Raw genomic sequence first — 55,988 nt, 5'->3', positions numbered from 1 at the left:
CTTCGCCGGCCTGGTGATGGCGATGCTCCCGGTCCTCGCCGCGTACATCGTCTTCCAGCGGCAGGTGGTGGCCGGCCTCACCGCCGGCGCCGTGAAGTAACCCCGCCACCGCGTTCTCCAGGGCCCCCGGCGCACCCGCGCCGGGGGCTCCGCGCGTCGTGTGACGCTCGCCGCCCGATACTCAAGGTCTTGACGGGGGCCAAGCCGAAAGCGTCCCCTTAGAGTTCACATGTTGGAGAAAACGGTGGGAGTGAGTGGGTCGATGGAGACTCCGGGGTCGCAGACGTCTCTGCACAGGGCCAATCTCGAACGGGTCGTCCGGGCGGTACGGATGGCCGGCTCGCTCACCCAGGCGGAGATCGCCCGGGCGACGGGCCTCTCCGCCGCCACGGTCTCCAACATCGTGCGGGAACTGAAGGACGGCGGCACCGTCGAGGTCACGCCGACCTCCGCCGGGGGCCGCCGGGCCCGCAGCGTCTCGCTCTCCGGCGACGCCGGCATCGTGATCGGCGTGGACTTCGGCCACACCCACCTCCGGGTCGCCGTCGGCAACCTCGCCCACCAGGTGCTCGCCGAGGAGGCCGAGCCGCTCGACGTGGACGGCTCCGCCGCCGAGGGCTTCGACCGCGCCGAACAGCTGGTCAAGCGGCTGATCCGGGCCACCGGCATCGGCCCCGACAAGGTGATCGGCGTCGGCCTCGGCGTGCCCGGCCCGATCGACGTCTCCTCCGGGACCCTCGGCTCGACCTCGATCCTGCCGGGCTGGAGCGGCATCAACCCCGCGGACGAGCTCTCCGGCCGGCTCGGCGTCCCCGTGCACGTCGACAACGACGCCAACCTCGGCGCGCTCGGCGAGCTCGTCTGGGGCAGCGGCCGGGGCGTCAAGGACCTGGCCTACATCAAGGTGGCCAGCGGCGTCGGCGCCGGACTCGTCATCGACGGACGGGTCTACCGGGGGCCCGGCGGCACCGCCGGGGAGATCGGGCACATCACCCTGGACGAGTCGGGACCGGTCTGCCGCTGCGGAAACCGCGGCTGCCTGGAGACCTTCACCGCCGCGCGGTACGTCCTGCCGCTGCTCCAGCCGAGCCACGGCCCCGATCTGACCATGGAGCGGGTCGTCCAGCTGGCCCGGGAGGGCGATCCCGGCTGCCGTCGGGTGATCGCCGACGTCGGACGGCACATCGGCAGCGGCATCGCCAACCTCTGCAACCTCCTCAACCCCAGCCGGGTGGTGCTCGGCGGCGACCTCGCCGAGGCCGGTGAGCTGGTCCTCGCGCCCATCAGGGACTCCGTCTCGCGGTACGCGATCCCCAGTGCCGCCCGGCAGCTGTCGGTGGTCCAGGGGGCCCTGGGCGGCCGCGCCGAGGTGCTCGGCGCCCTCGCCCTCGTGCTGAGCGAAATGGGCGATTCGACCCTGTTGGAGAGTGCGCTGCCGACGGCCGCTCCGGTCTCCCGTCTTGTCTTCACTTAGATAACGAACACCGTCGTTGTCATCTCGTTAAGAATTTACTTCTTGACGTCAACGTTGCAGCCGAGTTGACTTCGTGCCACCTCGGCCGCACCGTCGCGGCCTCGTCAGGGAGGCAACCCCACATGAACGCAGTGACGCGTCGTGCCGTCATAGCCACGGCCGCGGTCTCGATGGCCCTCTCGCTCGCCGCCTGCGGCCAGGCCGGTGGCGACGACAGCGGTGACAAGGGCAGCTCGACCAAGATCGGCCTGCTCCTGCCGGAGAACAAGACCTCGCGCTACGAGGCCCTGGACAAGCCCCAGTTCGAGAAGGCCGTGAAGGCCGCCTGTTCCGACTGCGAGATCGTCTACAACAACGCGGTCTCCGACGTCGTGAAGCAGAAGCAGCAGTTCGACCAGCTGATCGCCGACGGCGTCAAGGTCATCGCCCTCGACCCGGTCGACGCGGCCAAGGCCGAGAGCTGGGTCAAGGACGCGAAGGCCAAGGGCGTCAAGGTCGTCGCGTACGACCGCGCCGTCCCGGGCGCCGACGCCTACGTCAGCCACGACAACAACAAGGTCGGCGAGCTCCAGGGCCAGGCCCTGCTGACCGCGCTCGGCGCGAAGGCCGCCACCGCCAACGTCGTGATGATCAACGGCGACGAGAAGGACCCGAACGCCGCCCTGTTCAAGAAGGGCGCCCACACCGCCCTCGACGGCAAGGTCGGCAAGATCGCCTACGAGGCCTCCGGCGAGTGGGACCCGAAGGTCGCGGGCGAGAAGATGTCCGCCGCGATCTCCTCGGTCGGCAAGGACAAGATCGGCGCCGTCTACTCCGCGAACGACGGCATGGCCGGCGGCATCATCACCTCCCTCGAGAACGCCGGCGTCAAGGGCATCCCGGTGGGCGGCCAGGACGCCGAGGTCGCGGGCATCCAGCGCATCATCGCCGGCACCCAGACCTTCACCATCTACAAGTCGCCGCTCCAGCTGGCCCCCGAGGCCGCCAAGTTCGCGGTGAACCTGCTCAAGGGCAAGGAGCTCGGCGCCCAGGGCGAGACGGACGGCGTGCCCTCCACGCTCTTCGCCCCGGTCGTGGTCGACAAGACCAACATCCAGTCCACGGTCGTCAAGGACGGCATCTACAAGGCCGCCGACCTCTGCACGGCGGACCTCGCCGCCAAGTGCGCCGAGCTGGGCATCAAGTAACCCCGCCCGACCCGGCCGGGCCCCGCGAGGGCCCGGCCGGCACGGATCCCGGCGTGAGCCGCCCCCGAAGCGGGCGCCGCACGGCCCCGAGTACAGAGGGTGAAGACCCCCGGTAACAAGGCCGGCGCACGACGCCCGGATCCGTCCCCCAAGCCCGTCCGGCCCCCGGCCGACCCAGACCCCGCTGTCGGTCCGGGGGCCGGACGAGCCCAGCCCCCCTCGAAACTTCGGCGCTGCACCGGCGGCGCGACATGCCGCTGCCCTTCCCCGGGCGGCGAAGGAGTTGGTTCACGTGTCCCAGACGCCCGTGTTGGCGTTGCGCGGGATCTTCAAGCGGTTCGGAGCGGTTCAGGTCCTCTCCGGTGTCGATCTCGAAGTCCACGCAGGAGAGGTCGTCGCGCTCGTCGGCGACAACGGAGCGGGAAAGTCCACGCTGGTCAAGACGATCGCCGGTGTGCACCCCATCGACGAGGGCGTCATCGAGTGGGAGGGCGAGCGCGTCGAGATCCAGCGCCCGCACGACTCCCAGAACCTCGGTGTCGCGACCGTCTACCAGGACCTCGCGCTCTGCGACAACCTCGACGTCGTCGCCAACCTGTTCCTCGGCCGCGAGCTCAAGAAGGGCGGCGTCCTCGACGAGGTCGCCATGGAGAAGCGGGCCAAGGACCTGCTCTCCACGCTCTCCATCCGCATCCCCAGCGTCCGCATCCCCGTCGCCGCCCTCTCCGGCGGCCAGCGGCAGGTCGTGGCCATCGCCCGCGCCCTGGTCGGCAACCCCAAGATCGTGATCCTGGACGAGCCCACCGCCGCGCTCGGCGTCGAGCAGACCGCGCAGGTCCTCGACCTGGTCGAGCGGCTGCGCGAGCAGGGCCTCGGCGTCATCCTCATCAGCCACAACATGGCCGACGTCAAGGCCGTCGCCGACACCGTGGCCGTGCTCCGCCTCGGCCGCAACAACGGCACCTTCCCGGTGGCCACCACCACGCACGAAGAGATCATCGCCGCGATCACCGGTGCCACGGACAACGCCGTGACCCGCCGCCAGGCCCGCAACGCGGAGGTAGCGAAGTGAGCACGACCCCCAGCACCTCCGAGGACACCGTGCCCGAGCCGCGCGCGGGCGAGGAGGCGGCCCCGGCCGCCGCCGCGGTCCCCGCCGTCGACCCCCGCCTCCTCGTCCGCGAGCAGGGCTTCAAGGGCTACGTCGACGAGTTCAAGCGCAAGATCCGCTCGGGTGAGATCGGCTCGCTGCCCGTCGTCGTCGGCCTGATCGTCATCGGCGTCGTCTTCCAGGCCCTCACCGGCAACTTCATCACCTCGTACAACCTCGACCAGATCACGCTGTACGCGGTCGGCCCCGGCATCATGGCCGTCGGCATCGTCTTCGTCCTGCTGCTCGGCGAGATCGACCTCGCCGTCGGCTCCGTGGCGGGCCTGGCAGGCTCGGTCTGGGGCGTCCTCGGCACCGACATGCCCGACGGCCTCGCCATCCTCCTCGGCATCCTGTCCGGCACCCTGATCGGCGCCTTCCACGGCATGGTCTTCGCCAAGATCGGCGTGCCCGCCTTCGTCGTCACCCTCGCCGGCTTCCTCGGCTGGGCCGGTCTGCAGACCTGGGTGATGGGCGACCGGTCGACCATCCCCACCCCGATCGGCAGCTTCGTCGAGGACCTCACCAAGTACTACTTCTCCGACGTCGCCGCCGCCTACGGCCTCGCCGTGGCCGTCATCGCCGGCTTCTACCTCGCCCAGCTGCGCGACTCCCGCCGCCGCAAGGCCGCCGAGCTGCCGCACCGCCCGCAGAGCGAGATCATCCTGCGCACCGCCGTACTCGCGGTCCTGGTCCTCGTCGCCGCGTACGGCTTCAACCAGGAGAAGGGCCTGCCGCTCTCCCTGGTGATCTTCCTGGTGATCCTGCTCGCCACCGACTTCGTCCTGCGCCGCACCACCTACGGCCGTCAGGTCTTCGCGGTCGGCGGCGGCATCGAGGCCGCCCGCCGCGCCGGCATCAACGTGGACTGGATCCGGATCTCGGTCTTCATGATCTCCGGCACGCTGGGCGCCGTCGGCGGTCTCTTCCTCGCCTCCGCGACGGGCGGCGCCGACCGCTCCCTCGGCGGCGGCAACCAGCTGATGATGTGCATCGCGGCGGCGGTCATCGGCGGCACGTCCCTGTTCGGCGGCCGCGGCAAGGTCTGGTCGGCGCTCCTGGGCATCCTGGTCATCCAGTCGATCGTCCAGGGCCTCAACCAGATGAACCTGTCCTCGAACGCGATCCAGTACATGATCACCGGAGCGGTCCTGCTCATCGCCGTGATCATCGACTCGGTCTCCCGCCGCACGCAGAAGACGGCGGGCCGCGCGTAACACCCGTCACAACAGCCCGGCACCGGGAAACCGGTGCCGGGCTGTGGCGCGTCCGGACCAGTGCACGCACGCGTACAGAGCCGTACAGATCAGCGGATTGTCGGCCGTGAGGGTGACGCCCCACCCCCCGGCCCGATGCCCACGATCCAAGACGGAACATTAGACTCGACAAATCGGCAAGCTCGACCAGCTCAAAGCAAGGAGGAACGGGTGGCTCTGCTGACCCGTATCAGGGGACCGCGAGATCTGGACCGGCTCTCCCCGGAACAGCTGGACCAGCTGGCCGACGAGATCAGGACGTTCCTCGTGGACGCCGTCTCCAAGACCGGCGGGCACCTCGGCCCCAACCTCGGCGTGGTCGAGCTGACCATCGCCCTGCACCGGGTGTTCGACTCCCCGAAGGACAAGGTCCTCTGGGACACCGGCCACCAGAGCTACGTCCACAAGCTCCTCACCGGGCGCCAGGACTTCTCGAAGCTCAAGATGAAGGGCGGCCTCTCCGGCTACCCCTCGCAGGCCGAGTCCGAGCACGACGTCATCGAGAACTCGCACGCCTCCACCGTCCTCGGCTGGGCCGACGGCCTGGCCAAGGCGAACGAGGTCCTGAAGAAGGACGACCACGTCGTCGCGGTCATCGGCGACGGCGCCCTCACCGGCGGCATGGCCTGGGAGGCGCTGAACAACATCGCCGCCGCCAAGGACCGCCCGCTCGTCATCGTCGTCAACGACAACGAGCGCTCCTACGCGCCCACCATCGGCGGCCTCGCCAACCACCTGGCCACCCTGCGCACCACCGACGGCTACGAGCGCTTCCTCGCCCGCGGCAAGGACATCCTGGAGCGCACCCCGGTCGTCGGGAAGCCGCTCTACGAGACCCTGCACGGCGCCAAGAAGGGCCTCAAGGACTTCATCGCCCCGCAGGGCATGTTCGAGGACCTCGGCCTCAAGTACGTCGGCCCCATCGACGGCCACGACATCGAGGCCCTGGAGTCCGCCCTCACGCGCGCCAAGCGCTTCGGCGGCCCGGTGATCGTCCACTGCCTCACCGAGAAGGGCCGCGGCTACCAGCCCGCCCTCCAGGACGAGGCCGACCGCTTCCACGCCGTCGGCAAGATCCACCCCGACACCGGCCTGCCCATCGCCTCCTCCGGCGCCGACTGGACCTCGGTCTTCGGCGAGGAGATGGTGGCGCTCGGCAAGGAGCGCGAGGACATCGTCGCCATCACCGCGGCCATGCTCCAGCCCGTCGGCCTCGACAAGTTCGCCAAGGCCTTCCCCGAGCGGGTCTTCGACGTCGGCATCGCCGAGCAGCACGGCGCGGTCTCCGCGGCCGGCCTCGCCACCGGCGGCCTCCACCCGGTCTTCGCGGTCTACGCGACCTTCCTCAACCGCGCCTTCGACCAGGTCCTGATGGACGTGGCCCTGCACAAGTGCGGCGTCACCTTCGTCCTGGACCGGGCCGGCGTCACCGGCACCGACGGCGCCTCGCACAACGGCATGTGGGACATGTCGATCCTCCAGGTCGTGCCCGGCCTGCGGCTCGCCGCCCCGCGCGACGCCGACCAGGTCCGCGCCCAGCTGCGCGAGGCCGTCGAGGTCACCGACGCCCCGACCGTGGTGCGCTTCTCCAAGGGCGCGGTCGGCCCGGCCGTCCCCGCCGTGCGCCGCGTCGGCGGCATGGACGTGCTCCGCGAGGCCGACAGCGAGCGGCCGGACGTCCTCCTGGTCTCCGTGGGCGCCCTCGCGCCGATGTGCCTGGAGATCGCCGACCTGCTCGACAAGCAGGGCATCTCCACCACCGTCGTCGACCCCCGCTGGGTCAAGCCGGTCGACGAGGCGCTCGCCCCGCTGGCCGAGCGCCACCGGGTCGTCGTCACCGTCGAGGACAACAGCCGCGTCGGCGGCGTCGGCTCCGCCGTCGCCCAGGCGCTGCGCGACGCCGGTGTGGACGTACCGCTGCGTGACTTCGGCATCCCGCCGCGCTTCCTGGACCACGCCTCCCGCAGCGAGGTCCTGGCCGAGATCGGGCTGACCGCTCCGGACATCGCGCGCCAGGTCACCGGTCTGGTCTCCCGGCTCGACGGACGCTTCGAGAGCAGCGCCAAGGCCGTGGAGCCCGCCCGCGACTGACGGACCACCGTCACGAGCCGTCACCATTGGGCCGGTCGGATCACTCTTCGGAGTGCCGACCGGCCCTTTCGCGTGCATTCTGGCCACAGGGCGGGCAGCCCCATGGCAGGGAGGTGGACGTGAGTACGGACCAGCAGCCACGCGCCAATACCGGAATGTTCCGGACCAAGACGGTCGAGCAGTCGATCCGCGACACGGAGGAGCCGGAGCACGCGCTCCGGAAATCCCTGTCGGCCTGGGACCTGACGGTGTTCGGCGTCGGCGTCATCATCGGCACCGGCATCTTCGTCCTCACCGGCAAGGTCGCCAAGGAGAACGCGGGGCCGGCCACCGCCCTCGCCTTCGTCGCCGCGGGCATCGTCTGCGCCCTCGCCGCGCTGTGCTACGCCGAGTTCGCCTCGACGGTTCCGGTGGCGGGATCGGCGTACACCTTCGCGTACGCCTCGATCGGCGAGCTGCCCGCCTGGATCATCGGCTGGGACCTGGTCCTGGAGTTCGCCCTCGGCACGGCGGTGGTCGCCGTCGGCTGGTCGGGGTACGTCAGATCCCTGATGGACAACGTCGGCTGGCACCTGCCGTCCTCGCTCGAGGGCCCGGACGTCGCGGGCGGCACCTTCGACATCCTGGCGTTCCTGCTCGTCCTCGTGCTGACCGTCGTCCTCGTCCTCGGCATGAAGCTCTCCGCCCGGATCACCGCGGTCGTCGTCGCGATCAAGGTGACCGTGGTGATGATCGTGATCATCGCCGGTCTGTTCTTCATCGTCGGCGACAACTACAAGCCCTTCATCCCGAAGGCCGTCACCCCCGAGGGCGGCGGCGACAACTGGAACTCCCCGCTGGTCCAGACGATCTTCGGCTACGACCCGACGAACTTCGGCGTCATGGGCATCTTCACCGCCGCCTCCGTGGTCTTCTTCGCCTTCATCGGCTTCGACGTGGTGGCCACCGCCGCGGAGGAGACCAAGCTGCCGCAGCGGGACATGCCCCGGGGCATCCTCGGCTCGCTCTTCATCTGCACCGTGCTGTACGTGGCCGTCGCCCTCGTCGTCACCGGCATGCAGCACTACACGAAGCTGTCCGTGAGCGCCCCGCTCGCCGACGCCTTCAAGGCGGTGGGACATCCGTTCTACGCGGGCGTGATCAGCTTCGGCGCCGCCGTAGGCCTCACCACAGTCTGTCTGATCCTGCTGCTCGGCCAGACCCGCGTCTTCTTCGCGATGAGCCGCGACGGCCTGCTGCCGCGCTTCTTCTCCGTCACGCACCCCCGGTTCAGGACCCCGTACCGGCCGACCATCCTGCTCGGTGTGGTCATCGCCATCGTCGCCGGCTTCACCAGCATCAACGAGCTGGCGACCCTGGTGAACATCGGCACCCTCTTCGCCTTCGTCGTCGTCGCCATCGGCGTCATGGTGCTCCGCCGCACCCGCCCCGACCTGCCGCGCGCCTTCCGCACCCCCTGGGTGCCGGTGCTGCCGATCCTCTCCATCGCCGCCTCGCTCTGGCTCATGCTCAACCTGCCGGGCGAGACCTGGTTCCGGTTCGCCGTCTGGATGGTGATCGGCTTCGTCGTGTACTTCCTGTACGGGCGCGGTCACAGCCGGCTCGGCAAGCAGGGCCGGGACGCCCGGTACTGAGCGGCCCGGGGCCGTGGGGCCCCGGGCGCGGCGGAGACCGTCCGGGAGGGCGACTACAGTCGGTTCGTACCCGAACTCCTCCCGACGACCGGAGTGCTGGATCCCCCCATGGCGAATCGATCCCACGCCCCCACCGACCGTTCTCACGGCCCCGCCGCCCCCGTGCTCCAGGGCGGCTGGCTGACCAGAGGGGAGGAGGGCCGGTTCAGCGCCTACCTGCCCCGGGACGGCGAGGTGGTGCGCTGGACCGAGGAGCCCGGTGGCGGCTGGAGCGGCCCCGTCTCCCTCGGCGGCGACGGCCTGACCCCCTTCCTCGCCGTCGGCCAGGGCGCCGACCGCTACGTCCACCTCGTCGGCCTGCGGCCGACGGGCGGGGACGAGGGACACGTCGAGCTGGTGCACGCCGTCCAGTTCCAGACGGGCCGTCCGGCGGCCGCCTGGCGGCCCCTGGGGCACTCGAACGGCAAGGGCCCCTGGACCGGCAACCCCGCCGTCGCCGTGGACGCCCAGGGCCGCGTCTACGCCTTCGTACGGAACGGCGGCGGCGGCATCAGCGTCCGCGCGCAGAAGGACGTGGGCGGCTGGCACCCCTGGTGGGACCTGAAGGGTTCCAAGACCGACCCCTCGCCGGTCGCCGTCACCAACGGCTCCGGTCTCGTCGAGCTGTACAGCTCGCACGCCCAGGGCCTCGTCCGCTACGTGCAGCGCGAAGCCGGGGCGAAGCCGCTCCGCGAGGAACTCCTGCCCGCCTCGGTGACCATGGGCACCCTCGCGGCCGTGACCGGGCCCTCCGGGCACGTGACGCTCTTCTACCTCGACCAGGAGGGCCAGGTCACCGCCTGGTCGCCGGAGCGCTCCCTGCAGCCCACGCCGCTGGGCAAGGCCGTCGGCACCGGCCGGCTGTCCGCCACCCGCTGTCTCATCGACGGCTTCGACTGCACGGTCCTCGCCCAGCAGTCCGAGGACGGCCGGCTCGCCCTCGCCGCCTACCCCAGCGAGCAGGAGGCGGAGGGCCTGAACTGGTCGGAGACCGGGGAGCGGCACGGGAACCTGGAAGCAGTCCTCACCCGGGGCCTCGACGGCGGCCTGGTCGCGATGGCCGTCGCCGACGGGCGCACGCCGGTCACCACCCGTCAGAAGGTGGGAGCCGAGGGGCTGCTGCTCGAAGGCTGGCGCTCCATAGGGTGAGTCCGCCCCCCTGACGTACGAGGAACGGCCCCGGCACCTGGGAAGGTGCCGGGGCCGTTCCTCGTACGCCCTGAGGTGTTACGCCGGGACGCTCGCCACGCCCTGCGCCAGGAAACGCTTGCCGTTGACGCGCTCGGAGACGCCCTCACGGTCCAGGTACGGCGTGATGCCGCCCAGGTGGAAGGGCCAGCCCGCACCGGTGATCAGGCAGAGGTCGATGTCCTGCGCCTCGGCGACGACACCCTCCTCCAGCATGAGGCCGATCTCCTGCGCCACCGCGTCGAGGACGCGGTCGCGGACCTGCTCCTCCGTCAGGACGGTGTCGCCCTGCTTCAGGAGCGCGGCGACCTCGGGGTCGAGCTCCGGCTTGAAGCCGTTCTCCGGCTTGTAGACGTAGAAGCCGCGCTTGCCGGCCTCGACGACGGCCTTCAGGTTGGGGGAGACCTTGAAGCGCTCCGGGAAGGCGCGGTTCAGGGTCTCGGAGACGTGCAGGCCGATGGCCGGGCCGACGAGCTCCAGGAGGACCAGCGGGGACATCGGCAGGCCGAGCGGCTCGACGGCCTTCTCCGCGGTCTCGACGGAGGTGCCCTCGTCGATGACGTTCTGGATCTCGCCCATGAAGCGGGTCAGGATGCGGTTCACGACGAACGCCGGGGCGTCCTTGGTGAGGACCGCGGTCTTCTTCAGCTTCTTGGCGACGCCGAAGGCGGTGGCCAGGGAGGCGTCGTCGGTCCGCTCGCCCTTGACGATCTCCAGGAGCGGGAGGACCGCGACCGGGTTGAAGAAGTGGAAGCCGACCACGCGCTCCGGGTGCTGGAGCTTGGACGCCATCTCGGAGACCGACAGCGAGGAGGTGTTGGTGGCGAGGATCGCGTGCGCCGGGGCGACGGCCTCGACCTCCGCGAACACCTTCTGCTTGACGGACATCTCCTCGAACACGGCCTCGATGATGAAGTCCGCGTCCGCGAAGCCCTCGGCCTTGTCCAGGACGCCGGAGACCAGGCCCTTGAGGCGGTTGGCCTTGTCCTGGTTGATGCGGCCCTTGCCGAGCAGCTTGTCGATCTCGCCGTGGACGTAGCCCACGCCCTTGTCGACGCGCTCCTGGTCGATGTCGGTCAGGACGACCGGCACCTCGAGGCGGCGCAGGAAGAGCAGGGCGAGCTGGGAGGCCATCAGACCGGCACCGACGACACCGACCTTGGTGACCGGGCGGGCCAGGGACTTGTCCGGGGCGCCGGCCGGGCGCTTGCCGCGCTTCTGCACCAGGTTGAAGGCGTAGATGCCGGAGCGCAGCTCGCCGCCCATGATCAGGTCCGCGAGGGCCTGGTCCTCGGCGTCGAAGCCCTTCTGCAGGTCGCCGTCCTTGGCGGCCTCGATGATGTCGAGGGCGCGGTAGGCGGCCGGGGCGGCGCCGTGCACCTTGGAGTCGGCGACGGCGCGGCCCTTGGCGACGGCCTGGTCCCAGGCCTCGCCGCGGTCGACCTCGGGACGGTCCACGGTGACGTCGCCCTTGAGGACCGAGGCGGTCCAGAGCAGCGACTGCTCCAGGAAGTCGGCACCCTCGAAGAGGGCGTCGGCGATGCCGAGCTCGAAGACCTGCTTGCCCTTGAGCTGGCGGTTCTGGTTGAGCGAGTTCTCGATGATGACCGAGACGGCCTTCTCGGCACCGATCAGGTTCGGCAGGATGGCGCAGCCGCCCCAGCCGGGCACCAGGCCGAGGAAGACCTCGGGCAGCGAGAAGGCCGGCAGGGCCTTCGACACGGTGCGGTAGGTGCAGTGCAGACCGACCTCGACGCCGCCGCCCATGGCCGCGCCGTTGTAGTACGCGAAGGTCGGCACGGCGAGCGCGGAGAGACGCTTGAAGACGTCGTGGCCGCCCTTGCCGATGGCGAGCGCCTCGTCGTGCTTCTTGAGCAGCTCGACGCCCTTGAGGTCGGCGCCGACGGCGAAGATGAACGGCTTGCCGGTGATGCCGACGCCGACGATCTCACCGTTCGCGGCTTCGGCCTCGACCTGGTCGATCGCCGTGTTCAGGTTGGCGAGGGACTGCGGGCCGAAGGTGGTCGGCTTGGTGTGGTCGAAGCCGTTGTCCAGCGTGATCAGCGCGAACCGGCCGGCGTTCGCCGGGAGTTCGAAGTGCCGTACGTGGGCCGAGGTGACTACCTCGTCCGGGAAGAGCTCGGCGGCGCCCTTCAGAAGCTCGGCGGTGGTGCTCACTTGCCCTCCCAGTGGGGGTTCTCCCAGATGACCGTCGCGCCCATGCCGAAGCCGACGCACATGGTGGTGAGGCCGTAACGGACCTGCGGGTTCTCCTCGAACTGGCGGGCCAGCTGCGTCATCAGACGGACGCCGGAGGAGGCGAGCGGGTGGCCGTAGGCGATGGCGCCGCCGTACTGGTTGACGCGGGCGTCGTCGTCGGCGATGCCGTAGTGCTCCAGGAACGCGAGGACCTGGACCGCGAAGGCCTCGTTGATCTCGAAGAGGTCGATGTCCTCGATGGACAGACCGGCCTTGGCGAGGGCCTTCTCGGTGGCCGGGATCGGGCCGTAGCCCATGACCTCGGGCTCCACGCCGGCGAAGGCGTAGGAGACGAGGCGCATCTTGACCGGGAGACCGTTCTCGCGGGCGAAGTCCTCGGAGGCGATGATCGAGGCGGTGGCGCCGTCGTTGAGGCCGGCCGCGTTGCCCGCGGTGACGTTGCCGTGGACGCGGAACGGCGTCTTCAGGTTCGCCAGCGACTCCAGGGTGGTGCCCGGGCGCATCGGCTCGTCGGCGGTGACCAGGCCCCAGCCGGTCTCGCCGGTGGAGGCGTCGGTGCGGCGCACCGAGATCGGCACCAGGTCCTGCTGGATCTTGCCGTCGGCGTACGCCTTGGCGGCCTTCTCCTGCGAGCGCACGGCGTACTCGTCGGCGCGCTGCTTGGTGATGGTGGGGTAGCGGTCGTGCAGGTTCTCGGCGGTCATGCCCATGAAGAGGGCGGACTCGTCGACCAGCTTCTCGCTGACGAACCGCGGGTTCGGGTCGACGCCCTCGCCCATGGGGTGGCGGCCCATGTGCTCGACGCCACCGGCGATGACGGCGTCGTACGCGCCGAAGGCGATCGAACCGGCGAGGCTCGTCACGGCCGTGAGGGCACCGGCGCACATGCGGTCGATGGAGTAGCCCGGCACCGACTGCGGCAGCCCGGCGAGGATGCCCGCCGTGCGGCCGAGGGTCAGGCCCTGGTCGCCGATCTGCGTGGTCGCGGCGATGGCGACCTCGTCGATCTTCGCGGGGTCGAGGCCCGGGTTGCGGCGCAGCAGCTCCCGGATGGCCTTCACGACGAGGTCGTCGGCGCGGGTCTCGTGGTAGATGCCCTTCGGGCCCGCCTTGCCGAACGGGGTGCGGACGCCGTCGACGAAGACGACGTCCCTGACGGTACGAGGCACGATGGCTCTCCTCCAGGGTGCGGGATGGCACTGCTGCTGCGGCCCACGCCTAAGCGTGCGCTTGCTTCCCCCCATGCTACTTGTGGGTAACCAGGCTGCCCACCCCTTGAGGGCCAAGCGGTGAAGGTCACATCCCGCACCCGTCGCGCGCCCCCTCCGCGCGCCCCTCCGTTGGGACGGTCCGGCAACCCGATGGGCTCAGGCGGGCGGCCGTGGCCTGGCGTCCGTCCACCGTCCGGAAGACGCTGGCCGGGCCGGGGCGCGCGGCCTCGGCCCTCCCACACGGAAGGGACTTCCATGGCGAAGGTCATCACCACCGACCACTGGGTCTGGCACACGTCCACCGTCCCCGCGAACGAGGGCGAGGAGGTCGAGCTCTTCGTACGGGAACGCAACGGCACGCCCGAGGGCCAGGAACGCAAGCCGGTCCTCATGCTCCACGGCCGGAGCGTCCCGACGCTCCCGGGCTTCGACCTCCGGTACAAGACGTACAGCTGGTCAGGGGCGCTGGCGCAGGCCGGCTACGACGTCTTCATGATGGACCTCCAGGGCTCCGGCCTCTCGGCACGGCCCACGATGGACGACCCCCACAACGTCAATCCCAACCAGCAGAACCTGCTCACGCCGCGGCCGCCGGGATTCACGCCTGGTGGCCAGCTGAACTACCCGTACCAGCTGAACAACTCGTACAGCGACTGGGACGAGCTGCACACCGTCGTGGAGTTCATCCGCGGGCTGTGCGGGGCGGACAAGGTCGCCTTCATCGGCTGGTCCGCCGCCGCGTTCTGGATGGGGCCGTACGCGGTCAAGAACCCCGACAAGGTCGAGAGCCTGTTCCTGCTGGCGCCGATCTTCCCGGCCGAGGGCAGTCCGAACCCGCCGGCCTCGCTGCCGGCGCCGGGCTTCCCGACCAACCTCAGCACGAAAGGCGGACTGTCCTCCCCGGCCGGCTGGGGCGGCGAACTGCTCTGCGAGGGTCAGCGTGAGGACGGCATCGTCGACGTGGTCTGGGACGCGCTCCAGAAGAGCGATCCGGTCGGCAGCGTCTGGGGAGGCATCGACGGGCTCAGCCGGTTCAGGAGCTTCACCCGGTGGGGATGGAACAAGGCCACCGCGGCGCAGGACGAGGTGCTCGGCGGAAGCGTGCCCGTACTGATCGTGTACGGGGAGCACGACAAGCAGGCGAACACGAAACCGCCCAACCCCAACCCGGAACTCAACTTCTCGGTCCCCGCGCTGTACCACTCCGTCGCGGGCGCCCACAAGCTGATGGTCAAGCTGGCCTGCGCCGGGCATTCCGTGCCGTGGGAGGTCCAGCACAAGAACGTGCACGAACTCTCGAAGCACTGGCTCAAGCACCTCAAGGTCGACGGCAAGACCCAGGGCGTCTTCGACATGGACGTCGACGGCAACCTCAGCCCGGCCCCGTAGGAAGGGGAGAGCCCCCGGCGCCTCTCGGGGCGCCGGGGGCTCTCCCGACCCGGTCACGCGCTCGCCGACAGCGCCTTCACGAGCAGCGGGGTCACCAGTTCCACCTGCCACGGGCGGGCGCCGTAGCCCGTGAGGGCGGCGGCGACCGTCTCCGGGGTGCCCGGCGACGGCGGCTCCCAGCAGACCCGGCGCACGGTGTCCGGGGTGATCAGGTTCTCCTGCGGGAGGTTCAGCTCCTCCGCGAGCGCCGAGACCGCCGCGCGCGCCGCCGAGAGGCGGGCCGCCGCGACCGGGTCCTTGTCCGCCCAGGCGCGCGGCGGGGGCGGGCCCGCGACCTGCTGGCCCGGCTGGGGCAGCTCGCTCTCCGGCAGGGCCCTGGCGCGGTCCACGGCGGCCTGCCACTGCTCCAGCTGACGGCGGCCCATCCGGTTGCCGAAGCCGGGCAGCGCGGTGAGCGCGGCCACGTTCACCGGCACCGCGAGCGCCGCCTCCACGATCGCCGCGTCGCTCAGCACCTTGCCGGGGGAGACGTCGCGCCGCTGGGCGACCTTGTCACGGGCCGTCCACAGCTCCCGCACGACCGCCATCTGACGCCGGCGGCGCACCTTGTGCATGCCGGAGGTGCGGCGCCACGGGTCCTTGCGCGGCGGGGCGGGCGGGGCCGAGGCGATCGCGTCGAACTCCTGGCGGGCCCACTCCAGCTTGCCCTGCCGGTCGAGCTCCTTCTCCAGGGCGTCGCGCAGGTCGACGAGGAGTTCGACGTCGAGCGCCGCGTACCGCAGCCACGGCTCGGGCAGCGGGCGGGTGGACCAGTCGACCGCGGAGTGGCCCTTCTCCAGGGCGTAGCCGAGGACGGACTCGACCATCGCGCCGAGGCCGACCCGCGGGAAGCCCGCCAGGCGCCCGGCGAGCTCGGTGTCGAAGAGGGAGGTGGGGAGCATGCCTATGTCGCGCAGGCACGGGAGGTCCTGGGTCGCGGCGTGCAGGATCCATTCGGCCCCGGCGAGCGCCTCGCCGAGCCCCGAGAGGTCGGGGCAGCCGACGGGGTCGATGAGCGCGGTGCCCGCGCCCTCGCGGCGGAGCTGGACGAGATAGGCGCGCTGGCCGTAGCGGTAGCCGGAGGCGCGCTCGGCGTCCACGGCCACGGGACCGCTTCCGGCGGCGAACGCGGCGATCACCCCGGCGAGGGCCTCCGCGGTCTCGACGACGGGCGGAATCCCCTCACGGGGCTCCAGCAACGGGATCGGAAGCCCATTCGCAGGGACATCGTCGTCCGGGGGGCCGCCCCCGGTGGTGCGCAGTGCTGTGTCTGCTGCGGTCTCTTGGGCGTCGGTCACGTGTCAAGGGTATCGGTCGACGGCAAGCGCCTGCCGACGGAACGTTCCGTCGGCAGGCGCGGGCCCGGGTCCACCGGCCGTCAGTGGATGATCCCCGTCCGCAGGGCCACCGCGACCATGCCGGCGCGGTCACCGGTGCCCAGCTTGCGGGCGATGCGGGCGAGGTGGCTCTTGACGGTGAGGGCGGAGAGGCCCATGGAGACGCCGATCGCCTTGTTCGACTGGCCCTCCGCGACGAGCCGCAGCACCTCGACCTCACGGCCGGAGAGCTCGCGGTAGCCGCCCGGGTGGCTCGGGGCACCCGGGGGGCGGCGGTGGCCGAGGCGGGCCGCCGCGGCGCCGATGGGGGCGGCGCCGGGGCGGGTCGGGTGGCCGATGTTGGTCCGGGTGCCGGTGACGACGTAGCCCTTCACGCCGCCCGCCAGGGCGTTGCGCACGGCGCCGATGTCGTCGGCGGCCGAGAGGGCGAGGCCGTTGGGCCAGCCCGCCGCGCGGGTCTCGGACAGCAGGGTCAGGCCGCTGCCGTCGGGCAGGTGGACGTCGGCAACGCAGATGTCGCGCGGGTTGCCGACGCGGGGACGGGCCTCCGCGATGGACGAAGCCTCGATCACGTCGCGTACTCCAAGGGCCCACAGGTGGCGGGTCACGGTGGAACGGACGCGCGGATCGGCCACGACGACCATGGCCGTCGGCTTGTTCGGGCGGTAGGCGACCAGGCTTGCGGGCTGCTCGAGGAGAACGGACACCAGGCCTCCTGGGGGGAAGGGTGCGGGACGGAGCCGGCTCGGGGAAGAAGCCGGGGGCGAACCCGTGCTGTGAAGGGGTCACTGACTCCTTCGGCAGCAGGGCCGCCCGCCTTTAGGGAAAGATCACGATTTGGTGAGTAACAATTAGGGCAATTCGGACGCGTGATCGATCATCCTACGAGCGGCCCCCGCGTCGTCACCCCCACGAGGGAGCGCCGGGGCACCCTTCCGAAGGAGCCCGCGGGCCGCACCGGTTCCCCCACCCGCGGGCCGCGCCGGGCCCCTCGCCCGCGGGCCGCGCCGGGCCCCTCGCCCGCGGGCCGCGCCGGGACCCCTCGGGCCCCTGCGGCCCCGCCGGAACCCCTCAGGCCCCCTGAGGCCCCCGCCGCTGGGGCAGCGAGACGACGCCCGCCCCCGTCACCGTCCCCGATCCCGGGTCCGCCGGCGCGGGCGGCAGTCCCGCGATCTGGCAGAGCAGGTCGCACCAGGCCGCCAGGTGCGCCCCCGTGTCCGGCACCCCGCCCAGGCCCTCGCGCGGGGTCCAGGACGCCCGGATCTCGATCTGGGTGGCCGGCCTGCGGTCGGCGAGCCCGCCGAAGTAGTGCGAGCCCGCCATCGTCACGGTCCCGCTCGCCTCCCCGTACAGGAGCCCCCGCGCCTCCATCGCCCCGGTCAGCCAGGACCAGCAGACCTCGGGCAGCAGCGGGTCCGCCGCCATCTCCGGCTCCAGCTCCGCCCGAACCAGGGTCACCAGGCGGAACGTGCCCTTCCAGGCCTCGTGGCCGTCCGGATCGTGCAGCAGCACGAGCCGCCCGTCCGCCAGGTCCTCCTCGTCCTCCACGACGGCCGCCTCCACCGCGTACGCGTACGGGGCGAGCCGCTGCGGCGGCCTGGTCGGGTCGATCTCGATCTCGGACCGCAGCCTCGCCGAGCGCAAGGCCTCCACCGCCCGCCGGAACGCGGGCGGAACCCGGTCCGCCTCCGTACTGTCCGCCGTTTCGTCCGTCCCTCGATCGCCGTCGGATTGATCGGAAAAATGTCCCTGAGCCGCAGCCATGCGGGGAAGAGTAGGCGGAACGGGGCCTCCGTGCAGGGAGGACACCCGGCCCGGACGAGCGGCTTCCCGCCGCATGCGAAGATTTGGGCGTGAGTGCCACGGACAGCCCGCAGGGCCAGCAGACGAAGCAGCAGTCGCGGACGTACGACTCCGCGTTCCTCAAGGCATGCCGGCGCGAGCCGGTGCCCCACACCCCCGTCTGGTTCATGCGACAGGCCGGGCGCTCCCTCCCCGAGTACCTGAAGGTCCGCGAGGGCATCCCCATGCTCGAGTCGTGCATGCGGCCCGAGCTGGTCACCGAGATCACGCTCCAGCCGGTCCGGCGCCACAAGGTCGACGCCGCCATCTACTTCAGCGACATCGTCGTCCCGCTCAAGGCCATCGGCCTCGACCTCGACATCAAGCCCGGCGTCGGCCCGGTCGTCGCCGACCCGATCCGCACCCGCGCCGACCTCGACCGGCTGCGCGACCTGACCCCCGAGGACGTCCACTACGTCACCGAGGCCATCGGCATGCTCACCGAGGAGCTGGGCGACACCCCGCTCATCGGCTTCGCCGGCGCGCCTTTCACCCTCGCGAGCTACCTCGTCGAGGGCGGCCCGTCGCGCAGCCACGAGCACACCAAGGCGCTCATGTACGGCGACCCGCAGCTCTGGGCCGACCTGCTCGACCGCCTGGCCGAGATCACCTCGGCCTTCCTCAAGGTCCAGATCGAGGCCGGCGCCTCCGCCGTGCAGCTCTTCGACTCCTGGGTCGGCGCCCTCGCCCCGGCCGACTACCGCCGCTCGGTGATGCCCGCCTCCACCAAGGTCTTCGACGCGGTCGCCTCCTACGGCGTCCCGCGCATCCACTTCGGCGTCGGTACGGGCGAGCTGCTCGGCCTGATGGGCGAGGCCGGCGCGGACGTCGTCGGCGTCGACTGGCGCGTCCCGCTCGACGAGGCCGCCCGCCGCGTCGGCCCCGGCAAGGCCCTCCAGGGAAACCTGGACCCGGCCGTGCTCTTCGCCTCGCGCGAGGTCGTGGAGGCCAAGACGGACGAGGTCCTGGCCGCCGCCGAGGGGCTGGAGGGGCACGTCTTCAACCTGGGCCACGGCGTCATGCCGGCGATGGACCCGGACGCGCTGAGCCGTCTCGTCGAGTACGTGCACACGCGGACGGCTCGCTGAGGCGAGCCGCCCGCGCGGCGGACGTCGGGTGCGCTCAGAACTCGCAGTTGATGGGCGGCCTGCCCGTGTTCACCCGGCAGACGTCGAAGCCGTCGCCGCCGTTGGCCGTGCCGTTGTTGACGTTGACCTTGAGGTAGTCGTTGCCCGTCCCGCCGCGGACGATCCCGCCGGAGGTCAGCAGGCCGTCGACGACGAGGTAGTCCGAGTCGGTGTTGCCCTCGATGAGGCCGCTGACCGTCACGTTCGACCGGGACGTGATGTAGTCGCGGCCCGCGCCGCCGGTGACGGTGCCGAGGACCGGGCCGGTCAGCACGATGTAGTCGTCGCCGCCGAGGCCGTTGACCGCGTTGCCGGCGGCCACCTCCGAGCACACGATGTAGTCCGGGCCGGCGGTGCCGTTCACCACTCCCATGGGGTCGGGGGTGACGGAGGCCCCGTTGAGGGTGCACGTCGTCGCCGCCTGGGCGGGGGTGGCCGTCAGGACGATGGGGGCGAGGACGAGGGAGGCGGCGCAGAGCGCACGCACGCTGTGTCTGATCATGTGAAGAGTCACGCATGGTGACGCGATGCGTGCAAGTCGTCACCATGCGTGAGTCCGCCGCTCGGGTCAGCCCGCCGCCCGAACGGCCGCCGACGCCTTCCGCGCCGCGATCAGCACCGGGTCCCACACCGGCGAGAACGGCGGCGCGTACCCCAGGTCCAGGGCCGTCATCGCCTCCACCGTCATCCCCGCCGTGAGCGCCACCGCCGCGACGTCCACCCGCTTCGCCGCGCCCTCCCGGCCCACGATCTGCACCCCGAGCAGCCGGCCCGTGCGCCGCTCGGCCAGCATCTTCACCGTCATCGGCGCGGCCCCCGGGTAGTAGCCCGCCCGGCTCGTCGACTCGACCGTCACCGCCACGAACCGCAGGCCCACCTCCCGGGCGTCCTTCTCCCGCAGGCCCGTCCGCGCGATCTCCAGGTCGCACACCTTCGACACCGCGGTGCCCACGACACCCGGGAAGGTCGCGTAACCGCCGCCCACGTTGGCGCCGATCACCTGACCGTGCTTGTTCGCGTGCGTGCCGAGCGCCACGTGCCGCTCCCGGCCCGAGACCAGGTCCAGCACCTCCACGCAGTCGCCGCCGGCCCAGATGTTCCCGTGGCCCCGGACCCGCATCGACAGATCGGTGAGCAGCCCGCCGTACGCCCCGAGGGGCAGCCCCGCCGCCCGCGCGAGCGAGGTCTCCGGCTCCACGCCCGTGCCGAGCACCACCACGTCCGCCGGGTACTCGTCCGCCTCCGTCGCCACCGCCCGCACCCGGCCGTCCGGACCCGTCAGGACCTTCGTCACCGGCGCCGAGACGACCGTCCTGATGCCGAGACCGTCCATCGCCCGGTGCACGAGCCGCCCCATGTCCGGGTCGAGGGTCGCCATCGGCTGCTCGCCCCGGGTCAGCACCGTCACCTCGTAGCCCCGCCTCAGCAGGGCCTCCGCCATCTCCACCCCGATGTACCCGGCGCCCACGACGACCGCCCGCCGCCCCGGCGTCGCGGACAGCGAGTCGATCAGCGCCTGGCCGTCGTCGAGGGTCTGCACCCCGTGCACCCCGGGCGCGTCGATCCCGGGCAGCGGCGGGCGCAGCGGCCGGGCCCCGGTCGCGATCACCAGCTTGTCGAAGCCCGTCCAGGCCTCCGTGCCCGCCTCCAGGTCCCGCGCGCGGACCCGCTGCCCCGCGACGTCGATCTCCGTCACCTCGGTCCGCGTCCGCAGGCCGATGTCACGGGCCCGGTGCTCCTCGGGGGAGCGCGCGACCAGCTCCCCCCGCTCGGCCACGTCCCCGCCGACCCAGTACGGGATGCCGCATGCCGAGTACGAGGAGAAGCGCCCGCGTTCGAAGGCGACGATCTCCAGCTCCCCGGGAGACCTGAGCCTGCGCGCCTGCGACGCGGCGGACATGCCCGCCGCGTCGCCACCGATGACCACCAGTCGTTCGCTCATGGGGGAGACGCTACTTCTCGGGGTCCTCCCGGGGCCGCGGGGGCTTCGGCGCCCCGGGGGCCACGGCGGCTCCGGCGGCGTTCCGAGGGGTGTCCGGCAGGGTGGGGGCGGGGGCCTCCGGCCGGGGACGGGCCGCGAGGCGCGGGCGGACCAGACGGCGCCACAGGACGAAGAGGACCAGGGCGACCGCGAGCCACGGGGCGAGGGCGGTCAGGACGATCCCGATCCAGGCCGCCGAGCCCACCAGCGCGTCCCAGCCGCCGCTCAGGGCGTCCCCGAAGCCGGGGCGGCCCTCCTCCCGCTCCCGTGCCGACGGCTTCTCCTCCTCGGAGAGCCACAGGGTGATCGTCGCCATCGTCGTCCGGTCGCTCAGCGAGGCCCGCTGGGCGAGCAGCGCCTCCAGGTCCGCCTGACGGCGACTCAGCTCGCCCTCCAGGGTCACCACGTCGGACAGCTTCTCCGCCCGGTCCATCAGGGCCCGCACCCGCGCCACGCTCGCCCGCTGGGTGGCGATCCGGCTCTCCACGTCCACCACCTGGTCGGTGACGTCCTTGGCTTCCGCCTTGCGGTCGAGGAGCTTCCCGGTGCCCGCGAGCTCGGTGAGGACGGAGTCGTACCGCTCCTGCGGCACCCGCAGCACGACCCGCGAGGTGAGGCGCGCGTCGTCGACGCGCTCCGTCGACTCGCTCTCCACGCGCCCGCCCACGTCCGTCGCCACCCGGCGGGCCGCGGCCAGGGCCTTCGCCGCGTCCTTCACCTCCACGGAGAGCTCGGCGGTCCGGATGACGTGCTGCCGGGCCGGCGTCTTCGGGGCGGGCTTCCCGGCGGCTCCCGCGCCGCCCTCGGCCGCCGAGCCGTCCGCGGCGCCCCTGTCGGCGGGCTTCGCCGCCGCCGCGCCCCCCTTGGCGTCCGCGCCCGTGTCCGTGGCGCCCGCGCCGCAGCCGGCCAGGGCCAATGAGGCCGCCAGCAGGACCGCGGCCGTCGTTCTCGTTCTTGCTGCCCGCACGAGGATCCCCCCAGGGTGGTGACGAGTGATGCCCCTTGGACGTACGAGCCCTCGGGGCGGGTTGCCCTCCGGCGGTAGCGATGCGGTCACGGTCCGGCCTCGGAACGGGAGCGGGCGGGCGATTTGAGAGAGTGGTGCCATGAACGCGGACACCACGGGACACCACGCAGGGCCTCACGCCGTCGTCGCCGGAGGCGGGATCGCCGGCCTCGCGGCCGCCCACCGACTGGCCCTCGCCGGCCACCGGGTGACCCTCCTCGAAGCGGACGGCCGGCTCGGCGGCAAGCTCCTCGCCGGGGAGATCGCGGGCGCGCCCGTCGACCTCGGCGCCGAGTCCCTGCTCGCCCGCCGCCCCGAGGCCGTCGCCCTCGCCCGGGCCGTCGGCCTCGGCGACCGGCTCCAGGCCCCCGCGACGACCACCGCGTCCGTCTGGTCCCGGGGCGAGCTGGTCCCCATGCCCAAGGGGCACGTCATGGGCGTCCCCGGCGACCCCGCCGCCGTCGAGGGGCTCCTCTCCGCGGAGGGCGTGCGCCGCATCGGCGGCGACCTGGAGCTGCCGCCGACCGAGATCGGCGAGGACATCGCCATCGGCGCGTACGTCGCCGCGCGCATGGGCCACGAGGTCGTGGACCGGCTCGTCGAACCCCTCCTCGGCGGGGTGTACGCCGGTGACGCCCACCGCATCTCGATGAAGGCAGCCGTCCCCGCCCTCTTCGAGGCCGCCCGCGCCCACCCCACGCTCACCGCCGCCGTCCACGCCGTCCAGCGGGCCGGCGCCGCCACCCCCACCGACGCGGCGGGCGCCGCCACCGGCCTGGGCGGCGCGGCCTTCCTCGGCATCGAGGGCGGCATCGGCACCCTCCCCGGCGCGGTCGCCGACGCGATCCGCGCCGCCGGCGGCGAGATCCTCACCGGGACCCCCGTGGACGCGCTGGTCCGCACCGGCGCCACCGGCTGGCGGGTCGTGACCCCGCACCGGACCTTCGACGCCGACGCCGTCGTCCTCGCCACCCCCGCCGGCACCGCCGCCGGACTCCTCGGCGGGCACGCCCCGGCCGCCGCCGCCGAGCTCGACGCGATCGACTACGCCTCCATGGCCCTGATCACCCTCGCCTTCCGCCGCTCCGACGTGCCCGCCCTGGAAGGCTCCGGTTTCCTCGTGCCGCCCGTCGACGGCCACACCATCAAGGCCTCCACGTTCTCCGGCCGGAAGTGGCGGTGGGTCTCCGACAGCGCCCCCGACCTGTTCGTGCTGCGCACCTCCGTCGGCCGCCACGGCGAGGAGGCCCAGGTCCACCGCGAGGACTCCGACCTCGTCGACGCCTCCCTCAAGGACCTCGCCGCCGCCACCGGCCTCTCCGCCCGCCCGGTCGCGAGCACGGTCACCCGCTGGACCGGCGGCCTGCCCCAGTACCCGGTCGGCCACCTCGCCCGCGTCGCCCGCGTCCGCGCGGCCGTCGCCGCCCTCCCCGGACTGCGGCTCGCGGGCGCCGCGTACGACGGAGTCGGCATCCCCGCCTGCATCGCCTCGGCCCACCGCGCGGCCGACGAGATCATCGCCACGTCGGGAACGGGGCACCCCGGTGCGGGGCACTCCTCGTGACGGGCGAGAATAGGCGTATGAGTGCGCCCGAAAAGATCCCGAACGCCGGTAAGAAGGCGAAGGACCTCAACGAGGTCATCCGCTACACCCTGTGGTCCGTCTTCAAGCTGCGCGACGTTCTCCCCGAGGACCGCGGCGGTTACGCCGACGAGGTCCAGGAGCTGTTCGACCAGCTCGCGGCCAAGGACATCACGATCCGCGGCACGTACGACCTCTCCGGTCTGCGCGCCGACGCCGACGTCATGATCTGGTGGCACGCCGAGACGAGCGACGAGCTCCAGGAGGCGTACAACCTCTTCCGCCGCACCAAGCTGGGGCGCGCCCTGGAGCCGGTCTGGTCGAACATGGCGCTGCACCGCCCCGCCGAGTTCAACAAGTCGCACATCCCGGCCTTCCTGGCCGACGAGAACCCGCGCGACTACGTCTCGGTGTACCCCTTCGTGCGCTCCTACGACTGGTACCTGCTGCCGGACGAGGACCGCCGCCGCATGCTCGCCGACCACGGCAAGATGGCCCGCGGCTACCCCGACGTCCGCGCCAACACGGTCGCCTCCTTCTCGCTCGGCGACTACGAGTGGCTCCTCGCCTTCGAGGCCGACGAGCTGCACCGCATCGTCGACCTCATGCGCCACCTGCGCGCCTCCGAGGCGCGGATGCACGTCCGCGAGGAGGTCCCGTTCTTCACCGGTCGCCGCAAGAGCGTCGCCGACCTGGTGGCGGGCCTGGCCTGACGGCCGTGTGAAACCTGGTGGCGCGCCCGGCTCCCGGCCGGGCGCGCCACCCCTTGACCCGGAAGATCAGACGGCGGGCGGCAGCATTGCCCGTCGCTCCAGCGACACCGGGTCCGGCTCCGGGTGCGGCGCGCGTCACGCGCGCCGCACCGGCGTCATTTCCGGGACCTTTCAGGACTTCAGGGCCGCGCGGAGTTCCGGCTCCAGTACGGAGGGACCGCGCGTCGCGAGGGCCGTCAGCGGATCGGCCGGCGACAGCCCGGAGAGCAGCCGCTGCCCGGCCGGGGACGCCCATCGGGTGTACGGGTACACCTCGGTGCGCCCGATCAGCAGGCAGAGCCCCGACCCGACCAGCGGCAGCGCGAAACCGGCGAGGACCGGGGCCCGTTCGCCCGCCGGCACCAGGAGCGCCGCGACCGTCCCGAGCGCCAGGGTCAGCAGGAACCCCGTCCGCACGGCGCGCACCCCGGCGGCGAGCTCCCGGCGCCCTTCCTCGGACACGGCGAGGCCCCGCTCGACGAGGCCGTCCGCGAGGCGCCGTACGGGCTCGGCGGCGGCGACCACCGGACGGACGGCGGGGATCGGCGACTGCCCGACGGGCCCGATCGCACCGAGCACCGCGCGCTCGATCGGGTCTCCGTCACCCGTGGCGTCCACGACCGTCGCCCAGCCGGTGCGGGCGAGCAGCACCCGCCTCGTCCGGTGCATCGACACCAGGGTCAGGTCGGTGACCCGCAGCGGCCCCCCGGCGAGGTAGGCCGCCTCGCGGAGGGTGAGCTCGTCCGTGCCCCCGGGCGTCCCGTCGGGCCGGGCGGTGGCGAGCGAGGCACGGCAGACCCGCGCGCAGCCGATGCCGGCGGCCGTGAACGCCACGAGGAGGAGCGGAACCCAGAGCATGTCCCGGTTGTACGGGAGGACGGACGGGCCCGCCACCCGGATGGCCGCTCAGCCGCTGGAGCTTGAGCTGGAGCACGAGCTGGAACTCGAACTCGAACACGAGCTGCTGGAGCTGGAGCAGGAACTGCCGCCGGAGCAGGACGAGCCCGAGGAGCAGGACGAGCCCGAGGAGCAGGACCCGGACGAGCAGGAGGCGCCACCGCCCGAGCAGGAGCCTCCTCCTCCGCAGGAGCTGTTGGTCGCGCACCACTCGGCCGCCACTCCGAACGCGGCCGCGTCCGAGGACGAGAAGTGCGACGGGGAGTGCCTCCGGCCGCGCTGGTTCCGCCGCGGCGGCGCGTGGAAACGGGCGGCGGCGACGAGCTGCTCCCGGAGCACCGGGTCCGGCACGGCCCGCAGCCCGTGCAGGGCCACGAGGTGCCCGGCGTCGGCGGGACGACCGTGCGCCCGCCCGTACGCGAAGACCGCACGGCGGCCGGCCGGGGTGACCTGCCGGGCGGAGACCGACCCGCAGACGATGCCGGTGATCAGCGCGGCGAACAGGACCGGCGCCACCTTGAAGACGAACGGCAGCCGGAACCCCGTGTCGGTGGAGAAGTCGATCACCGTGAGGACGATCGACAACGGGAACAGCGCGAAGGCCGTGATGACGAGGGCGCCGCACCAGCGGGCCGTGGTCCGCCGCGTCGCCGGATCGACGATCAGCCCGCGCGCCGCGAGGCCGTCGCCGATCTCCTGGACCGCCGGGTGGCGCATCACGCCGAGGCGCAGATGGTGCAGGGCGCCGTGCGGGGCGGCGGCGTGCTCCTGGAGGACGGCGCGCTCCACCGGGTCGTACGCGGTGGGGCGGACGACCGCGACGATGCCCGGGCCGCCGATCGCGATCCTGCCGTCCGCCTGGAGGGCCGCGAGGGCGGTGTCGACGACGCGGGCCGGGCCGCCGTTGAGGAAGGCGACCTCGTACCGGTCGTGGACGGGACCGCCGGGACCGCCGCGCGTCCGGACGACCCGGGTGATGACGAGGGCGATGCCGACGGCGCCCGCGATGTAGATCAGGACGAGGAGGAAGTTCACGGTCATCTCCGTACGAGGGCGTGGCGGGCGGCCCGGACGAGCCGGGTGGCGCGGCCCGGCGGGCGGCTGCCGGAACGGTCCTGCCACCACTCGGTGAGCCGCCGCCGTGCCGCCGGGTCCTCCGGCCGGCCGGCGAGCAGCAGGTGCTCGACGAAGTCGAGCGCGTCCCGGCGGTAGCCACCGGTCATGGGACGGGACCGGGCGTACGCGAGGAACGCGGGCCGGAAGCCCTTGCCGAGGATCTCCGGCAGCTCCGGCGCGACCTTCGCGACGACCCCGGCCCGCTTGGCCGCGAGGGCGCGGCTCTGGACCCCGACCCGGCGGGTGTCGAAGCCCTCGGGGACGGGGGTGCCGGCGACGAGCGCGGAGAGGAGGGCGGCCTGGGTCACGGCCAGGCGCTGGCGCGCGGCTTCGCGCGGTGCGGGCGGCTCCGGCGCCTCCTGTCCGGCGGGGGCGACGACCGGCATCGGGCCGCCCGAGGCCCGGGCGCCCGCGCCGATCAGGAGCGGGGCCCGTCGGGGTGCGGGTATCAGCGGCCGGGCGCCGTGCCGGCGGGGTGTGCCCGCCTTCCCCCGGACTTCGTCCGGGGGGACCCCCTCCGCCCCGGCGGAACGCGTGCCCACGGCGGCGATCGCCTTCAGCTCCTCCGCCAGCTCCTCCGCCGGCGGGAAGTCGTCGTCCCTTTCCAGGAGCACCCCCGGCGGGGACACCCGGGAGGCGAGGTCCGCCAGGATGTCGAGGACGGCGGGGGGCACCGGGTGGGCGTGGGTGTCGTGCCAGACGCCGTCCCGCTCGACACCGCCCGCCACGTGCACGTACGCGATCGCCTCGACCGGCAGCTCGGACAGGGCCCGCGCCGGGTCCTCACCCCGGTTGACGTGGTTCGTGTGCAGGTTGGCGACGTCGACGAGGAGCCGCACCCCCGTACGCTCCACCAGCTCCGCCAGGAACTGCCCCTCCGTCATCTCCTCGCCCGGCCAGGCGATCAGGGCCGCGATGTTCTCCAGGGCGAGCGGCACGGGCAGCGCGTCCTGCGCGATGCGCACGTTCTCGCAGAGCACGTCGAGGGCGTCCCGCGTGCGGGGCACGGGCAGCAGGTGGCCCGCTTCGAGCAGCGGGGTCGCGGTGAGCGGCCCCCCGGCGCGTACGAACGCGATGTGCTCCGTGACCAGCGGCGCCCCCAGGGCCACAGCCTTCTCGCCGAGCGCCGCGAGCCGCGCCGGGTCCGGCCGGTCCGCGCCGCCGAGCCCCAGCGAGACGCCGTGCGGCACGACCGTCACGCCGCGCTCGCGCAGCCGGGTCAGGGAGTCGGGCAGATGGTCCGCGCAGATGTTCTCCGCGACGACCTCCACCCAGTCGACGCCGGGCAGCGCCTCCACCGCGTCCGCGATCTCGGGACGCCAGCCGATGCCGATGCCGAGTTCCGTCATGTCCCCCTCCTTCGGTCCCCAGTCCCTCACGTGATGGCCCCGGCGCCTCCGTCCGAACCGTGAGGAGCCCAGGTTCAGAGCTTCATTTGAGCTTCGGCCGCTGTGATCGCCCGGACGGTCACGCCGCGCTTCGTCTCCAGGGACCGCCCCGGCCGGCCTGTGCCCGTACCCGGACCGCTACCGGTACGCGTACGACGACCGCCCTGCCTTCGGCCCCGCCGGCAGCCCGGCCGCCCTCGCCTGCCGGACCTCCGGCCCCGTGCCGCTTCCCGGACGCCCGCCCGCCGTCGTCCGGCCCGCACGGTCGGTCACCGGACCGGTTCCGGCTCTCCTCGGACGGCCACCCAGACGTGCACGGCGTCGCCCGCCTCGGACGCCGTCGCCCAGGCGCCGTCTCCGAGCGCGGCCGGCGGGCCGGAGGGCGGGGACGGGTAGGCGATCGGCCGGAGTCCGTGCCTGCCCGTGGTGTCGAGCAGCCAGTGCCTGCCCTCGCCCCACTCGTCGTCGCTCTCCACGGTCGAGACGACGAGGGTCGTCTCGTCGACGAAGCCGCCCGCCCAGTCCCAGCAGACGGGTGCTTCGTCCTCCTCGCCCGAAGGGGCGTCGGGATGCGGCGGCAGCACCGACTCCGCGTCCCATTCCAGCCCCTCCAGCGGGAGGCCGCCGAAGTCGCGGACGGAGAGCGCGTCCTGGTCGTGGGAGACCGTCATGAGCCGCTCTCCCGAGGGACTCACGCCCAGCAGGCAGAGGTCGCCCTCCACGTACGTGACGTCCAGCCGCTCTCCGTCCCAGCTGCCCAGGCGCAGGGGCGCGCCGTCCTGGCCCTCGCCGATGCCGAGGCCCATCCGACGGGGATCGGTCGGGTGGGGGAGGTGGAGGCTGCCGGCCGCCGCGGCCCCGGCGTCGCCGCGGGCGAGCACACGACCGTCACCGGCGTCGATCACCAGCCATTCGTCGACGGTGTCCGGGCCCAGCCCGCCCTCGGGCAACGGGCCGCGCACGTGGGCCCAGACGAGCTTCCCGTCCGCCGAGAAGCCGACCGAACCCCCGTCCGGGTAGCGGTGGTCCCGCGCCTCCGCGTAGTCCTCGTACGACTCGTGCATCTCCCGGCACGCGCCGTACCAGCAGCCGTGCCGGACCTCCCAGCGGGTCGCGCCCGAAGGCTCCACGGCGCGCACCGCGTGCACCCCGGCGAAGACGGCCAGGCTCGCGTCCGGCGCCACCTCCCACGTCCCGCGGCGGCGGGGCCAGGGGGCGGGGAAGCGGACCCGGGCCGCCGGGACCGCGGCGAAGGCCTCGTCCAGGGGCTGCGCCACGACCTCCTCGTCGCTCGCCTGGACGAGCATCCTGCGCCCCGGCGGCCCCGCGATCTCCGGCGGACCGGCCTGCGGCGCGGACACGAGGGCGGGGACGGTGGCCCGGAGCCGGGCGTGAACGGGCATGCGGATCTCCTCGGGACGCGACACCCGCCGCACGCTACGGCACGGGTCCGACGCCCGGCCGCGCGGCCGCCGGCCCGCCGCCGGTCAGGCCCGGGGGAGACGCAGCTGCGGGGCGAAGCGCGTGCTGCCCTCGGACACCACCGTGCACGAACCCGGGGCGATCTCCGTGAAGCCCGCGTCCCGCACCACCGGGAGGCCGCTCGCCGTCAGCTCCGACCAGTCCCCGGCCGTCGCGGTCCGCACCGCGAGCGGGAAGCCCGCCTCGCGCCAGGCCTTCCGGTCGGCGTCCGGCATCGCCCACCACAGCAGCTGCGCCCCGTGGCCGGCCTGGGCCATCGCCTTGCCGGCCGACATGTCGAGCTCCGGGTTGAGCCACAGCACCACCGCGCCCTCCGGCACGGGGCCGGGCGCGGCCGGGTCGTCCAGGTCGGTGCCCGACACCTGGAGCCTGGCGAGCTCCTTGGGCCAGCCGTCGAGCGGGACCGGAGGGAAGACCCGTACCTCCGCCTCCGCGCCGCCGACGGTGATCCCGGGCAGGGCGCCCGCCCGGCGCCACTCCGCGCCGCGTGCCCGGCGCACCACCTTCCGGATCCGGGCGTCCTGCCAGTCGGCGATCGCCCGCGCCCACTCGCCCTCGCCGTGGGAGCGGTCGTCGCCGAGGATCTCCAGGACGGCCCGCGCCGCGGTCTCCAGGGCGTCGGTGCGGCCCGGGGGCGCGTCGCGCTCGATCCGGACGACCAGGGGGAGGACGAACTGGGGCTTCTCGTCGCGGAGATCGGTCTCGTTGCTGCTCACCCGGCAAGTCTGCCATCGGTGCCAGGAGCGATTCTTGTGGGAATCATCCCTTCCGGGCCAGGATGCCCCCCATGAAGAGCGATCTTTTTGCCGGCGAGCACCTCGCCGAGGCGGCGGCCTTCCCGGGGATGACCCTGCAGAACGCCAAGTCGGTCAAGTACACCGTGAACGGCGAGATGCACGCCCGCCAGGGTTCGATGATCGCCTTCCGCGGCGACCTCCAGTTCGAGCGCAAGGGCCAGGGCATCGGCGGCCTGCTCAAGCGCGCCGTCACCGGCGAGGGCCTGCCGCTGATGGCCGTGCGGGGCCAGGGCGAGGCCTGGTTCGCGCACGAGGCGCAGAACTGCTTCATCGTCGAGATCGAGCAGGGCGAGGCCTTCACCGTCAACGGCCGCAACGTGCTCTGCTTCGACTCCACCCTCCACTACGACATCAGGACGGTGAAGGGCGCCGGCATGACCGGCGGCGGCCTCTTCAACTCCGTCTTCTCCGGCCACGGCAAGATCGCCCTGATGTGCGAGGGCAACCCGATCGTCATCCCCGTCACCCCGCAGGCCCCGGTGTACGTGGACACCGACGCCGTCGTCGGCTGGAGCGAGCAGCTCCACACCTCCCTGCACCGCTCGCAGTCGCTCGGCTCGATGATCCGCGGCGGCTCGGGCGAGGCGGTGCAGCTCAAGCTGGAGGGGCAGGGCTTCGTCGTCGTCCGGCCGAGCGAGCTCACCCCGCAGAAGAACTCCTCGAATTGAGGCTGGAGCACGTCGGGCGGCGGCACGGCCTCCGCGGGCCGTGGGTGCTGCGGGAGGTCTCCCTCGACCTGCCCGCCGCCGCGCTCGTCCGGGTCGTCGGCACCAACGGCACCGGCAAGTCCACGCTGCTCCGGCTGCTCGCCGGGGTCGACGCGCCCACCGAGGGCCGCGTCACCGGCCGTCCGGCCCGCACCGCGTACGTCCCCGAGCGCTTCCCCGTCGCCCTGCCCTTCACGGCCGTCGACTACCTGGTCCACCTCGGACGCGTCCAGGGCCTCGGCCGGTCGGCGGCGCGGGCCCGGGCGGGGGAGTGGCTGGAGCGCTTCGGGGCAGGCGAGCACGCCGGAACCGGGCTCGCGGAGCTCTCCAAGGGCACCAGCCAGAAGGTCGCCGTCGCCCAGGCCCTCCTCGCCGACCCTGCCCTGCTCGTCCTCGACGAGGCCTGGACCGGCCTCGACACCGGGGCCCGCGCCGAACTGGACACCGCCGTCCGCGAGCGCCTCGCGACCGGCGCCACGGTCGTCTTCGTCGACCACGACCCCCGCCGCCTGGAGGGGGAGGCGACGGTGGTGTACGGGGTGGAGGGCGGCCGGGTACGGGAGACGACGCCTCCCGGGCTCGCGGGGCCGGGGCCCGGAGTTCCGGCGGCCGGGCCCGCGGCCGCGGCGACGGGCGCGGGCCTCCGGGCGGCCCGGCCCGGGCCCGGGCCGACGGTGGCCGGTCCTTCGACGGGCGGGTCCGGGCCCGCTGCCGCCGTGCCCCTGTCGGTGTCCGCTCCCGCGGCCTCCCGGCCCTCCGTCCGTATCGTCGCCTCCGGTGCACGACCGCTTCCCGGACGCCTGCCCGGCGACCCCGCGCTCGCCGCCCACACCGACGGCACCACCCTCCTCACCGTCGACCCGGCGCACTCCGACGCCCTGCTCGGCTCGCTCCTCGCCGCGTCCTGGCACATCCACCACCTCGGCACCGAAGGCGTACGGTCATGACGGCGCTGCTGCGCTACCAGTCGGGTCTGCTGCTCCGATCCCAGCGCTGGCTGGCGCCGCTGCTCCTGTACGCGGCCTTCATCGGCGTCGGCGTCCAGGCCGGCGAGCCGGTGCTCGGGGCGCTCGGGTTCACCGCGGCCGCCCTGCTCCCGGTCTCCGCCTGGACCGTGCGGATCTGCCTCACGCAGGAGCCGCCCGCCGCCCGGAGCGTGGTCGCGGCGGCCGCCGGCCGGGGCCGCGCCCATCTCGCGGCGCTGCTCACCGGAGCCGCCTGGCCGGTGCTCGTCGGCACGGTCGCCGTCCTCGCGGTGACGGCGGTCGGCGACCGGCGCGGGCTCACCGCGCCCGCCGCCGTCCTCACGGGGCTGCCGGCGGTCCTGGCCTGCGCCCTGACGGGCGCCGCCGTCGGCGCGCTGACGGCCCGCCCCTTCCTCAGGGCCCCCGGCTGGTCCCTCGCCGCCCTCGTCCTCGGCTCCCTCCTCGCGCTCGTGACCACGGGGTCCCCGGCGAAGCTCGCGATGACCGTCCTGGTCACCGGGACCCGCACGGCGGCCGCCGATCCGCCCTGGCTCGCCTGCGGCGGCGCGCTGCTCCTGGCGGCGGCGACGGCGGCGCTCGCGTGCCGGGCCACGGCGCGCCTGGAGTGAGCCGCCGGGTCAGCGGCTCATGAGCTCCGAGACCTTGACGAAGCGGTAGCCGCGGGCGCGGAGCTCCGGGACGATCCGGCGGATCGCCCGCTCGGTCACGGGGGCGGCGCTGCGCGTGCAGTGCATGACGACGAGCGAGCCGGGCCTCACCCCGTCGAGGACCTGTTCGGCGACGGCGTCCGCGTCCTTCGCGAAGGCGTCGCCGCTGACGACGTCCCACTGGACCGCGGTGACCCCGGCCGGGGCGAGGGCGCGCAGGGCCGCGTCGTCGTAGCAGCCGCCGGGGAAGCGGAAGTACGGGACGACGTTGACGGCCCCGGCGTCCCGGAAGGCGTCGAAGGCGCGCTGCACGTCGGACGCCATGTCGGGCGGGGGGACGGTCGGCAGGCCGTAGCAGGGGGACGCGAAGGCGTAGTGGCTGTAGGAGTGGTTGGCGATCTCGAAGCGCGGATCGCCGCCGATGGACTTGGCCTGGTCCGGGTACTCCTCCGCCCACCGGCCGGTCATGAAGACGGTCGCGTCCACCTCGAGCCGGCGCAGGGTGGCGATGAGCCCGGGGTTGTCGAAGCGCTCGCCGCGGGCGGCGCGGGGGCCCTGATCGGCGGTCATGTCGGCGTCGAACGTGAGCGCGACGACCTTCTCGGTGCCCTTCGCGCGGCGCGAGTAGACGGGGGTGAGGCCGCCGGGCCCGGGCGCCATGGTGGGCGGGGCGGCGGGGACGCGCGCGGGCTTGGGGCCGGGGGCCGCCGCGCTGGGCCCGGGCGAGGGGCTGTCGGCGGCGGCCGTCTTCGCCTTCGGCGGCGGGGTCTCGGCCGCGCCGCCGCCGCAGCCGACGAGGGCGGCACCCAGGAGACCGAGTGCCGCCAGTTTTCGTGCAGAAGTGTTCACGACCGGAAGTTAACCGATCAAAGTGATGATCGGTCGGCGGCTCGACACTCACCCCCCGCCCGCCCGCCGGATCGGCTCACGAAGCGAGGAGCCGCGCCCGGCACTCCTGCACGTCGAAGTCCCCCGGCGGGTACCGCGGGTCCAGCGCCTCCAGGTGTTCGAGCAGCAGCCTGCTGATCGCCCAGTTGCGGTACCACTTGCGGTCCGCCGGGACCAGGTACCAGGGGGCCTCGTCCGTGGTGCAGCGTTCGAGGGCCAGCTCGTACGCGTGCTGGTACGCCGGCCACAGCGCCCGCTCCTCGATGTCGCCCGAGTCGAACTTCCAGTGCTTCTCGGGGTTGTCCAGGCGCGCGAGGAGCCGGGCGCGCTGTTCCTCGTACGACAGGTGGAGGAAGACCTTGACGAGGGTCACCCCGTCGTCGGCGAGGGACTTCTCGAAGCGGTTGATCTGGCCGTAGCGGCGGCCTAGCAGACGGCGGGGGACCAGCTCCCGGACCCGGGCGACGAGGACGTCCTCGTAGTGCGAGCGGTCGAAGATGCCGATCTCGCCCGGCTGGGGGAGCGCCCGCTCGACCCGCCAGAGGAAGGGGTGGTTCCGCTCCTCCCGCGTCGGCGCCTTGAAGGCGTGGATGCGGCAGCCGGACGGGTTGAAGAGCCCGATGACGTGTTTGACCGTGCCGCCCTTGCCGCTGGTGTCCATGCCCTGGAGGACGAGGAGCAGCCGCCGGCGGTCGCCGGCGGTGCTCGCCGCGTACAGCCGCTCCTGGAGGTCGGCGAGGCGCGGCCCGAGGGCGGCGGTGGCGGCCAGCCCCGCCGTCTTGTCGGCGGGGCCGGCCGGGACCGCCCGGGTGTCGTACGCCCCGAGGTCGATCCGCTCGCCCTCGGGGACGCGCAGGAGGTCCCGCAGCACGGGATCGGGAGCCCCCGGCTTCTTCCCCCCGCGGCCCTTCTTCGGCATCGGTCGCCCCTTCCGCCGCGCCGGTCGTCTCTCCCGGCCGTCCTCTCCCGATCGTGCGACGGATCCCGGGCGCCCGCTAGCTCAGCACCAGGGGCCCGTCACCGCGAACGTCGTGCCGGGCGTGTAGCAGTTGACGTACATGGTCGAGCCGTCCGGGGAGAAGGTGACGCCCGCGAACTCGCCCCACTCCGGGGCCTCCGGGGTGCCGATGTTCTGCGCGCCCCTCGCGACCGGGTACACCTCGCCCTTCTCGCTCACCCCGAAGACGTGCTGCGCCCCGTCGCCGTCCTCGCAGACCATCAGGCCTCCGGTCGGCGCCAGACAGATGTTGTCCGGGGACTCGCCGGGGAGCCGGACGTCGGTGCTCGGGCCGAAGACCACGACGAGGGTGAGCCGCCGCCTGTGCGGTTCGTACTTCCACACCTGGCCGAAGTGCGTGGCCGCCGAGCCGTCCTTGGCCCGCGCGAAGGAGGACACGAAGTAGACGGACCGCCCGCCCCAGTAGCAGCCCTCCAGCTTCTGGGCGTGCGTGATGCCCCTGGGCCCGAAGTCCTGGTGCCGGATCGGGGTCCCGGTCGCCAGGGGGTCCGGTACCGGGACCCACTCGACGCCCTCGAAGCGGGCGCCGGTCTCCTGGACGGCGGAGAGGTCGGGCACGCCGGGCACCCGCATGGCCTCCAGGGCGCCGCCGGCGCGCAGCGAGCCGGTGCCGCCGAGCGGCTTCTCCGGCAGGAACCGGTAGAAGAGCCCGAAGGGCCGCTCGAAGGCGTCCTCCGTCTCGTACACGATGCCGCTCGCCGGGTCGACGGCGACGGCCTCGTGCTGGAAGCGGCCCATGGCGGTGAGCGGGACGGCTCCGGTGCGGTGCGGGTCGGCGCCGTCGACCTCGAAGACGAAGCCGTGGTCCTTGGTGTAGCCGTTGGTGCCGGCCCGGTCCTCGGTCTCCTCGCAGGTCAGCCAGGTGTTCCACGGGGTGGGACCGCCGGCGCAGTTGACGGCGGTCCCGGCGATGGCGACCCGCTCGCCGAGGACGTTGTTGCGGCCGTCGAGTTCGAGGGCCGTGCAGCCGCCCTTGCCGGCCGGGTCGTAGGTGAGGCCGGGGACGGTGGGGACGGCGATCTTCCCGGTGACCCGGTTCTCGTGGTTGCGGACGAGGTGCACCCGGCCGCGGCGGCCGGCGAAGGCGCCCATGCCGTCGTGGTTGCCGGGGACCGGTCCCTCGCCGGAGCGGAGCGGGTCGCCCTGCCGGGAGAGGACCTTGTAGCGGAAGCCGGCCGGGAGGTCGAGGAGACCGTCCGGGTCCGGTACGAGGGGACCGTAGCCTCCCCGACGGCCCGCGGCCGCGGCGCTTCCGGCGAAGAGCTCGGAGAGGGCGCCCGTGAAGGCGATCCCGGCGACGGACGCTCCGGTGCGGGAGAGGATCTGACGTCGTGTTGCGGACATGAGGCAACCCACTTTTCCTGTTGGCGGACAGGTGTGTGACGTGTGACCCGCATGTGTGTATCACGCACGGTGGTGACAGGAGAACCATGCGGGTCGCAACGGCCCCGTGTGGCGTCCGTTCTGACTGGGTGTCAGTCCAGTTCGGCGCTGAGCGTGATCGTCACGCCGGTGAGGGCCTGGCTCACCGGACAGTTCTTCTTGGCGTCCTCGGCCAGCTCCTGGAACTTGTCCGCGTCCAGACCCGGGACCGTGCCGCGCACGGTGAGGTGGCTGGTGGTGATGCCCGTGCCCGGCACGAAGGTCACGTCGGCCTTGGTCTCCAGACGGGCCGGCGGGTTGCCTGCCTTGGCCAGGACGTTGGAGAAGGCCATGTTGAAGCACGAGGAGTGCGCGGCGGCGATCAGCTCCTCCGGGCTGGTCCTGCCGTTCGGCTCCTCGGTGCGGGCGGGCCAGGACACGTCGTACGAACCGAGACCGGAGGAGTCGAGCGAGACGGTGCCGGAGCCCTTGAGGAGGTCGCCCTCCCAGACGGCGTGGGCGCTGCGCGTTGCGGCCATGGTGGATCCCTTTCGATCGGGTACGGCCCCAAGCTACTGCGCGACGAGCCCCTTCGCGTCGCGGGCGAGCGCGGTGAGCCGCGAGATCGCCCGGAAGTACTTCTTGCGGTAGCCGCCGTTCAGCATCTCCTCGCTGAACAGCTTGTCGAAGGGCAGGCCGGAGGCGAGCACGGGTATCTCGCGGTCGTAGAGCCGGTCGGCGAGGACGACGAGCCGCAGTGCCGTCGACTGGTCCGGGACCGGCTGGACGTCCGTGAGGCAGACGGCGCTGAGCTCGTCCGTGAGGGCGCCGTACCGGCTCGGGTGGACCCTGGACAGGTGTTCGAGCAGATGCGGGAAGTCGTCGAGGGAGGCGCCCGGCGTCGCGTACGCGGTCTGGGTGACGACCTGGTCGGAGTACGGGGCCGGGGCCTCGGGCAGACCGCGGTGGCGGTAGTCCTCGCCGTCGATCCGCAGCGGCCGGAAGTGGGCGGAGAGGCCCTGGATCTCGCGGAGGAAGTCGGCGGCGGCGAAGCGGCCCTCGCCGAGCTTGCCCGGGAGCGTGTTCGAGGTGGCGGCGAGGGCCACGCCCGCCTCGACGAGCTTGCCGAGGAGGCTGGAGACGAGGACGGTGTCGCCCGGGTCGTCGAGCTCGAACTCGTCGATGCAGAGGAGACGGTGCCCGCTGAGCGTCTTCACGGTCTGCTGGAAGCCGAGGGCGCCGACCAGGTTGGTCAGCTCGACGAAGGTGCCGAAGGCCTTCAGGGCGGGCTCCGCGGGGGTCGCGTGCCACAGCGAGGCGAGCAGGTGGGTCTTGCCGACGCCGTACCCGCCGTCGAGGTAGACCCCGCGCGGGCCGCTCGGGGCGGCCGGCTTCTTCGCGAACCAGCGCCGCTTGCCGGCGCCGGAGGCGTGTGCTCCGCCGAGGCCCTCGGCGAAGGAGCTCAGCGTCTTGACGGCGTCCGTCTGGCTCGGCTGGTTCGGGTCGGGCAGGTACGTGTCGAAACGGACGGAGTCGAAGCGCGGCGGCGGCACCATCTCCGCGACGAGGCGGTCGGCGGGGACGTGGGGCTCTCGGGAGCAGAGCGAGAGCGGGGCCGCTTCGGAGGAAGCCGCTTCGGTGAGGGCACGGGTCGACACAGTTCCCCACTGTAAGCGCCGTGCCAGACTGCGAGGATGCGCCAGCTCTTCCCTGTGACGGACATGACAGCCTCGACCGCCGCCGGCCAGGGGTGGTCGCCCGCCTCCGACCGCGAGTGGTCGCTCGACGCCCTCGCCGACGCCTACGCGTATCCGGAGGGCGGCGGCACCTGGCTGCGGGCCAACATGGTCTCCTCGCTCGACGGCGCCGGTCAGCACGAGGGGCGCTCCCGGCCGCTCTCCTCCGAGACCGACATGCGGATCTTCGGCGTCCTGCGCGGGCTCGCCGACGTGGTCGTGGTGGGCGCCGAGACGGTGCGGCTCGAGGGCTACCGCCCGGCCCGGGCGCGGGAGGCCTTCGCGGACCGCCGGGCCGCCGCGGGACAGGGCCCGGCACCCGTGATCGCCGTGGTCAGCGCCTCCCTCGACCTGGACTTCTCCCTGCCGCTCTTCACCGAGCCGCTGGTGCCGACCGTGCTCCTCACCGGCTCCGGCGCGCCCGCCGACCGGATCCGGGCCGCCCGGGAGGCGGGCGCCGAGGTGCTGTTCGCGGGCGACGGGGCCCGGGTGGTGCCGGCCCGCGCGGTGGCGGTGCTCGCGGAGCGCGGGCTGCGCCGCCAGCTGACCGAGGGCGGGCCCCGGCTGCTCGGCCAGTTCGTGGGGGCGGACGTCCTCGACGAGCTGTGCCTGACGATCTCGCCGACCATGACGGCGGGCGACGCCCAACGGATCGCCGGGGGGCCCGCGGTGGCCGTCCCGACACGCTTCCAGGTGGCTTCCGTGCTGGAGCAGGACGGCTTCCTCTTCACCCGCTACCGTCGGATCTGACAATCGGCGGAATTTGTCGTTCCGCTTAGTGTCGGCTGGGCACACTTACCGTCGCAGACCCCGTGCGGGCACGGGGAAGGATGGTTTCCGCAGAAGGGCTCCCCAGGTGTTCACAAGCGTTCTGATGATCGAGAAGCCCCTCACGTCCGTCGACGTGGAATTCGTCACCACCCTGCACGGCGACGAGGGCATGTCCTTCATCGTTCTCATGCAGCCGCGTGGTGACCAGGCCGATGTACTGCTACGTGCCATCGACGACGTCGCCCTGGGTGAGCTCAAGGACGCCGCCCACGAGGGCGACGAACCGGAGGGCAAGGCGGCCAGGGGTCCCGCCGAGCAGGCCCTGGAGGTCTCGCTCCAGGCGCTGAGAAAGGCCGGCTGCGAAGCGGTCGGCCAGGTGGTCGAGGACCACCCGCTCGACAAGTTGAAGGCGGTGGTCGACGAGTCGAAGGCGGACGAGGTGATCGTTCTCACCGCCCCGCACTACGTGGAGGAGTTCTTCCACCGGGACTGGGCCTCCCGGGCCCGCCACAAGGTCGGCGTCCCCGTCCTGAAGCTCTTCGCGCACAGCGAGTAGCGGACGCTCCGTGTCCGCGCCCCGTGCAGGGGGCGCGGACACGGACCCGCCGCCCGCCGGGTCCCCGGCCGGGAGCCACTAGGCTGGGAGCTTCCAGACGCCTGTCCGTCGCCCGCGCGGCAGACAGCCACGAACCACCCCGGGGAGAGATCCGCATGGCACCCGCCATTCCCGCCGCCATGGAACGGCCGCACTTCATCGGCATCGGCGGTGCCGGGATGTCGGGCATCGCGAAGATCCTCGCCCAGCGCGGCGCCAAGGTCGCCGGCAGCGACGCCAAGGAGTCCGCGACCGCCGAGTCGCTGCGCGCCCTCGGCGTCACCGTGCACATCGGCCACGCCGCCGAGCACCTCGCCGACGACGCCTCCGCCGTCGTCGTCTCCAGCGCCATCCGCGCCGACAACCCCGAGCTGGCCCGCGCCGCGGAGCTCGGCATCCCCGTCGTCCACCGCTCCGACGCCCTCGCCTCCCTCATGGACGGCCTGAGCGCGATCGCCGTCGCCGGCACGCACGGCAAGACGACCACCACCTCCATGCTGGCCGTCGCCCTCACCGAGCTCGGCCTGGACCCGTCGTACGCCATCGGCGGCGACCTCGCGGGTCCCGGCACGAACGCCCGGCACGGCGACGGCGAGATCTTCGTCGCCGAGGCCGACGAGAGCGACCGCAGCTTCCAGAAGTACGACCCCCAGGTCGCGATCGTCCTCAACGTCGAGCTGGACCACCACGCGAACTACGCGTCGATGGACGAGATCTACGAGTCCTTCGAGGCCTTCACCGCCAAGATCCGCCCCGGCGGCACCCTGGTCGTCGGCGAGCACGCCGGCGCCCGTGAGCTGGCCCGCCGCGTCGCGGACCGCGACGGCCTGCACGTCGTCACCGTCGGCGAGTCCGAGGACTCCGACGCCCGCATCCTGAAGATCGTCCCGAACGGCATGAAGAGCGAGGTGACCGTCCTCCTCGACGGCGTCGAGCACACCTTCACCGTCTCCGTGCCCGGCCGCCACTACGCCCACAACGCCGCCGCGGCCCTCGCCGCCGGCGCCCGCGCCGGCATCGACCCGGCCGTGCTCGCCCAGGCCCTCACCGCCTACACCGGCGTCGGCCGCCGCCTCCAGCTCAAGGGCGAGGCCAAGGGCGTCCAGGTCATCGACTCGTACGCGCACCACCCCACCGAGATGACCGCCGACCTGGAGGCCATGCGCGGCGCCGCCGGCGCCTCCCGCCTCCTCGTCGTCTTCCAGCCGCACCTCTTCTCCCGCACCCAGGAGCTGGGCAAGGAGATGGGCGACGCGCTGGCCCTCGCCGACGCCTCCGTCGTCCTCGACATCTACCCGGCCCGCGAGGACCCGGTCCCGGGCGTCACCAGCGAGCTGATCATCGCGGCCGCCGAGCGGGCCGGCGCCGATGTGACGGCCGTCCACGACAAGGAGTCGGTCCCCGACGTCGTCGCGGGAATGGCCGGCCCCGGCGACCTCGTTCTCACGATGGGCGCGGGCGACGTCACGGACCTCGGTCCGAAGATCCTCGCCCGCCTGTCGAACTGAGGGAGTGGACGAACGATGGCGTACGAGGTCGAGAAGCCGGACGAGGAGTGGCAGGCGCAGCTGACCCCGGCGGAGTACCAGGTGCTCCGGCTGGCCGGCACGGAGCCCGCCTTCCGCGGTGAGTACACCGACACGAAGACGAAGGGCGTCTACTCCTGCCGCGCCTGCGGTGCGGAGCTCTTCACGTCGAACGAGAAGTTCGAGTCGCACTGCGGCTGGCCGTCCTTCTACGACCCGAAGGACAGCGAGGCCGTCGAGCTCGTCGCGGACACCTCCCACGGCATGATCCGCACCGAGGTCCGCTGTGCCCGCTGCGGCTCCCACCTGGGCCACGTCTTCGAGGGCGAGGGCTACCCGACCCCGACGGACCAGCGGTACTGCATCAACTCGATCTCGCTGCGTCTGGAGCCCACCGAGTAGCACGGAGCGGCCGCGGGCGCGAGGGGCCAGTCCGGATGCGGTTCCGGGGTGAGCCCCTCGCGGCCGATCCGGGAACCGGACGTGCAGAGGGAGACGGTGTTCTTGTCGGTCACGTGGCGGTGCGGCTCCTGGCCCGCAAGCGCTGAGCCGCCCGTCTGCCGGGAAGCCGCCCTCCACGAAGACCGCCCACACGACCGAGGAGCCCCTCGTGCCCCGTCTCCAGGTGCCCGCGGACGTCGACGCCTGGTTCGCCGAGTACGGCTGGTCTCCCGGCCGCAACGCCGCCGAGCAGGCTGCCGCGTTCGTCGCGGAGGCCGTCGAGCAGAGCCGGAAGCGCGGGTTCCCGCTGGAGCCCGTCGCCGCCGCGACCGCCTTCCTCACCGAGCACGCCGGGCTCCGGGTGATGCACGACGTCGAGCGTGACGCCTACATCGACTTCACGCCCGTTCCCGGCTGGGGCCGTCTCTTCGAGGACATGGCGGAGCTGGGCCGCAGGCTGGGCGTGCGGCTCTTTCCGGTCGGCTGGGACTCCACGGACGGGGAGGTGTACGTCGTGGACGAGCGGAACCGGTTCTTCTGCATGCACCACACCGGCGACTACTACATGGGCACCGGCAAGCACGGGGCGATGACGGGCCTCTACGCCTTCCCCATGCGGGACGCGGAGGACTTCTACGTCGTCTGACCCGGACCCGTCGTCCGACCCGGATCCGTCGTCCGACCCGGCCCCGTCGTCCGGTCCGGCTCCGTCGTCCGGTCCGGCTCCTCAGTGCACCGAGAAGCCGCCGTCCACGAAGAGCGACTGGCCCGTGACGTACGCGGAGGAGGCGCTCGCCAGGAAGACGGCCGCGCCCGCGAAGTCCTCCGCCAGGCCGTTGCGGCCGACCATCGTGCGGGCCGCCAGGGCGGCGACCTTCTCCGGGTCGGAGGAGAGGCGCCGGTTGAGCGGGGTCATCACGAAGCCGGGGACCAGGGTGTTGGCGGTGACCCCGTACGGGGACCAGGCCTCGGCCTGCGAGCGGGCCAGCGACTCCAGGGCGCCCTTGGACACCCCGTACGCCCCGCTCTGGACGAACGCGCGGTGCGCCTGCTGCGAGGTGATGTGGATGATCCGGCCGAAGCCCCGCTCGGCCATGCCGTGCCCGAACCGCTGCCCGAGCAGGAACGGCGCCTCCAGGTTCACGGTCATCGTCGTGTCCCACACCTCCTCGCCCACCTCGCCGAACGGCGGCCGGAGGTTGATGCCGGCCGAGTTCACCAGGACGTCCGGCTCCCCGAAGACGGCCGCCGCCGCCTCCGCCCCGGCCCTGATGCCCTCCCGGGTGCTCAGGTCGGCGCTCACCCAGGCCGCCCGGCAGCCGTCGGCCGTCAGCTCGTCGACGGTCGCGGTGAGCTCGGCCTCCTTGCGGGCCATCACGACCACCCGCGCGCCCGCGCGGGCCAGTGCCCCGGCGATCGCCCTGCCGATGCCCGAACTGCCGCCGGTCACGAGGGCGTTGCGCCCTTCGAGGGAGAAGAGACCGGAGAGGTATCCGCCGGGGGTGGTGCTCATGCTGTCGCTCCTCGGGTCGTACGGCCCCCGCCCGACCGGTGAGGTGAAGGGCAGGTACACGCATCCTGGCACACGGCCGGACGCGCCCTGTGTGATGATCTCCTCTTCGCGATGGGGATCCGCCAGGGACCCCGGGGGAGAGAACCATGGGAAAGACAGACGCCAACGGCGTCGACCTGTCCGGCGTCACCGGCAGGCTCATCCAGACCGTCGACCTGGTGAAGGGCCCGGCGCCGCAGGCGATCGCGACCGACACCCGCAACGGGTACGTCTTCGTGCTGCAGATGGAGAGCGGCAGCCAGGAGGACATCGAGCAGGGCAACATGCGGCTCAACCGCATCGACCGTCTGACCGGCAGGGTCATCGACTCGATGCAGCTGAAGGGCTTCGGGCACGGCATCTCGATGGGCGTGGAGCCGCAGGGCACCGAGACGTACGTCTGGACCGAGGTCGGCCCGCTGCACCTCAGCAAGAGGGCCGACGGCACGGTCAAGGCCGCCTTCGGCAAGGCCGTCACGCGGTTCCTCTACCAGGAGAACACGATCCTCGACGGGAACTCCCCGACGCTGCGGAAGTTCACGCCGCCCGGCAGCACCTCGAGCACCGGGCCCTCGATCGACCCGGTGAACAACCTCCTGTGCGTCATGTACCACAAGGACGGCAAGCGCACGTTCACCCGTTACGACCTCGCCGCGGCCGCCGCCGGCAACTGGGTCCCGGTGGGCACCACCTTCGTCATGCGGGACTGCGACGGCCTCCCGTCGACGTGCGTGGACGAGGAGACGACGCCCCCCGTGCCGTCGCCCTACCCCCTGGAGGCCAGGCTCACCTCCCAGGGCTTCACCGTCCTGGGAGACGTCCTCTACTGGTACCAGTGGGCGCCGTACTTCGTCGACGAGGACCCGGCCACGCTCCCCGTCGACGGCTTCCCGGGCGTCGCCTTCCTCACCTCGTACTCCTGGACCACCGGCGAGCGGTTCGACCGGCAGGTCGTCACCAGCGCCGACGGCCTCACCCGGCGCGAACCCGAGGGCGCCGCCATCGAGGTCGACCCCGCGACCGGGGAGAACCGCCTGCTGTTCGGCTTCAGCAACACCGTCCCGGGGACGACCGGCTCGCGCGACGTCACGATCAGCTGGTACCCGACGAAGCCCGCCGTCGACGGCGTCAAGGTCCTCGCGGACTGGGAGGACCTCGCCCTCGAACCCGGCGTCACGCCCGGCGCCCAGCCCCCGCGCGGCCGCCTGATCGCCCTCGCCGGCACCACCTACCTCCAGCTGCGCGGCACCCTCACCTGCTCGCCCGGCCTCACCGCGGACAGCAAGATCGCCACCCTGCCGCACCGGCTGCGCCCCACCCACGTGACGCGCGCGAACGTGCCCCGCAACAACAACACCGGACGCTGCGTGTGCCGCGTCGAGGCGAACATCGCCGGCGCGCTCACGGCGTACGGCCCCACCAGCGACAACGCCGTCACCTGGATCGACCTCGACGGCTTCTCCGTCGCCTGGCGATGAACCACCGCCCGGCCGCCGCCACGCACCAGACCGCCCGCCCCGCCCGCCCCGCCCGATCCGGAGGATCGACCATGACCCAGCGCACGACCAGCCGCCGCTCCCTGCTCGCCGCGGCCCTGGCCGCCCCCACCGTCGCCGTCGGCGCCCCGCTGCTGACCGCCACCCCCGCCGCCGCCGTCGACCCGGTGGACGGCTGCCAGACCGTCGTCGACTGGACGCCGATCACCCTGGCGGCGGGCGTGCAGAACGACCCCCTCTCACCGGCCGAGGCGCGCGTGATCCGCCTCGCGGGCACGGAGTTCCTCCAGCTGCGCGGCCTGGTCACCTGCTCGTTCATCGCCGACGGCCCGCTCGGCACGCTGGACCCCTCGATCCGTCCGCCCAAGCTGACCCGCGGCGTCTGCCCCCGCAACAACAGCCAGGGCGTCAACTCCCTGCGCATCGAGGCCAACACGGCCGGCACCGTCAACGTCCTCGGCCCCCAGTCGACGAACAAGGTCACCTGGATCCAGCTGGACAGCTTCTCGTCCGTCATGCGCTGACCCCCACCACCCGCCGCGGGCCGGCGCCCGTGGTTCCGGGGCGCCTCGACGAGGGAGGGCGGGGCCCGTTCCTCGTCGAGGCGCTCGCCTCACGGCGGGCGGTGCCCGACCGCGCACCGGCCGGGAAGACCGTGCGGGCCGGGCCCGACCTCAGCCCCGAAGGGCCTCGTACCCGGCCGGCCGGGTGGTGAAGGTGCCCCGGCCCTGGGTGCGGCCGCGGAGGCGGGACGCGTAGCCGAAGAGCTCGGCCAGCGGGACCGTCGCCGACACCACCGCCGTACCGGAGCGGGTCGTCGAGTCCGTGACCCGGCCCCGGCGGGCCGCGAGGTCGCCGAGGACCGAGCCGACCGACTCGGCGGGGACGGTGACCGTCACCTCGGCCACCGGTTCGAGCAGGGTCATCACGCTCGCGCGGAGCGCCTCGCGCAGGGCGAAGCGGCCCGCCGTGCGGAACGCCATCTCCGAGGAGTCCTTCGGATGCGTGGCGCCGTCCGTGAGCGTGACCCGGACGCCCGTCACCGGATGGCCGCCGAGGGGACCCTCGACGAGGGCGTCCCGGCAGCCGGCCTCGACCGCGCGGACGTACTCCTGCGGGACGCGGCCGCCCGTGACCGTCGAGCGGAACTCGAACTCCTCTCCGTCCTCGGTCGGTTCGACGTCGATGACGACGTGGGCGAACTGGCCCGCGCCGCCGTCCTGTTTGACGTGGCGGTGGAGGAGATCCGTGACGCCCTTCGTCACCGTCTCCCGGTACGCGACCTGCGGCCGGCCGACCGTGACCTCGAGGTCCCGGTCGCGGCGCAGCTTCTCCACCGCCACCTCCAGGTGCAGCTCGCCGAGACCGGACAGGACCGTCTGGCCCGTCTCCGGGTCGGACCGCACCACCAGCGACGGGTCCTCCTCCGTCATCCGGGCGAGGGCCGTCGCGAGCCGGCCCGTGTCCGTGCCGCGGCGGGCCTCCACGGCGACCGAGACCACCGGGTCGGCGGTCGTCGGCGGTTCCAGGACGACCGGCGCGTCCGGGGCGCACAGCGTCGCCCCGGCGCGGGCGGACTTCGGCCCGACGACGGCGACGATGTCACCGGCGCGCGCCGTGTCCACCTCCGTCGCCCGGTCGGCCTGGACGCGCAGGATGCGGGCGATCCGCTCCGTACGCCCGGCGGTGGTGTCGAGCACGGTGTCCCCCTTCCCGATCGTGCCCGCGTAGACGCGGAGGTAGGTCATGCGGCCGGTTGCCGTCGCGTTCACCTTGAAGGCGAGCGCGGTGAACGGCGCCTCCGGGTCCGCCGGGACCTCGCCGCGCACCGGCGGCATGTCCGACGGGGCCGGGAGGTACGCGACGACGGCGTCGAGCAGCGGCTCGATGCCCCGGTTGCGGTACGCCGAGCCGCACAGCACGACCACGGCCTCCCCGGAGAGGGTCAGGTCGCGCAGGGCGCCCGTGAGGACGTCCTCGGAGAGGGCGTTCCGCTCGCAGAACTCCTCCAGGGCGCCCGGGTGCAGCTCCGCGACCGTCTCCTCCAGGTGCCGCCTGCGGCGCCCGGCCTCGTCCCGGAGCTCGTCGGGGACCGGCAGGTCGGCGAAGGCGTCGGTGCCGTCGGCCCACACGTACGCCCGCATCCGGACCAGGTCCACGACGCCCGTGAAGCCGTCCTCGCGCCCGATGGGCAGCTGGACGGGGAGCGGCACGGTGCCCAGGCGGGTGCGGATCGACTCGACCGCGCCGTCGAGCTCCGCGCCCGCGCGGTCCAGCTTGTTGACGAACGCGAGGCGCGGTACGCCGTGCCGGTCGGCCTGGCGCCACACCGTCTCGCTCTGCGGTTCGACGCCCGCGACGGCGTCGAAGACGGCGACGGCGCCGTCGAGGACGCGCAGCGAGCGCTCGACCTCGTCGGAGAAGTCCACGTGACCGGGCGTGTCGATCAGGTTGATCCGGTGGCCCGCCCAGTCGCAGCTGACGGCCGCGGCGAAGATCGTGATGCCCCGGTCCCGCTCCTGCGGGTCGAAGTCGGTGACGGTCGTGCCGTCGTGGACCTCGCCGCGCTTGTGGGTGGCGCCGGTCAGGTACAGGAACCGCTCGGTGACGGTGGTCTTGCCGGCGTCGACGTGGGCGAGGATGCCGAGGTTGCGGACGCTTCGGGTGGTGGTGTCGGTACGCACGGTGTGTCGTGCCTTTCGCTGCTGCGTGGAGAACGGGGCAGCGCGATTCCCGGACGTCGGTCAGGGGTGTGACGGCGTCACGGGCGGCGATGACGGGCGCGCAGCCGTCACCGCTCGGCGGAGGAGGCGAGGATCACGTCGTACCGGGCACGGGAGGACGACACGGCGGCGGCGCTACGGCAACGCACGGTCGTCTCCCCTCGGTCGGACGTCTCACGACGGCACACCGGTCGGTGCGCCGTGACGGGAGCGTAGGGAAGCGAACAGGCCGTGCGCCACCGGTTTTTGGCCGCTTCTCTCCTGCCCCGCGGGGCCCCTCGGGTGCTTAATGGTGCTCCCGCCATGGGCGGGTACGACGGACGTGAAGACGGGGGTACACATGGGAACTGCCGCGCCGCCGCCCGACGAGTCGCCGGCCGGGTCACCCGACCGGCCGCCGACCGGGTCACCGAACAGGACGCCGCCGACAGGGGCGACGCCCCGGCACGTTCCGCCGCCCCCCGCGGAACCGCCGATGCCGCCCCTCGTGTCGAAGTCCCGCCGGAGACGCGTCCTCGAGCTCGCGGTCCGGCGCCGGATGCTGTGGGTGGGCTCCGCGGCCGTACCGCTCCACAACATCACCTCGGTCGAGGCCTACAAGGACCAGCCCGACGCGGGCGCGATCCTCCTCCGCCTCCTGAAGTGGGCCTTCGTCGCCGTCTTGCTCTACGCCGGAGTCAACTACCTCACCGGGGGCGAGGCACGCATCGGGGAGAGCGGGAACCCCCTGATGATCGTCCTGCTGCTCGTCGTGGTCGGGTTCGCCCTCAAGGACGTGTTCCGGATGTCGAAACCGGTGCTCGCCATCGGCACGGCCGGCGGCAACACGGTGACCGTCACCCTCCCGACGGTGGACGAGCTGCGGCACATCGCGGGCCAGATCGTGAACGCGATCGACAACCCGGCGGCGGAGTTCCGCACGGTCGTGGAGCACACCACCACGAACCACTTCGGTCCCGTCGTCAACATCCGCGGCGGCCGGGGGCACACCGGGATCAGCAACAACTGAGCGCGACGGACCCTGCCGCTGGCGGCCCTGCCGGCCGGGCCTCAGGCGGCCGGGTCCGCCGGCTGCAGGAGGTCCCAGCGGTTGCCGTAGAGGTCCTCGAAGACGGCGACCGAGCCGTACGGCTCGTGGCGCGGCTCCTCCAGGAACTTCACCCCGGCGGCCGACATGCGCTCGTGGTCGCCGGCGAAGTCCTCCGTGTGGAGGAAGAAGCCGACCCGGCCGCCGGTCTGGTTGCCGACCGAGGCCTCCTGCTCCTCGTTCTTCGCGCGGGCGAGGAGCAGCCCGGTGTTGCCGAGGCCGCCGACGCCGGCCGCGCCGCGCGGACGGACGACGACCCAGCGGCTCCCGTCGCCGCGGTCGGTGTCCTCGACCAGCTCGAAGCCGAGGGCGTCGGTGTAGAAGGCGATGGCCTCGTCGTATTCGCGGACGACGAGGGTGACGAGTGCGATGGACGGCATTTCCCCAACGTAATACGCGGAAGGGTGGGAACCCACCCGCGTCGACCCGCGTCGTGACGGGGGATGACCCTTGCGGGACGGAGGGTCGGAACGAGGGTCCGGGGAGGGTGGGGAGAGGGTCGGCCCCGCCCCCGGTGCGAGAATGCCCGGCATGGACGCAGAGGGGTTCGACCGGCTCGCCGCCCGGGCGCGGGGGCTCGCCGTGCCCGGGAGCCGGCGGATCCTGGGCCTCGCGGGTGCCCCGGGCGCCGGGAAGTCGACGCTCGCGGAGCGGCTCGTCGCCCGCCTCGACGGGCTGGCGGTCCTCGTCCCGATGGACGGCTTCCACCTCGCCCAGGCGGAGCTGGAGCGACTCGGCCGGGCGGACAGGAAGGGCGCGCCCGACACCTTCGACGCCGCCGGGTACGCCGCGCTCCTCACCCGGCTCCGCACTCCCGAGCCCGGCGTCACCGTGTACGCCCCCGCCTTCGACCGTTCCCTGGAGGAGCCGATCGCCGGGGCCGTGCCCGTACCGTCCGAAGTCCCGCTGGTCGTGACGGAGGGGAACTACCTCCTCCACGACGAGGGCCCCTGGGCGGCGGTCCTCCCCCTCCTCGACGAGGCCTGGTACCTGGACCTGGACGATCGCAGCCGCGTCTCCCGGCTCGTCGAGCGGCACGTCCGCTTCGGCAAGGACCGGGACCGGGCCGAACGCTGGGTCAGGGAGTCCGACGAGTCGAACGCCCGCCTCGTGGTCCGGGGCCGCGACCGCGCCCACCTGGTCGTCGCGATGTCGTAGGGCCTGTCCGACCGTTCCCGTCGGGTCCGGCCCGCCCGGCACGCACGCTCGCCGCACGGCCGAAACGCCCGAGTGGCTCCTTCCCCGGGCTCTCGGCTTCGTTCGAGCAGGGGAGACCCCATCCGAGGGCGTCCCGGCCGCACGCCGATCGCACGCACCGGACGCCCCGGCCTGATCCGACGCGAATGGCTGGACAGGCCCTAGTTCTCCCACGCGGCGGCGCCGCGCAGCAGGTGGTGATCGGCGATGCCGCCGCAGGCCACGGCGTCGCCCCGTACCGTCGTGAACCAGTGGTGGCTCAGGAAGATGTAGTCGATCTTCCTGTTCGCCGTGGTGTGCTCCGAGCAGGTGGTCGTGACGGTGTCCTCGCCGCTGCGGCAGCGGTCCGCCGTCTGCGGACAGTCCGTGCCCGTGAAGCGGTCCTTGTCGTTCTCGTCGACCTCCTGGAACACACCGGTCGATCCGGCCCCGTGGTTGTACAGCGGGTCCAGGTCGGAGTGCTTCGGCACCTGGTTGAAGTCGCCGGCGAGGACCACCGGGTCGCCCGCGGCGGCGTGCGCGCGGGTGATCTCGGCGACCTCGGCGATCTGCGCCGTGGTGTTGGCAGCGTGGAAGTCGATGTGGGTGTTGCAGGCGCGGACCGGGCGGCCCGTCACCGTGCTCCTGGCGCAGAGCAGGATGCGGTTCTCGGCGTTCGTGGGCTCCGGTAGGAAGTCGACGGTCCGGGTGGAGAGGTCGAACGTGCCGGGGCCGCCCTTCGCGAAGATCGCGAGGCCGAAGCGCAGGTCGGGAGCGACACCGTCGTCGGGGTCGGGGTCCCAGCGGGCGCAGCCGGACGCCGACGGGAGCGCCGCGCCCCAGACGGAGTCGTACCTCGTGCCGGAGCGGTTCGCCAGGCGGTCGCGGAGCAGCTTCCACTGCTCGTAACAGACCTCCTGGAGCATGACGAGGTCCGTCTCCCAGTAGTCGACGGCGTGCACGACGGCGTCGAGCCACTCCGTCTTCGCCGCGCTGGTCGGCCGGTCCTCGCAGGTGGAGGAGGCGCCGCACACGTTGTACGTGATGAAGCGCGGCCTGGGAGCGGTCTCCTTGTCGACGACGTCCGCCTGGGCGGGCACGCCGGCCGCGGCCATCAGTCCGACGGAGAACAGCGCGGCGAGCAGCGCTCTGAGTGATGCGCGCACCGACAGCCCCTTTCATGATCGGTGGGCAAAGGCGCATCGTGGCACGACCCCGGTCCGGCCGGCCGGGCGGGTCGGCAGTACGCTCCTCTGTCATGGTCATGAGCAGCGGAAGCCAGGACGCGACGCGGGGCACGGTCGGGCTGGTCTTCCGGCCGACGCGGGCCGACCTCCTCACGGCCGTCCTCGTACGGGAGCGGCTGCGGCGGCTCCACATCCTGCGCTGGGCGTTCGTCCTGCTCTTCGGGGGCTTCGCCGTGCTCGCGGCGATCGCACAGGCGACCGTCACGGTCTCGACCGGGCTCTTCCTCCTCCTCGCCGGCCTCATCTGGGCGATGCCCCACTTCCAGGCCAACCACGCGCTGCGCACGGTCGAGTGGCAGGGCGAGTACCGCGCCTCGGTGAGCGAGACCGGGATCGAGATGGAGACCGCCCACGTGTCGCTGCTCCAGCGCTGGTCGGTCTTCCGCGGCTACCGCGAGACCCGCGACCACCTGGTGCTGCTCAGCCGCGACCCGAACATCCTGCTCGCCGAGGTGCTGCCGCTGCGCGGACTGCGCTCCCCGGAGGAGGCGGATCGGCTGCGCGTCCTGGTGGACGGGCACCTGCCCCGCCTCTGACCGTCGACCGGGCCCTCGCCGCCCCCTCGCCCGCGCCGGAGGCCCCCGCGACTCCGCTCAGCCGGCGGATCCGGCCGACGCGTGCTCCGCCGCCGCCACCGCGAGCGCCCGGACCAGCGGGTGCGGAACGGTGCCGTCGCCCGCCAGTTCCGGCTGGAAGAGGGTCGCCAGGAAGAAGGGGTGCGAGGGGAGTTCGGCGATGCGGATGCCGCCCTCCTCGTCCGCGCCGGTGAAGCGCAGGCCGTGCGCCCGCAGGGTGTCCAGGTGGCGGCTGTCCGGGCCGTAGTTGCAGTGGTACCGCTCCGTCGTCCGCTCCGCGCCGAGCGCCTTCTCGGCGAGCGAGCCGGGGGTGATCCGTACGACGCCCTCGTGGCCCACCAGCGAGCAGGCGAGCGGTGCGATCAGCAGGTCGCCCGGATCGGCCGCCGGGTCGTTCTCGGCGTGCGCCGCCCGCTCCAGGCCGCAGACGTCCCGCGCGTACTCGATCAGGGCGTGCTGGAAGCCGGCGCAGGTGCCGAGGAAGGGGATGCCGTCCTCGCGGGCCGTACGGATCGCCGCGAGAGCCCCCGCCTCGCTCGCGTACGGGCTGCCCGGCAGCACCCACACCGCGTCGAAGCCCTTCACGGCGCCGGGGGCCTCCGCGTCGCCCGTGGGGATCCAGTACGCGTCGAGCGCGAGCCCGTCCCGCTCGGCGAGGGCGTCCAGGAGGACCGGGATCCGGACGTGGGAGCGGACGTGCGGGGAGCGGTCGCCGACCAGGGCGATCCGGGGGGCGTGCGTGTTCGTGTTCATGGCCACCATGCTGGGCGGCGATCGTCGTTCACGTCCAACGATGATTCCTGCACTCTCCATCACGGACGCTAATGAACCTCCGGCTAGGGTGGCCGCATGACGAACGATCACGACTGGGAGACCCGCGTCGCCGCGCTCTGGGAGCACCTCGACGACCACGAGCCCGCCGACTTCCGCGCCCGCGTCGCCGCCCTCGCCGCCGAACGGCCCGCCGACGACCCGGCCGCCGTCTTCGAGCAGGGCGCCGCCCACGACTCCACCGGCATGCCCGAGGAGGCCGTCGCCCACTACGAGCGGGCCCTCGCCCTCGGCCTCACCGGACTGCGCCGCCGACGGGCCGTCATCCAGCTCGCCAGCAGCCTGCGCAACCTCGGCCGCCCCGACCGCAGCGTCGAACTCCTCACCGCCGAACGGGCCCTGCCCGCCGACCGGCTCGACGCCGACGAGCGGGCGCTCTCCGGTGCCGTCGACGCCTTCCTCGCCCTCGCCCTCGCCGACACCGGCCGCGACCGCGAGGCCGCCTCCCTCGCCCTCGGCGCCCTCGCGCCCCTGCTGCCCCGCTACAACCGCTCCCTCGCGCACTACGCCAAGGACCTGCTGAAGACCCCCTGGGGGTCCTGAGCCGGTGGACCCGCACCTCCTCCGCACGTACGTCACCGTCGCCCGTCTCGCCTCCTTCTCCGAGGCGGCGCGCGACCTCGGCTACACCCAGTCCGCCGTCTCCCAGCACATCGCCGCCCTGGAGGCCGACCTCGGACTGCCCCTGCTCACCCGGCGGCCCGTCGCCCCGACCCCGGCCGGGGAGCGGCTCCTCGAACACGCCGGGGCGCTGCTGCTCCGCCTCGACGCGGCCCGCGCCGACCTCGGCCGGTTCGCCGCCGCGCCCCGCGCGACCCTGAGCGTCGCCGCCTCCCCGCTCGCCCTCACCGCCCGCGTCCTCGCCGCCCTGCCCGCCACCGGGGTCACCCTGCGCGCCCTGCCCCGCGAGCGGGTGCCCGTCGCCGTCGCCACCGGCGAGGCCGACGCCGGACTCGTCGACGGCATCGCCGCCCCCAGCGACCCGCTGCGGCTGCCCGACGTCGCCCCGCTCGCCACGACCGGCGTCGCCGAGGAACCGCTCGCCGTCGTCCTGCCCGGCCGGCACCCCCTCGCCGGACGCCCCGGGCTCCGGCTCGACGACCTCGTCGACGCCCGCTGGCTGGACGCTCCCGCCGCCGGCATCCCCCTCGACCGGCTGCGGGCCGTCCACGCCGGCCCCGCCGGGCGCGGCTTCCGCACCGCCCTGCGCTACGAGGGCACCGACACCCGCACCCTCGCCGCCCTGGCCGCCGCCGGGCACGGGCTCGCCCTGCTGCCGCCGTCCGCTACGGAGGGCGTCCCCGGCGCGGCCGCCGTCCCCCTGGTCGCGCCCCGGCTCGTCCACCGCACCGAGCTCCTCCTGCCGGCGGGCGCCCACGGCGAACCGTCCGGGCCGGTGGCCGAGTTCACGGGACGGCTCAAGGGCTGACACCCGCAGTCGCTACCCTGGGCGCAACGGCGACGGAAGGCGGACGGGCGTGGGGTGGCTGCGGCGAGGACCCAGGCGGGACGGCGACGACGCACCGAGGGATCCCGAGTTCGCGTACTTCTCCCAGCGCGAGGCCGCGCTCTTCCGCGGCCGGGTCCGCGAGACCTTCGCCGAGCTCGGCCTCGAGGTCACCGTCTACGCCGACCACGTCATCGACGACAAGGGCCGCCGCTTCGGCCTCGGCAACCTCGCCGCCGTCTGCCACCAGGACCGGCGCGGCCCCCGCGTCTGGCCCGACACGATCCACCGTCACATCGGCCTCGTCGTCCGCGCCATGGACGGCCCCTCCGCGCTCGACACCCTGCCGCCCGAGCAGATCCGCGCCCAGCTCTACCCCCGGATCGTCAGCGGCGACGGCATCGACGCCGGCGCCTTCGGCTACGCCAGGACCGTCGCCCCCGGCCTCTACGAGGTCCTCGCCCTCGACCTGCCCGAGAGCGTCATGATGCTCACCGACGAGGCGCTCGAACGGCTTGGGGACCACGCGCAGCTGCGCGACCGGGCCCTGCGCAACCTGCGCGGACTGCCCGTCGAGGAGCACGAGACCGTCCGCGACGCCGACGGCATGTGCTTCGAGATCATCCTCGGCGACTCCTTCTACACCGCGAGCCGCGTCCTCGACCTCGACGGCGTCGTCCAGCGGGTCACCGGCCTCCCGCTCGGCGAGCACGGCGCCCTCGTCGCCCTGCCCTTCCGGCACCAGCTCGCCTTCCACCCCATCCGGGACACCTCGATCATCCCGGCCCTCGGCGCGATGGCCTCCTTCGCCGCCGCCGGGTACGAGGACGTGCCGGGCGCCATCAGCCCGTACGTCTTCTGGTGGCGGGACGGCACGCTCACCCAGCTCAGCGAGCACGACGAGGAGCGGGGCGACCTGCGGATCGTCGTCGGCGACGACTTCCACGAGCTCCTGGAACGGCTCATCGCCCAGGGCCCCGACCGCCGCTGATCCGGTCGCGGCCGTCCGCCATCCGGTCGCGGCCCGCGCCCCCGCCCGGCAGGATGCTGTACGTCGCACCGGACGATGACGTCGAGGAGGAGCCACCATGCCGAGCACGGACGCCCCCGAAGAGGTCGTGCCCTTCACCGCGGACGACTACCGGGCCCGGATGGCCCGGGCCGTCGAGTCGGCCGCCGAAGCCGGACTCGCGGGCGTGCTCGTCGCCCCCGGACCCGACCTGGTGTACCTCACCGGCTACCAGCCCACCGCGATCACCGAGCGGCTCACCGTCCTCGTCCTCGCGGTCGGCCAGGAACCGGTGCTCGTCGTCCCGACCCTGGAGGCGCCCGACGCCGAGAAGGCCGCCGGGGCCGCCGCGCTCACCCTGCGCGACTGGACCGACGGCAAGGACCCGTACGCCGTCACCGCGCCGCTCCTCGACGTCGACGGCCGCTTCGGCGTCAGCGACAACGCCTGGGCCATGCACCTCCTCGGCCTCCAGCAGGCCCTGCCCGGCACCTCGTACGTCTCCCTCACCGAGGCCCTGCCGATGCTCCGCGGCGTCAAGGACGCGCACGAGCTGGCCCGGATCGCGGCCGCCGGTGCCGCCGCCGACCAGGCGTACGGCGAGATCCTCAAGGTCCGGTTCGCCGGCCGGAAGGAGACCGACGTCGCCGCCGACCTCGCCCGGCTCCTCATGGAGGCCGGCCACTCGCAGGTCGACTTCACCGTCGTCGGCTCCGGCCCCAACGGCGCCAACCCGCACCACGAGGCCGGCGACCGGGTCATCGAGCGCGGCGACATGGTCGTCCTCGACTTCGGCGGCCTCAAGCACGGCTACGGCTCCGACACCACCCGCACCGTCCACGTCGGCGAGCCCACCGACGAGGAGCGCCGCGTCCACGACCTCGTCCGCGAGGCCCAGCAGGCCGGCTTCGAGGCGGTACGCCCCGGGGTCGCCTGCCAGGAGGTCGACCGGGCGGCCCGCAAGGTCATCACGGACGCCGGCTACGGCGAGTACTTCATCCACCGCACCGGCCACGGCATCGGCGTCACCACCCACGAGCCGCCGTACATGATCGAGGGCGAGGAGCTCCCCATCGTCCCCGGCATGTGCTTCTCCATCGAGCCAGGCGTCTACCTCCCCGGCCGCTTCGGCGTCCGCATCGAGGACATCGTCACGGCCACCGAGGACGGCGCGGGGCGCCGCTTCAACAACACCCCGCGCGAGATGGCCCTCGTGGAGTAGGAGACCGGGGCTCAGCCGTCCGCGAGGACGATCGCCGACTCCCCGGGGAGGGTCAGCAGCCCGTCCGCCGCCGGCGGCTCGACCGGGTCCCAGGAGGCCAGGACCCGGTCGCGGCCGTTGGAGCCGAGGGGGATCACCGCCGGCTCCTTGCCCAGGTTCACGGCCACCCGCAGGTCACCGCGCCGGAAGACCAGCCAGCGGGACTCCTCGTCGAAGGCCGCCTTCACGCCCGCCAGGTCCGGGTCGGTCAGGTCGGGCAGGGTGCGGCGCAGCGCGATGAGCTGACGGTGCCAGGCGAGGAGCCGCTTGTGCGGGTCCCGCTCGCGTTCGCCCCGGTCGAGGACCGAGCGGTCGCGGGTGGCCGGCTCCTGGGGGTCGGGGACCTCGTCCTCGGACCAGCCGTGCGCGGCGAACTCCCGCTTCCGGCCCCGTCGCACGGCCTCCGCGAGCTCCGGGTCGGTGTGGTCGGTGAAGTACATCCAGGGCGTGCTCGCCCCCCACTCCTCGCCCATGAACAGCATCGGCACCGAGGGGCCGGTGAGGACGAGCGTCGCCGCGCAGGCGAGCAGGCCGGGGGAGAGCGAGGCCGAGAGGCGGTCGCCGAGGGCCCGGTTGCCGATCTGGTCGTGCGTCTGCGCGTAGCCGAGGAAGCGGTGGGCGGGGGTCCGCTCCCGGTCCACCGGACGCCCGTGGTGGCGGCCGCGGAAGGCGGAGTACGTGCCGTCGTGGAAGAAGACGCGGGTGAGCGTCTTGGCGAGCGC

The 55,988-nt window shown here is 73.1% G+C and carries 53 protein-coding genes and 1 pseudogene (2 of these 54 cut by a window edge); 30 read left to right on the top strand and 24 right to left on the bottom strand.

All coding sequences use genetic code 11. The annotated features are described in order from the left end of the window. The 8 genes from K7G60_RS02610 to K7G60_RS02575 all read left to right on the top strand — a co-directional run. Positions 1–100 carry the final stretch of a carbohydrate ABC transporter permease gene (locus tag K7G60_RS02610; protein ID WP_225799121.1) on the top strand. Its footprint begins 839 nt before the window's first position, so the window shows 100 of its 939 coding nt (coding positions 840–939); its start codon lies beyond the left edge, outside the window; its stop codon occupies positions 98–100. Between the two features lie 162 nt (positions 101–262). After that, entirely contained in the window at positions 263–1,474 is a 1,212-nt protein-coding gene (locus K7G60_RS02605) for an ROK family transcriptional regulator (RefSeq protein ID WP_225799120.1), read from the top strand. 122 nt (positions 1,475–1,596) lie between these two features. Next, a complete protein-coding gene (locus K7G60_RS02600) occupies positions 1,597–2,661 on the top strand; it encodes a sugar ABC transporter substrate-binding protein (protein ID WP_225799119.1) in 1,065 nt (354 codons plus the stop codon). 283 nt (positions 2,662–2,944) lie between these two features. Further along, complete coding sequence (locus K7G60_RS02595) at positions 2,945–3,733, top strand: ATP-binding cassette domain-containing protein (RefSeq protein ID WP_225799118.1); 789 nt, start codon at positions 2,945–2,947, stop codon at positions 3,731–3,733. Then, positions 3,730–5,028, top strand: a complete 1,299-nt coding sequence (locus tag K7G60_RS02590) for a sugar ABC transporter permease (RefSeq protein WP_374115567.1) — start codon at positions 3,730–3,732, stop codon at positions 5,026–5,028. Before K7G60_RS02595 ends, K7G60_RS02590 begins: the two co-directional genes overlap by 4 nt. A gap of 210 nt (positions 5,029–5,238) precedes the next feature. After that, the gene (gene dxs, locus K7G60_RS02585) at positions 5,239–7,158 is read left to right on the top strand and encodes a 1-deoxy-D-xylulose-5-phosphate synthase (RefSeq protein WP_225799117.1); all 1,920 of its coding nucleotides are present in this window, start codon (positions 5,239–5,241) and stop codon (positions 7,156–7,158) included. Positions 7,159–7,313: 155 nt separating this feature from the next. Then, complete coding sequence (locus K7G60_RS02580; RefSeq protein ID WP_263985433.1) at positions 7,314–8,792, top strand: amino acid permease; 1,479 nt, start codon at positions 7,314–7,316, stop codon at positions 8,790–8,792. A gap of 108 nt (positions 8,793–8,900) precedes the next feature. Beyond that, complete coding sequence (locus K7G60_RS02575) at positions 8,901–9,980, top strand: hypothetical protein (protein WP_225799115.1); 1,080 nt, start codon at positions 8,901–8,903, stop codon at positions 9,978–9,980. Positions 9,981–10,058: 78 nt separating this feature from the next. On the opposite strand, the gene K7G60_RS02570 is transcribed toward K7G60_RS02575, so the two are convergent. Beyond that, complete coding sequence (locus K7G60_RS02570; protein WP_225799114.1) at positions 10,059–12,197, bottom strand: 3-hydroxyacyl-CoA dehydrogenase NAD-binding domain-containing protein; 2,139 nt, start codon at positions 12,195–12,197, stop codon at positions 10,059–10,061. After that, positions 12,194–13,408 (bottom strand): acetyl-CoA C-acyltransferase, encoded by a 1,215-nt coding sequence (locus K7G60_RS02565; protein WP_225799113.1) that lies wholly within the window; start codon positions 13,406–13,408, stop codon positions 12,194–12,196. Before K7G60_RS02565 ends, K7G60_RS02570 begins: the two co-directional genes overlap by 4 nt. Before the next feature lie 297 nt (positions 13,409–13,705). On the opposite strand from K7G60_RS02565, the gene K7G60_RS02560 reads away from it, so the two are divergent. Next, positions 13,706–14,839, top strand: a complete 1,134-nt coding sequence (locus K7G60_RS02560) for an alpha/beta hydrolase (protein ID WP_225799112.1) — start codon at positions 13,706–13,708, stop codon at positions 14,837–14,839. Between the two features lie 53 nt (positions 14,840–14,892). Here K7G60_RS02560 and K7G60_RS02555 read toward each other — a convergent pair whose 3' ends face one another. The 3 genes from K7G60_RS02555 to K7G60_RS02545 all read right to left on the bottom strand — a co-directional run bounded on the left by K7G60_RS02555 (position 14,893) and on the right by K7G60_RS02545 (position 17,979). Next, positions 14,893–16,176, bottom strand: coding sequence for a ribonuclease D (locus tag K7G60_RS02555; RefSeq protein ID WP_225799111.1), 1,284 nt, complete (start codon positions 16,174–16,176; stop codon positions 14,893–14,895). Between the two features lie 80 nt (positions 16,177–16,256). Next, positions 16,257–16,922, bottom strand: coding sequence for a response regulator transcription factor (locus K7G60_RS02550; protein WP_015037008.1), 666 nt, complete (start codon positions 16,920–16,922; stop codon positions 16,257–16,259). Positions 16,923–17,286: 364 nt separating this feature from the next. Next, positions 17,287–17,979 (bottom strand): DUF3000 domain-containing protein, encoded by a 693-nt coding sequence (locus K7G60_RS02545; RefSeq protein WP_225799110.1) that lies wholly within the window; start codon positions 17,977–17,979, stop codon positions 17,287–17,289. Between the two features lie 89 nt (positions 17,980–18,068). On the opposite strand from K7G60_RS02545, the gene hemE reads away from it, so the two are divergent. Then, positions 18,069–19,145 (top strand): uroporphyrinogen decarboxylase, encoded by a 1,077-nt coding sequence (gene hemE, locus K7G60_RS02540; RefSeq protein ID WP_225799109.1) that lies wholly within the window; start codon positions 18,069–18,071, stop codon positions 19,143–19,145. 34 nt (positions 19,146–19,179) lie between these two features. Here hemE and K7G60_RS02535 read toward each other — a convergent pair whose 3' ends face one another. From K7G60_RS02535 to K7G60_RS02525, 3 genes are all read right to left on the bottom strand, one after another. Then, entirely contained in the window at positions 19,180–19,686 is a 507-nt protein-coding gene (locus K7G60_RS02535; RefSeq protein WP_225799108.1) for a hypothetical protein, read from the bottom strand. Positions 19,687–19,752: 66 nt separating this feature from the next. Next, the gene (locus tag K7G60_RS02530; RefSeq protein WP_225799107.1) at positions 19,753–21,126 is read right to left on the bottom strand and encodes an FAD-dependent oxidoreductase; all 1,374 of its coding nucleotides are present in this window, start codon (positions 21,124–21,126) and stop codon (positions 19,753–19,755) included. A 10-nt stretch (positions 21,127–21,136) separates the two neighbouring features. Further along, on the bottom strand, positions 21,137–22,132 hold the full coding sequence (locus tag K7G60_RS02525) for a DUF4349 domain-containing protein (protein ID WP_225799106.1): 996 nt from the start codon (positions 22,130–22,132) through the stop codon (positions 21,137–21,139). A gap of 139 nt (positions 22,133–22,271) precedes the next feature. On the opposite strand from K7G60_RS02525, the gene hemG reads away from it, so the two are divergent. Next, entirely contained in the window at positions 22,272–23,735 is a 1,464-nt protein-coding gene (gene hemG, locus K7G60_RS02520; RefSeq protein ID WP_225799105.1) for a protoporphyrinogen oxidase, read from the top strand. Between the two features lie 17 nt (positions 23,736–23,752). Next, entirely contained in the window at positions 23,753–24,466 is a 714-nt protein-coding gene (hemQ, locus tag K7G60_RS02515) for a hydrogen peroxide-dependent heme synthase (protein ID WP_030690075.1), read from the top strand. A 171-nt stretch (positions 24,467–24,637) separates the two neighbouring features. Here hemQ and K7G60_RS02510 read toward each other — a convergent pair whose 3' ends face one another. The 3 genes from K7G60_RS02510 to K7G60_RS02500 are packed head-to-tail and all read right to left on the bottom strand — an operon-like array spanning position 24,638 to position 27,867. Beyond that, positions 24,638–25,363 (bottom strand): TIGR04222 domain-containing membrane protein, encoded by a 726-nt coding sequence (locus K7G60_RS02510; RefSeq protein ID WP_225799104.1) that lies wholly within the window; start codon positions 25,361–25,363, stop codon positions 24,638–24,640. Positions 25,364–25,411: 48 nt separating this feature from the next. Then, positions 25,412–26,443, bottom strand: a complete 1,032-nt coding sequence (locus tag K7G60_RS02505; protein ID WP_225799103.1) for a TIGR04222 domain-containing membrane protein — start codon at positions 26,441–26,443, stop codon at positions 25,412–25,414. Further along, positions 26,440–27,867 carry a DUF692 domain-containing protein gene (locus K7G60_RS02500; protein ID WP_225799102.1) on the bottom strand — a complete coding sequence of 476 codons (1,428 nt, stop codon included), beginning with the start codon at positions 27,865–27,867 and terminating at the stop codon, positions 26,440–26,442. The genes K7G60_RS02505 and K7G60_RS02500 overlap by 4 nt, the downstream gene beginning before the upstream one ends. 157 nt (positions 27,868–28,024) lie before the next feature. On the opposite strand from K7G60_RS02500, the pseudogene K7G60_RS02495 reads away from it, so the two are divergent. Further along, a pseudogene (locus K7G60_RS02495) lies at positions 28,025–28,147 on the top strand (DUF2332 domain-containing protein); the annotation flags it as partial. 28 nt (positions 28,148–28,175) lie between these two features. Here the strand turns inward: K7G60_RS02495 and K7G60_RS02490 are convergent. Next, positions 28,176–29,309: a hypothetical protein gene (locus K7G60_RS02490; RefSeq protein WP_225799101.1), complete on the bottom strand. Its 1,134-nt coding sequence runs from the start codon at positions 29,307–29,309 to the stop codon at positions 28,176–28,178. An 84-nt stretch (positions 29,310–29,393) separates the two neighbouring features. Next, positions 29,394–30,104, bottom strand: a complete 711-nt coding sequence (locus K7G60_RS02485; RefSeq protein ID WP_225799100.1) for a peptidyl-tRNA hydrolase — start codon at positions 30,102–30,104, stop codon at positions 29,394–29,396. Between the two features lie 71 nt (positions 30,105–30,175). Between K7G60_RS02485 and K7G60_RS02480 the strand changes: the two genes are divergently transcribed. From K7G60_RS02480 to K7G60_RS02470, 3 genes are read left to right on the top strand one after another with little or no spacing between them, the layout of a single operon-like run. Beyond that, entirely contained in the window at positions 30,176–30,853 is a 678-nt protein-coding gene (locus K7G60_RS02480) for an AIM24 family protein (RefSeq protein ID WP_225799099.1), read from the top strand. Beyond that, complete coding sequence (locus K7G60_RS02475) at positions 30,850–31,839, top strand: ATP-binding cassette domain-containing protein (RefSeq protein WP_225799098.1); 990 nt, start codon at positions 30,850–30,852, stop codon at positions 31,837–31,839. Before K7G60_RS02480 ends, K7G60_RS02475 begins: the two co-directional genes overlap by 4 nt. Further along, complete coding sequence (locus K7G60_RS02470) at positions 31,836–32,486, top strand: ABC transporter (protein WP_225799097.1); 651 nt, start codon at positions 31,836–31,838, stop codon at positions 32,484–32,486. The genes K7G60_RS02475 and K7G60_RS02470 overlap by 4 nt, the downstream gene beginning before the upstream one ends. Before the next feature lie 9 nt (positions 32,487–32,495). On the opposite strand, the gene K7G60_RS02465 is transcribed toward K7G60_RS02470, so the two are convergent. The 5 genes from K7G60_RS02465 to zapE all read right to left on the bottom strand — a co-directional run bounded on the left by K7G60_RS02465 (position 32,496) and on the right by zapE (position 37,451). After that, a complete protein-coding gene (locus K7G60_RS02465; RefSeq protein ID WP_263985429.1) occupies positions 32,496–33,353 on the bottom strand; it encodes a polysaccharide deacetylase family protein in 858 nt (285 codons plus the stop codon). 97 nt (positions 33,354–33,450) lie between these two features. Next, on the bottom strand, positions 33,451–34,332 hold the full coding sequence (locus K7G60_RS02460) for a PPK2 family polyphosphate kinase (protein WP_225799095.1): 882 nt from the start codon (positions 34,330–34,332) through the stop codon (positions 33,451–33,453). 81 nt (positions 34,333–34,413) lie between these two features. Then, positions 34,414–35,775, bottom strand: a complete 1,362-nt coding sequence (locus K7G60_RS02455; protein ID WP_225799094.1) for an alkaline phosphatase PhoX — start codon at positions 35,773–35,775, stop codon at positions 34,414–34,416. A 131-nt stretch (positions 35,776–35,906) separates the two neighbouring features. Then, positions 35,907–36,332, bottom strand: a complete 426-nt coding sequence (locus tag K7G60_RS02450) for an OsmC family protein (RefSeq protein ID WP_225799093.1) — start codon at positions 36,330–36,332, stop codon at positions 35,907–35,909. Positions 36,333–36,365: 33 nt separating this feature from the next. Beyond that, complete coding sequence (gene zapE / locus K7G60_RS02445; RefSeq protein ID WP_225799092.1) at positions 36,366–37,451, bottom strand: cell division protein ZapE; 1,086 nt, start codon at positions 37,449–37,451, stop codon at positions 36,366–36,368. Between the two features lie 36 nt (positions 37,452–37,487). Here zapE and K7G60_RS02440 point away from each other — a divergent pair, with 36 nt between their 5' ends. From K7G60_RS02440 to K7G60_RS02420, 5 genes are all read left to right on the top strand, one after another. Then, positions 37,488–38,279: a pyrimidine reductase family protein gene (locus K7G60_RS02440; protein ID WP_225799091.1), complete on the top strand. Its 792-nt coding sequence runs from the start codon at positions 37,488–37,490 to the stop codon at positions 38,277–38,279. A 106-nt stretch (positions 38,280–38,385) separates the two neighbouring features. Continuing rightward, a complete protein-coding gene (locus K7G60_RS02435; RefSeq protein WP_225799090.1) occupies positions 38,386–38,856 on the top strand; it encodes an indole-3-glycerol phosphate synthase in 471 nt (156 codons plus the stop codon). A 155-nt stretch (positions 38,857–39,011) separates the two neighbouring features. Then, positions 39,012–40,403, top strand: a complete 1,392-nt coding sequence (murC, locus tag K7G60_RS02430; protein WP_225799089.1) for a UDP-N-acetylmuramate--L-alanine ligase — start codon at positions 39,012–39,014, stop codon at positions 40,401–40,403. Between the two features lie 15 nt (positions 40,404–40,418). Next, positions 40,419–40,823 carry a peptide-methionine (R)-S-oxide reductase MsrB gene (gene msrB, locus K7G60_RS02425; RefSeq protein WP_225799088.1) on the top strand — a complete coding sequence of 135 codons (405 nt, stop codon included), beginning with the start codon at positions 40,419–40,421 and terminating at the stop codon, positions 40,821–40,823. A 208-nt stretch (positions 40,824–41,031) separates the two neighbouring features. After that, positions 41,032–41,508: an SUKH-3 domain-containing protein gene (locus K7G60_RS02420; protein ID WP_225799087.1), complete on the top strand. Its 477-nt coding sequence runs from the start codon at positions 41,032–41,034 to the stop codon at positions 41,506–41,508. 81 nt (positions 41,509–41,589) lie between these two features. Here the strand turns inward: K7G60_RS02420 and K7G60_RS02415 are convergent, their stop codons facing one another. Continuing rightward, positions 41,590–42,375, bottom strand: a complete 786-nt coding sequence (locus K7G60_RS02415; RefSeq protein ID WP_225799086.1) for an SDR family NAD(P)-dependent oxidoreductase — start codon at positions 42,373–42,375, stop codon at positions 41,590–41,592. 146 nt (positions 42,376–42,521) lie between these two features. Between K7G60_RS02415 and K7G60_RS02410 the strand changes: the two genes are divergently transcribed. Beyond that, positions 42,522–43,892: a hypothetical protein gene (locus tag K7G60_RS02410; RefSeq protein WP_225799085.1), complete on the top strand. Its 1,371-nt coding sequence runs from the start codon at positions 42,522–42,524 to the stop codon at positions 43,890–43,892. A gap of 71 nt (positions 43,893–43,963) precedes the next feature. Then, positions 43,964–44,434 (top strand): hypothetical protein, encoded by a 471-nt coding sequence (locus tag K7G60_RS02405; protein ID WP_225799084.1) that lies wholly within the window; start codon positions 43,964–43,966, stop codon positions 44,432–44,434. Positions 44,435–44,584: 150 nt separating this feature from the next. Here K7G60_RS02405 and fusA read toward each other — a convergent pair whose 3' ends face one another. Then, the gene (gene fusA / locus K7G60_RS02400; protein WP_225799083.1) at positions 44,585–46,594 is read right to left on the bottom strand and encodes an elongation factor G; all 2,010 of its coding nucleotides are present in this window, start codon (positions 46,592–46,594) and stop codon (positions 44,585–44,587) included. A gap of 514 nt (positions 46,595–47,108) precedes the next feature. On the opposite strand from fusA, the gene K7G60_RS02395 reads away from it, so the two are divergent. Continuing rightward, a complete protein-coding gene (locus tag K7G60_RS02395) occupies positions 47,109–47,642 on the top strand; it encodes a DUF6232 family protein (protein ID WP_225799082.1) in 534 nt (177 codons plus the stop codon). 41 nt (positions 47,643–47,683) lie between these two features. On the opposite strand, the gene K7G60_RS02390 is transcribed toward K7G60_RS02395, so the two are convergent. After that, on the bottom strand, positions 47,684–48,100 hold the full coding sequence (locus K7G60_RS02390; protein WP_225799081.1) for a VOC family protein: 417 nt from the start codon (positions 48,098–48,100) through the stop codon (positions 47,684–47,686). Positions 48,101–48,242: 142 nt separating this feature from the next. Between K7G60_RS02390 and K7G60_RS02385 the strand changes: the two genes are divergently transcribed. Continuing rightward, positions 48,243–48,878, top strand: coding sequence for a nucleoside/nucleotide kinase family protein (locus tag K7G60_RS02385; RefSeq protein WP_374115566.1), 636 nt, complete (start codon positions 48,243–48,245; stop codon positions 48,876–48,878). Positions 48,879–49,078: 200 nt separating this feature from the next. Here the strand turns inward: K7G60_RS02385 and K7G60_RS02380 are convergent, their stop codons facing one another. After that, positions 49,079–50,062, bottom strand: coding sequence for an endonuclease/exonuclease/phosphatase family protein (locus K7G60_RS02380; RefSeq protein ID WP_225799079.1), 984 nt, complete (start codon positions 50,060–50,062; stop codon positions 49,079–49,081). A 92-nt stretch (positions 50,063–50,154) separates the two neighbouring features. Between K7G60_RS02380 and K7G60_RS02375 the strand changes: the two genes are divergently transcribed. After that, complete coding sequence (locus tag K7G60_RS02375) at positions 50,155–50,679, top strand: YcxB family protein (RefSeq protein WP_225799078.1); 525 nt, start codon at positions 50,155–50,157, stop codon at positions 50,677–50,679. Between the two features lie 57 nt (positions 50,680–50,736). On the opposite strand, the gene K7G60_RS02370 is transcribed toward K7G60_RS02375, so the two are convergent. Continuing rightward, positions 50,737–51,471 (bottom strand): hypothetical protein, encoded by a 735-nt coding sequence (locus K7G60_RS02370; protein ID WP_225799077.1) that lies wholly within the window; start codon positions 51,469–51,471, stop codon positions 50,737–50,739. A gap of 96 nt (positions 51,472–51,567) precedes the next feature. Between K7G60_RS02370 and K7G60_RS02365 the strand changes: the two genes are divergently transcribed. From K7G60_RS02365 to K7G60_RS02350, 4 genes are all read left to right on the top strand, one after another. Further along, positions 51,568–52,092, top strand: a complete 525-nt coding sequence (locus K7G60_RS02365) for a tetratricopeptide repeat protein (protein ID WP_225799076.1) — start codon at positions 51,568–51,570, stop codon at positions 52,090–52,092. Between the two features lie 4 nt (positions 52,093–52,096). After that, positions 52,097–52,978: a LysR family transcriptional regulator gene (locus tag K7G60_RS02360; RefSeq protein ID WP_225799075.1), complete on the top strand. Its 882-nt coding sequence runs from the start codon at positions 52,097–52,099 to the stop codon at positions 52,976–52,978. A 49-nt stretch (positions 52,979–53,027) separates the two neighbouring features. Next, a complete protein-coding gene (locus K7G60_RS02355) occupies positions 53,028–53,987 on the top strand; it encodes a hypothetical protein (RefSeq protein ID WP_225799074.1) in 960 nt (319 codons plus the stop codon). A 97-nt stretch (positions 53,988–54,084) separates the two neighbouring features. Then, a complete protein-coding gene (locus K7G60_RS02350) occupies positions 54,085–55,227 on the top strand; it encodes an aminopeptidase P family protein (protein WP_225799073.1) in 1,143 nt (380 codons plus the stop codon). Positions 55,228–55,238: 11 nt separating this feature from the next. On the opposite strand, the gene treZ is transcribed toward K7G60_RS02350, so the two are convergent. Further along, positions 55,239–55,988: the 3' end of a malto-oligosyltrehalose trehalohydrolase gene (gene treZ, locus K7G60_RS02345; protein WP_225799072.1), read on the bottom strand. Its footprint extends 1,002 nt past the window's final position; the window shows 750 of its 1,752 coding nt (coding positions 1,003–1,752); its start codon lies beyond the right edge, outside the window — the gene reads right to left on this strand; its stop codon occupies positions 55,239–55,241.

The sequence above is a fragment of the Streptomyces sp. NK15101 genome (assembly GCF_020400725.1).
In the GTDB taxonomy this organism is placed as follows: Bacteria; Actinomycetota; Actinomycetes; order Streptomycetales; family Streptomycetaceae; genus Streptomyces.
The sequence above is the reverse complement of the archived record's forward strand: the minus strand, read 5'-3'. Positions and strand labels throughout refer to the sequence as shown.

Excerpts from the sequence above, each read along its gene's own strand:
- K7G60_RS02545 (WP_225799110.1), bottom strand. The coding sequence starts at position 17,979 with ATGGCTGCGGCTCAGGGACATTTTTCCGATCAATCCGACGGCGATCGA.
- K7G60_RS02505 (WP_225799103.1), bottom strand. The coding sequence starts at position 26,443 with ATGACCGTGAACTTCCTCCTCGTCCTGATCTACATCGCGGGCGCCGTC.
- K7G60_RS02385 (WP_374115566.1), top strand. The coding sequence starts at position 48,243 with ATGCCCGGCATGGACGCAGAGGGGTTCGACCGGCTCGCCGCCCGGGCG.
- K7G60_RS02600 (WP_225799119.1), top strand. The coding sequence starts at position 1,597 with ATGAACGCAGTGACGCGTCGTGCCGTCATAGCCACGGCCGCGGTCTCG.
- hemG (WP_225799105.1), top strand. The coding sequence starts at position 22,272 with ATGAACGCGGACACCACGGGACACCACGCAGGGCCTCACGCCGTCGTC.
- K7G60_RS02365 (WP_225799076.1), top strand. The coding sequence starts at position 51,568 with ATGACGAACGATCACGACTGGGAGACCCGCGTCGCCGCGCTCTGGGAG.
- K7G60_RS02415 (WP_225799086.1), bottom strand. The coding sequence starts at position 42,375 with ATGAGCACCACCCCCGGCGGATACCTCTCCGGTCTCTTCTCCCTCGAA.
- K7G60_RS02470 (WP_225799097.1), top strand. The coding sequence starts at position 31,836 with ATGACGGCGCTGCTGCGCTACCAGTCGGGTCTGCTGCTCCGATCCCAG.
- murC (WP_225799089.1), top strand. The coding sequence starts at position 39,012 with ATGGCACCCGCCATTCCCGCCGCCATGGAACGGCCGCACTTCATCGGC.
- K7G60_RS02410 (WP_225799085.1), top strand. The coding sequence starts at position 42,522 with ATGGGAAAGACAGACGCCAACGGCGTCGACCTGTCCGGCGTCACCGGC.
- K7G60_RS02405 (WP_225799084.1), top strand. The coding sequence starts at position 43,964 with ATGACCCAGCGCACGACCAGCCGCCGCTCCCTGCTCGCCGCGGCCCTG.
- K7G60_RS02575 (WP_225799115.1), top strand. The coding sequence starts at position 8,901 with ATGGCGAATCGATCCCACGCCCCCACCGACCGTTCTCACGGCCCCGCC.
- K7G60_RS02450 (WP_225799093.1), bottom strand. The coding sequence starts at position 36,332 with ATGGCCGCAACGCGCAGCGCCCACGCCGTCTGGGAGGGCGACCTCCTC.
- K7G60_RS02530 (WP_225799107.1), bottom strand. The coding sequence starts at position 21,126 with ATGAGCGAACGACTGGTGGTCATCGGTGGCGACGCGGCGGGCATGTCC.
- K7G60_RS02500 (WP_225799102.1), bottom strand. The coding sequence starts at position 27,867 with ATGACGGAACTCGGCATCGGCATCGGCTGGCGTCCCGAGATCGCGGAC.
- K7G60_RS02460 (WP_225799095.1), bottom strand. The coding sequence starts at position 34,332 with ATGCCGAAGAAGGGCCGCGGGGGGAAGAAGCCGGGGGCTCCCGATCCC.
- hemQ (WP_030690075.1), top strand. The coding sequence starts at position 23,753 with ATGAGTGCGCCCGAAAAGATCCCGAACGCCGGTAAGAAGGCGAAGGAC.
- K7G60_RS02440 (WP_225799091.1), top strand. The coding sequence starts at position 37,488 with ATGCGCCAGCTCTTCCCTGTGACGGACATGACAGCCTCGACCGCCGCC.
- K7G60_RS02510 (WP_225799104.1), bottom strand. The coding sequence starts at position 25,363 with ATGCTCTGGGTTCCGCTCCTCCTCGTGGCGTTCACGGCCGCCGGCATC.
- K7G60_RS02535 (WP_225799108.1), bottom strand. The coding sequence starts at position 19,686 with ATGATCAGACACAGCGTGCGTGCGCTCTGCGCCGCCTCCCTCGTCCTC.
- msrB (WP_225799088.1), top strand. The coding sequence starts at position 40,419 with ATGGCGTACGAGGTCGAGAAGCCGGACGAGGAGTGGCAGGCGCAGCTG.
- K7G60_RS02375 (WP_225799078.1), top strand. The coding sequence starts at position 50,155 with ATGGTCATGAGCAGCGGAAGCCAGGACGCGACGCGGGGCACGGTCGGG.
- K7G60_RS02370 (WP_225799077.1), bottom strand. The coding sequence starts at position 51,471 with ATGAACACGAACACGCACGCCCCCCGGATCGCCCTGGTCGGCGACCGC.
- K7G60_RS02580 (WP_263985433.1), top strand. The coding sequence starts at position 7,314 with ATGTTCCGGACCAAGACGGTCGAGCAGTCGATCCGCGACACGGAGGAG.
- K7G60_RS02480 (WP_225799099.1), top strand. The coding sequence starts at position 30,176 with ATGAAGAGCGATCTTTTTGCCGGCGAGCACCTCGCCGAGGCGGCGGCC.
- K7G60_RS02490 (WP_225799101.1), bottom strand. The coding sequence starts at position 29,309 with ATGCCCGTTCACGCCCGGCTCCGGGCCACCGTCCCCGCCCTCGTGTCC.
- K7G60_RS02455 (WP_225799094.1), bottom strand. The coding sequence starts at position 35,775 with ATGTCCGCAACACGACGTCAGATCCTCTCCCGCACCGGAGCGTCCGTC.
- K7G60_RS02395 (WP_225799082.1), top strand. The coding sequence starts at position 47,109 with ATGCCGCCCCTCGTGTCGAAGTCCCGCCGGAGACGCGTCCTCGAGCTC.
- K7G60_RS02605 (WP_225799120.1), top strand. The coding sequence starts at position 263 with ATGGAGACTCCGGGGTCGCAGACGTCTCTGCACAGGGCCAATCTCGAA.
- K7G60_RS02390 (WP_225799081.1), bottom strand. The coding sequence starts at position 48,100 with ATGCCGTCCATCGCACTCGTCACCCTCGTCGTCCGCGAATACGACGAG.
- K7G60_RS02350 (WP_225799073.1), top strand. The coding sequence starts at position 54,085 with ATGCCGAGCACGGACGCCCCCGAAGAGGTCGTGCCCTTCACCGCGGAC.
- K7G60_RS02560 (WP_225799112.1), top strand. The coding sequence starts at position 13,706 with ATGGCGAAGGTCATCACCACCGACCACTGGGTCTGGCACACGTCCACC.